This is a genomic window from Algoriphagus zhangzhouensis, assembly GCF_900148515.1.
Taxonomy (GTDB): Bacteria; Bacteroidota; Bacteroidia; order Cytophagales; family Cyclobacteriaceae; genus Algoriphagus; species Algoriphagus zhangzhouensis.
On record NZ_FRXN01000003.1, the window covers coordinates 867,472 to 908,934 of the forward strand.

The following is a 41,463-nucleotide window of genomic DNA, read 5'->3' on the forward strand; positions in this document are numbered from 1 at the left end:
CTGACGGAGCCAATGACCTGAGCTATGTGATCAAGGCTATTGAGATCACAAAAAAAGAATTGGCAGGAAGAGTACCTTTGATCGGATTTGCAGGTGCACCTTGGACCATTTTTGCATACATGGTAGAGGGAAGTGGAAGCAAAACCTTCTCCAAAGCGAGGGCAATGTTGTATACTGAGCCGAAGCTTTCTCACCAGCTTTTGCAGATGATCACCGATAGTACGATCAACTATCTAAAAGCTCAAATTGCTGCAGGTGCCGATCTGATTCAGCTATTTGACAGTTGGGCTGGAATTTTGGGACCTGATCAATACGAAGAATTCTCCTTGAACTACATTTCGCAAATATGTGATGCTATCAATGAAGTCCCTAAAACTGTTTTTGCAAAGGGAGCATTTTTCGCCAGAGAGGCAATGGGTCAATTGAATTGTGAAACAATCGGTTTGGATTGGAATATGGGAATTGCAGAATCCAGAAAAATGATTGGAGAGGACAAGACCCTACAAGGCAATTTGGATCCGGCAGCTTTGTATGGCACTCCGGAACAAGTAGCAGCTGCGACCAACAGGATGATGGATCAATTCAAAGGAGGAAGGCATATTGCTAACTTGGGCCATGGTGTATATCCTGACATCGATCCAGAAAAGGTTAAAGTCTTTATCGAAACCGTAAAAAATTATAAATAATAAAAGGAGCCTAGCGCTCCTTTTTTAATGTACTGTGACCGTATCCCCAACTTTTACCTTGCCTGAGTTTAAGGCTACGACATTTTGTCCAAAGAGAATTTTATGTCCTTGCTGACGATATGTGGCTAAAGTTTTTAAGGGCTCTTTTCCTTTTTCACCAGTCTCTTGATTGATTGTGATCATTACACATCGAGCACAAAGCTTGATCCCTTGAAATTCTACTTCCCCAACTGTCATTTTCACAAATTGATCTTCCTGAAAAGGTGTCATTCCAGAAAAAACCAGATTTGGGCGAAAACGATTCATCGAAATTGGCTCATCCAATCTAGAATTTAAATCATCCAAAGAAGCCTGACTTATCAATAAATACGGCATCCCATCAGCAAAACTGACAGATTCAGAATTCACGGCATATTTCGAATCAACTTTTCGCTTTGTGGACTCGGGCATTTTCACCAATCTCACTGGAAAACCTAAGTAATCCGAAAACCAATTATCCGCTTCGCTTGATACGGATCGGGCTTCCATTTCATCATCCCACACGGTTACCGATAATTTATCTGAACCTACTTCCTCTAAAGAAATTTCTATTTGGTTTTGGGAATTCTTGCTATCAAAAACTTGCAAGGAATTTTCACCCAATTCAACCTTTAGAAAGACCAAACTTGGATGCTTCCTCTGGGATAAAAACTGCCCATTTTCGTCCACAAGCATCCATCTTCTGTCATATTTGAAGCCCTTTTCCTCCACAATCCAAGAATCCAAACGAATGCCTCCCAAGGATTTGATGGGGTAAATAAATATATCCTGTAATGTAATTTTCTGACTCATTGGATTCTTTTTTATTTTTAAAAAGACGAGTCAAAATACTGACTTAAGCGATCAAATACGTCAGACTTGGAATAAAAGCTTTGAAAACAGACCAAAAAGAAGGAATAATTTCAAATTGCTGATCTCCTAAAATCAGGATTTCACCGACAAGAAATACTACCAGCCACCGGAGTTTCTCCTTTTTGTTCCCATGAAAAAATATCCCTTTCATACTTATTAGATGACAATAAAGCCTGAAAGGTTGCAATGCCCTTGAAATATTAACAAACCTGTCAGGAATGCAGCCCAATTTCGAGGCTATTGTGTCAAAAAAAGAAAAGATTAAGAAATCAGAAAGCCTCATTCTGACAATGTGACACAAAAAACCTCAAAAATAGAGATGGCATAAGCCTTGAAGAATGGGAGTAGTATCAATTAAGCAACTAATTTAAAATTTATAATCATGGGAAAAATTATAGGCATTGACTTAGGAACCACCAACTCCTGCGTAGCCGTAATGGAGGGGAATGAGCCTGTGGTCATCCAAAATAGTGAAGGTAGAAGAACTACTCCTTCTATCGTTGCATTTCTGGACAATGGAAACGGAGAGCGCAAAGTAGGTGATCCTGCAAAACGTCAGGCAATCACCAATCCTGCCAATACTATTTCTTCTGTTAAAAGATTTATGGGTAAGAAATTCTCTGAAGTTTCTGCAGAGAAAAAACATGCTTCCTATAAAGTAGAACAAGGACCAAATGACACCGTAGCAATCAAAATCGGTGATAGATCTTATACACCTCAAGAGATTTCTGCAATGATTCTTCAGAAAATGAAGAGTACTGCTGAGGATTTCTTGGGACAAGAAGTAACTGAAGCAGTAATTACAGTTCCTGCTTACTTCAACGATGCTGAGCGTCAAGCTACCAAAGAGGCAGGTCAAATCGCTGGTTTGGAAGTGAAGCGTATCATCAACGAGCCTACCGCTGCTGCTTTGGCTTACGGTATGGACAAGAAAAACCAAGACATGAAAATCGCTGTGTATGACCTTGGTGGTGGTACATTCGATATCTCTGTCCTAGAACTAGGTGATGGTGTGTTTGAGGTAAAATCTACCAATGGTGATGTACACCTAGGTGGAGACGACTTTGACCAAGTGATCATCAACTGGCTTGCTGAAGAATTCCAAGCTGAAGAGCAAATTGACTTGAGACAAGATCCAATGGCTCTTCAAAGATTGAAAGAAGCTGCTGAGAAAGCGAAAATCGAATTGTCTAGCTCTTCTTCTACTGAAATCAACTTGCCATACATCACTGCTACTCAAACCGGTCCTAAGCACTTGGTAAGAAACTTGAGCAGATCTAAGTTTGAGCAACTTTCTGAGGAATTGGTAAAAAGATCCATGGAGCCATGTAAGAAAGCTTTGGCGGATGCAGGAATGAATCCTTCTGAAATCGACGAAGTAATCTTGGTTGGTGGTTCTACCAGAATCCCTAAAATCCAGGAAGAAGTTGAGAAATTCTTCGGAAAGAAACCTTCTAAAGGTGTAAACCCTGATGAGGTAGTAGCAATCGGTGCTGCGATCCAAGGTGGTGTATTGACAGGTGAAGTGAAAGACGTTCTTTTGCTAGACGTAACTCCACTTTCCTTGGGTATCGAAACAATGGGTGGTGTATTCACCAAATTGATCGAGTCCAACACAACCATTCCTACCAAGAAATCTGAAGTATTCTCTACCGCTGCTGACAATCAGCCTGCTGTTGATATCCATGTTCTTCAAGGTGAAAGATCCATGGCTAAAGACAACAAGACCATCGGTAGATTCCAGCTTTCTGACATTCCACCTGCACAGAGAGGTGTACCTCAAATCGAAGTTACATTTGACATCGATGCCAATGGTATCCTAAATGTATCTGCAAAGGACAAAGGAACTGGTAAAGAGCAGAAAATCAAGATTGAAGCTTCTTCCGGACTTTCTCAAGAAGAAATCGACAGAATGAAGAAAGAAGCTGAAGCAAATGCTGCTTCAGATAAAGCTGAAAAAGAAAAAATTGAGAAGCTAAACCAAGCTGACAGCCTAGTATTCCAAACTGAAAAGCAGTTGAAAGAATATGGGGATAAGCTATCTGATGGCAACAAAACTGCTATCACCGGAGCTCTTGAGACTTTGAAAGCTGCACATCAAGCTCAGGACATCGCAGGCGTTGAAGCTGGCATGGAAGGCTTGAACAAGGCATGGGAAGCTGCTTCTCAAGAAATCTACAATGCGACTCAAGGAGCAGGTGCTCAGCCAGGAGCTGAAGCTGGTCCAGACGCAGGAGCTGATGCTTCAGGAGACGGAGTCTCTGATGTAGATTACGAAGAAGTCAACGAAGACAAAAAATAAGTAATATTCATATTTCAAAACGGCATCTGATCTAATTCGGGTGCTGTTTTTATTCCAAAGCCAAGAATCTAGATACACCATCAAGAGTCTTGGCTTTTGTTTCTTGAACCAATTTTCAACAAACATGCAACTAACCTCAGATAATAAGTTGAAGAATCTAATCGTAGTGGGAGACCGTGTGCTGATTAGATTAAAAAAGCCAAACGAACGTACTTCTACGGGTCTTTACCTTCCCCCGGGAGTACAGGAAAAAGAAAAGGTTCAGCAAGGTTATATTATTAAAATAGGTCCTGGTTACCCTATTCCTGTTGCTAGTGAAGATCATGAGCCTTGGATGGATCAGGAGGAAAAAATAAAATACATCCCTCTTCAGGCAAAAGAAGGAGACCTAGCAATATTTTTACTTTCAGGAGCCCATGAAGTGATCTATGAAGGAGAAAAGCTATACATCGTCTCTCAAAGCTCAATATTGATGCTTGAAAGAGAACAAGAACTATAAAAAAAGCCCCGAAAATTCGGGGCTTTTTGCTTACGATATAGAATAGGGCTTAATGCCACCAGAACTTCCTCTTTTTTAAAGTTTTTGGAACAACATAAGAAGCATTAGAATTCACGCTCAAACTACTCTCTTCCCAAACCTTACGGTTTTTAGCTTTCAGACCTTTTGGATTATTAATCTCTCTACGAGTCTGAATTCTTAGCTTTGAAGATTCAGAATTCCATGATTTGAATTGCTTTGCTTCAGCACCTGAAACTGTCTCTGGATTGCTTTGAAACATAACTGGAAGTGATTTTTTATTACTGTTCCAGACTTTTGCATTTTTTGCTTTAGGTCCCTTTGGAAGGTCCTGCGCTTCAGTAATTCCCAGCACTAAAAATGCTGAAATTGCTAGAAGTGACTTTTTCATATCTCTAAACTTGGGTTATACAAAGATATACAGATACGAGGGCAAAAGGTTTTAAAAATCAGCTCTTATTGAAAGTTTTTTGACATTTGGTAAAATATTAATTTTTCAAATATTAATTCACCTTAATTATATTCCGTTTAAAAAAATCGTCATTTTTAAAAAAACAGTCCAAAAGCTCTAAAAATCAGTTCAATTTGAAATTAAAATTTTGAAAAAGTACAGGTAAATAAAAAAACCGAGGTGAAAATCACCCCGGCTTTCCTACAACAATAGACCCTGTTTATTTTCTTTAGAAGGCAAAAACCGCCGCCAATAAAAATGATGAAAGGTTTTTGGTTGCTGCCAAATCTTTGTTCATAAAGAAGTCATTTCCCATTGTGTCAACTCTAATTTCAGGAATTAATGTCAAATTGTTTCCAATTTTCGCATTTCCTGAAAAAGTTAACGCGAACACATTTCCGTCTCCGGCGTCATCCAGACCTACAACTCCGTCCAAACCGCCATTGAAGACATTAAAATACTCACCTCTCAAACCTAATGCAAATGTTTCTGAAGTAGCTGCCTGCAAATAACCTGCAAATCCATAGAAACCATATCCGTCACCGTCAACATCCTGCACATCAGAACCACTATACATTTCACCAGAAGATGTAGTGTTATAAGTTGTATTCACTCCCAAATAAAGAGCATCAGTCAAGTTAAATCCGGTAGTTAAATCTACTTGGAATGTATTTCCTCCAGACATTTGTCCGGCAGTCAAAGTACCATCATCTGTAAGCTTACCGTCCTGATCGCCATACACAAAGTTCAAATATGTACTTCCAGCATCTGTAGAGTATCCCAATTGTGCGCCTAGTGTGTAGGTTCCGTTCAAGTTAAATTCCGTCATATCTGTAGGGTTCATCACAGCAGCCATGAAAGAGAATTTATCAGAAAGTGCGATATCAGCCTTCAAGCCAGTATGAGAGAATGGCCCATAAGAGAACATATAAGATGTGGAATAATTGAAGTTACCAGTCGGAGAAATCACCTCATACCCTAAAAACGTATTGAAGTTACCCATTGTGAAAGTCACTTTATCACTTGCATTCCAGTATACATACAACTGGTTGACGATTTGGGAACTTCCTGCCATTCCACCAGCATATAGAGGGGACCCAAAAACAGCATCTTCACCTCTAGGGCCAAATACCAAGTCAACAACTGCCCCTACTTTTTCGCCTTCATAAGTAGCAATAATATTAGCCATTCCTAAAGAGAACCCAGGGAGGTTAGCAAAAGAAGTGGCAGGAGCCATGGTATTCTCACCTTTATTTGGCCCATTAAAATTTGTTCTGAAATAAGCATCAACAGATCCTGAAAGTGTTAATGCGGATGTTTTTTCCTCTTCTTCCTGTGCAAATCCTTTATTGATAAATACAACAGATAGACATATGATTAGTAGATATATTTTCTTCATCTTATTTTTGAGTGTTGGTTTTGTAAATTTTTGCCAATAGAATCCTAGCCCCCTTGAATTAGAGTCGCGTTTATTTCAATAAGGGGCTAGGATCAATTTTTTGTTATTCGTCGTAGACGATGGTATACCCACGGATTCCGTGTTCGTGAGAATCAAGACCGGTACGTTCGTGCTCTTCAGAAACTCTAATACCTACAGTTGATTTCAGAACAAAGAAGATTACGAAAGCTGACACAAAAGCGGTAGCACCACAGATGGCCACACCAATTAGTTGCGTAAAGAAGGAATGATCAGGGTTAGTAGAAAAAATACCTACAGCAAGAGTTCCCCAAACTCCGCAAGTCAAGTGTACAGAAACCGCACCCACCACATCATCGAGCTTCAATTTATCTAATAAGATGGCTGAGATAACCACAAGGATACCTCCAATGAATCCTACTAAAATCGCTGCAGCGGGATTTATCACATCTGCACCGGCAGTAATAGACACCAAACCCGCAAGAATTCCATTTAGAACCATACCCAAATCCAATCTCTTGAATGCAAAGTATGCAGCTAAGAATCCTCCTAGACCACCCGCACAAGCAGCCAAGGATGTTGTAACTAATACAAAGGAAACTAAACCAGGATCAGCAGAAAGAACTGAGCCACCATTGAATCCAAACCATCCTAGCCAAAGAAGGAATACTCCGATAACAGCCAAAGGCACACTTGAACCTGGCTTTTCAACTGTTTTACCATTTACATACTTACCAATTCTAGGACCTACTAGGATAACTCCAGCTAAAGCTCCCCATCCACCTACAGAATGAACAAGCGTACTACCAGCAAAATCATAGAATCCCATATCATCTAGAGCTCCTCCACCCCATTTCCAGCTACCGATTAATGGATAAACAATTCCTACAAAGAACAGTGTAAAGATCAGATAGGCACCTAGCTTCACACGTTCTGCAATTGCTCCAGAAACAATAGTCGCTGCTGTTGCGGCAAACATTGCTTGGAAAAGAAAATCGGTCCAATAAGTATAACCACCATCGGCATACCCAAATGAAACATCGGCATCTCCTGGTGAAAACCAGAACATACTCCAACCAGCTCCATCAAATCCGAACCATCCAGGAACATCAAATCCTGGATACATTAAAAAGAAACCGATCACAGCATAGGACATAATCCCAATGATTGGTGTAATGGTATTCTTGAATAGAATATTCACGGTGTTCTTTGCCTGACCAAAGCCAGCCTCTACCCCCGCAAACCCCAAGTGCATGATAAACACTAAGGCGGTAGACAACATCATCCAGACATTATTTGCTGTGAGGAGGTTGTTTGAGATCTCAACCGAGAGATCTGTTGCGGCCATTTGATTGACCAACAGGGCGTCAAAATACTTCATAGGTTTTTGTTTAAAATTTGAACTTTTTTCAAAATTTTGTGTAGGTCTGAAAGAAAATTTCTTAGAGCAATGTAGTTCAAAAGAAAGTTAAAAAACAAATCAGATTTTTAACAAAAACCATTTTTATCACTCTTTTTAGCTGTTTTACAATCCATTTTTTGCATTATTTTCAAAATTTCGAGCAAATCAGGGTGTTTTTAAACTATTATATTAAAAAGAATATTATTTGGAAATGTTACATGATATTTTCCGAAACCGTTTTCGAAATATTTGATTCAGAACAAAAAGAATTAAAATCGATAATTATTAAAACAATATTCCAAAAAACTGATTTTTTATGAATTTTATACCGATGGACTAAAATTACGAAAAATATAAAAATTCAATTTAGGTCATTTTTTTTCACCTAACTTCAGCATTAAGTACACAATTCTTTAATAAACAGGGTGAAATTTAGCCCCACTAAACAAAAAAAGCTCGAATTTCTTCGAGCTAATACATAAAATAAAGACCACTTTTATGATTTTAGAATAGCAAACTCTTTTGCAAAGTATGTCAGAATAATCTTTGCCCCAGACCGCTTAATACTAGTCAACATTTCTACCATTGCTCGATCATTTTCTAACCATCCTTTTTGAGCTGAAGCTTTCAACATTGAATACTCTCCCGACACATTGTAAGCTGCAATTGGCAACGGGTAATTATCATGTAAGAGCTTTATGATATCAAGATAAGCCAATGCTGGTTTCACCATTAAAAAGTCAGCACCTTCTTCCATGTCCAGATCCGCTTCAATCAAAGCCTCTTGAACATTGGCGGGGTTCATCTGATAGGTCTTTTTGTCTCCAAACTTTGGAGCTGAATCCAAAGCATCTCTAAATGGGCCATAAAATGCACTTGCATATTTGGCAGTATAGGACATAATAGAAGTATCAGTAAATCCATGCTCGTCCAATGCTTCACGGATAAAACCTACTCTCCCATCCATCATATCTGACGGACCTATAATATCTACTCCGGCATCAGCCTGGGCTAGAGACATTCTACTCAAAACCTCGAGAGTTTCATCATTCAAAATCTTACCGTCTTTTACGATTCCGTCATGACCATCACTACTATAAGGATCCATGGCCACATCAGACATCAAACAGAGCTCTGGAAAATTCTTTTTTATCTCTCTCAATCCTTTTAAGTAAAAAGTCTCTGGATTATAAGATTCTGAAGCCATCGCATCCTTAAGGTTTTCTGGATAAGCTGGAAAAACATCAAAAGACATAACCCCAAGCTTCATACAGGCTTCAATTTCCGAAAGCATGGTATCTATTGAAAAACGATAAATCCCCGGCATAGAGTCAACCTCTATTTTTTTACCCTGTCCTTCAACCAGAAACATTGGGAAAATTAAATCATTCACAGACAGAGAGGTCTCCTCTATTAAATTTCGAACAGCCTCCGATTTTCTATTTCTTCTTGGTCGTCTAAGCATCGTTTAAGAATTTACCCAGACAAAGGTACGAACGAGAATTTCCCCCTTAAAGCAATTAGACACTAAACCTCTCCAAAGATGGAAAATTGAGTTACCATTTTTTATCTTAGAGAAATGACTTTTTCAATGAATCAAAAAAAATACGTTCATCGCATTTTTGAATTTCTAGACCAATATCATTGCATTGATGTCAGAGCAAGGGAGAAGCAAACCAGCAGCCCCATCCCTTTTGCGACTCAAATCCATCTTCTAAATGAAAATAAATTAAACCAACTTAAAAGAAGAGGTTTCTCTAATGAGTTAGGAAAATCATTGATGGATAAAATTGAAATTCATTCAAATGAAATCCTATCCACAAAACCTACTTTAATATTTGACGATTCTCCTGAAATTATAGCAAAAGCAATTTGGCAACACTTCAGACCTAAAACGAACCTTTATATATATTCGGGAGGGTTAAAATCTCTTCTTGAAGAAACAAATCAAATCTTCAAGAAACCTTACAAATTCTTCACACTGTATGGAGAAACGGGAGTAGGAAAAACGGATTTACTAAAATTACTTACAAGCAAAGGGCAACAAACCCTGAACCTTGAGGAAATAGCCAATCACAATGGTTCCACATTTGGAAACCTCCAAAACAATACACAGCCTAGTCAGGAAACTTTTACTATCAAATTAGCCGAAACTTTAGCAAGATTTTCAGTAGATAAGCCAGTTTTTGCGGAATCAGAAAAAATCGGGCTAGGAAAAAACATGATCCCTCTTTTACTTTCTGAGGCTCTTGATGCTTCAAAGAAAATTCGGATTTCTCTCTCTAAAGAAGAAAGAATAGAACGACTAGTAAAAGAATATGCCAATGTCAATGATTTGAAGCTCAAGGAGGGGATAGAAAAACTCAAATTTAGAATTGGCCAACATGAAGCAAATGAAATTTTAAAGCTTCTTGAAAAAAAGGCTTATCACGAAGTTGCCAGGCATTTGATAGAATACTTTGACCGCTCGGAGTCATACCAATCGATTGATGGAAATGAATTCGAGTTCACTACCGATAACAGCTCCCCTCGCGACTGCGTCAACCAAATCCTTAAAAATTTGGCATAAAAAAAACGTCTCCCGTAGAAGACGCCACTGTGCCTACAGAGTGCCAATGCATTGCTCTTCGCTTTTGCTTTTATCTAGTTCCAATTTCCAGTTTGTCTCTCTTGCTTGCTCAGATTCCTAACACCGAAGTGCATTTATCTTAAATATTATTATGTCATTTTTGATACCTTAATTTAGGTATTTACTCATTATTTTCCAAAACCAAATCGAACCTTAAACCGCTACTTCCTTCACCTCTTCCTGTTCGTTTTCTTCGGCCATACCAAGAGACAATTTTACCGTTATACCATCGGGTACGCTGATAAGTCCCTGTCAATTTTGCACCCGCTCTTGGAATCTCTTCTTCATTGATATAAAGTGGTGTTAATTGATTATCCAATTCATTGATCCCCTCCCGGAGTAGTTGTGTTCTTGGCCTAACTGCATGTGGGTCAAATAATTCGTTGATTCTCGGCATAGATGCTCTCTGAAAATGAATTTCCCGATTGGAGCCATTTTTATGGACTGCAATGAATGGAATCCAATTTTCACCCACAGTATTACCTAATTGATATTTTAGCTGAGGCTTATAAGTATTTGCTTTATTGTCTTGGTCATCCAAATTCACTTCAGGAAGAACCAACTCTTCCGGAACTTCACCTTCCTTGATCATTCTTTCAAATTCTGCCTGCAAATTGTTTGCAGCTTCATACCCATCCATTCCGCCACCAAGACCATCAGGGATTCTGGATTCTATTCCCCATACCATATTGGCCATTTCATCTCTAATGAATTTGATTTCTTCAATTGATTCGCTTTCCAAAGTCTTAGCAGAAGATGCAGGAAGAAGAATCCTCTTATCAAATTCAGGTATTTTAAATTCACCGGTATCTACCGACAAAGAATACATATTCCATTCATTCCAGCTCTCTCCATCTTTGTGCGCAGCCTCTACCAAATAATTTTGACCAAAAGTATCTCTCACCAAAACGCCTTCGACTTCCACAAAACTTCCCGTCGCAATTTCATAAGGTATTGCCAACCAGTCATTGCTATATTGTAGTGCATATTGAGTCACCAAAATCTTGGCTATATCAGTATCGGAAGCCTTCAAATTTCCTAAGTCAATAGAACCATCTTCCATTTCCCACCATCTGGAATTAGGCATACCGGCAAAACTCGCCTCGGAAGGAATCACCGTCAATACTTCTCTTCTCCGAATAGTATCATCGAATACTTTTACACCTCCATTCATCTGCTTAGACACATCAAAGGAGTACCAGTCTAAGTGACCTTGGAAATATTCGTCCGCTTTCAAATCAGTTTCACTTCCATTCCCCTCGTCTACACTTGTTTTAAAGCTGTATTCCAACCTCTCTTTAAACCAAGAATCATCCTCATCATCTTTTGGAAGGTTTAATTCCTCTTTGACAAAAGCGATCCATTTTTTAGCAGTTTCTTGAAAAATTGTCTGATGTTTTGAATTAATGAATTTGGAGCCTGAAGGAAGCTGGCTGGCAGGTAAAACCCAGGCATTCACTCCAGTGAAAACACCTCCCAATTCAATCCAAAGCCCACGGCCATTGATAGCTCGTCCTGCCATCGCCCTTAAAAAAGAAGATGCTTGTTGAAGACTCAAAGTCCTGGCTTTCGAAGCAGCTTCCTGTGCATTATCACTTTCATTTATCACAGGAACTACAAATGGAAATCTTTTATTTAAAAGATCTTTATACATTCCAGAAGAATATCCAGCTGACACAGGTGCATTAACTCCTTCTATTTCCAGTAAGGCATAAAATTTCTTACCCAACTTCGCCGCTAACTTCAAGTCGATATCCGGAATCAACCTTTCCACCTGAGTTTCTAACGGGGTAACTTCTGAATAGGGGACTTTTTGACCATTTCCACCAGTAAATGAAGTCATTCGAACAGTGTTGATAGCAGCTTTTGCAAAAATGGCAGAACCAGCATCCTCTCCCTTCAGTTCTCCAAACTGAAACTGCCTAGCCAGCATCCATAGAGGATCATTGATTTTGGCTGCCAAAGCATCATCTAACTCTTCTTCTCTCGGTCTACCTTCTATTCTGTTATAGGCCCGAAAGGGTTCGCATGGGTTATATAAATCTATGGCCATGATTAAAGATTTTCAGGTTCATATCCTTCATTTACACTAGTATAATCGATGAAATAGCCGAGACTTTCTTCATCTTCAGGCTGAGGATCATTTTCAGGAATATCATCAATGGAAGCTAATTCTTGAGCGAATTTGTCATCTCCAAAAGACAAGGTTGCCGTCGCAGGTAAAAGTTGTGCAAACATCGATTCATCGATCTGGTCAGGTTCTACAGATCTCAATTTCGCCAAATTGAAGGCCTCCTCGACACAAAGTCCCAATTCCTCAAAATCCCAAAGGCCAGTTTTCTCAGGAGTAACTGCCAATAATAAATTTTGTGGGGCTCTAGAGTCTGGTTGATTAAAATGGAAAGCAATACCTGTCGTTTCTTTTTCATCCGGAATCACCTCCATCCATTCATCAAGCATTAACGCACAACTGGTCTCTTGAAGATTTTCTGTTCCAAAAAGCAACAAAGACAACCTATCTCCATCAGGCTTATAGGTGTCCGGATATGCTGCCCCTAACCAAAAATCTCGCTCAGCTACAGGAGGCAGGGCATTCATATCGAACGGTAATTGTGCTGGTTTGAAACTTATTGTATCCTCATTCAAAACCTCTCCCAACAAAGAAATAGTCTCTAAGTAATTAAGCCTGTTTCTGACGAGAGAAATTCCAGACCACCAGTCTTGAGGGTAACTTTCTGGATGATGCCTTAATGGACTTTCTGCTAAAAGCATATTCAGTTGAGAATTGAGTTCGGTTTCATTGGAGATGGTAACTTTAGGAATCATTTTAAATCCACTTCCAAAGAATTTGGAACAAAATTCACCTAAGAAACCTACCCATTTACCTTGATCGACTTCCAACTCCAATTCCGCTAATTTTGCCTGAGCAAATGCGATATTCTCAGCCATTTTGCTTTTCGCAGAAATAATTCTCTGAGCCAAGGACATCACATCCTCATTTTTATCGCTTGGATAAAATCCAGGAAAACCGAATACCGTCAGGGACTTCAATGATTCGATCGCTAAATCATGCTGAGGCTGAGTATAACTAGTCTTTGCAGATTCAAATGGAGCTAAAGAATCAAATAAGTCTGAATACTCTGAAAAAGCTGCATTCATTCTAGCCATCAGATCATCGGTATCAATTCCCGGTGCTACTGGCCCAAAATTAGAATCATCCTCCGCAATCCTATAGTCTCTGGCATCAGCTCCTCTGGAAGCTCCAACCACCTTACCTAAGTGCTGAATTAGAGAAATTATTTCCCCAAAGCTCAACTTATCAGAGGCTGAGGCCTCATTGAACTTAATCTCAATATCATCATCCTCGCTTGCCCCATTTTGCAAAACAAAATCGACACATCTGGCTTTCAACTCATTTTGACTTTCTTCCCCTCCTGTAGTGATCAGCATCACCAAATCAATAGGTTGCATTCCAAGATCAAGCAAATTCATTGAGGATTCAGTTTCTCCAAAAATTACATTCCAAGAAACCCGTTCGGGATCACCAATTTTTCCAGCAATCCAATTATTCAATGATGGATCCGCCTTACTTCTTGGACTTACGGAAACTCCAACCCATGGAGAGTTTGAATTGCCTATTACTGGAATTTGTAAAATCGCTCTCTGAGTGACCATCACTCCTTCTCTCATACTTCTGATAATTTCAGGATCCAAAGGCACTCTTCCTTCTGATATAGAATTTAGAACTGCACTTGCCCGGGTATGATTTCCTCGAACCAATTGATAGACTCCCTCAGCTGTCACAAGGTCACCTAAAGAGTCTATTGCGTCTGCCATATTATCCAATTCATGAATAATAGCTCGCATCTTCTTTCTTTCCAGATCATTTGACAACGTCGGCAACTGGCTACCTAAACCCCACGGATACCCCTTGAAACTGATAGGTGTAGACCCGGAATTGATCAAATTATCCACAAAAGTCTTATTTCCATCCCACTTGCCCTGATCCTCCATATTTTTCTCGATGTGATCCAAAAGTGCTAAACCATCTAGGACATTTGCTGCCTTTATCGACTCAGATTGACTGGTGTCTGTCGGATCAACTGAAGAATCTGAATAAGTAGGAAACTTCCTTCTAAGACGATAGATGAAGACATCCATTTCCAATGGATTATTGGAACCGTCTTTATATTTTTCATGTAAAGCTCTTTCGAACATATAGCCTAAAAGAGCTCCGGTTTCCTGTCCATTTCCAACCCCTTCCAATAAGTTCAAAGCCATTCTGACTCTTTTGGAAGTCAAATTGATCGCCAAAGCATTATTGTTATCTCCTTTTGCTTTAATGGAGTTATAACCTGCTCTTAAGACTGCCGCCGTCACAGCATGATTTTGACTTGGACCATGAATGAATCCTTGACTATCTGGCAATATTTTCACAGACTGACCATTTGAGGATTCTAATCCCTTTGGTAAATTGGAGGCAACCACTTGTGGTCCTGATGTCTTTTTCAAATCATGCACAAATCCATAGGCGCCAAGGTAGGTCCCTGTTGAATTGGCTTTGCGAAGCTCACGAAGTCTATAATCTGACAAGCCAGTCAACCAAGCATCCAATCGGTAACTAACCAAGTCAATATGTGAAGAAGTCAATCTCTCGAGTGTCTTCACATCCAAGTCCTTCAATTTTTCAACAGCTCTTCTTGCGTAGCTGGATCGATCATAGATCCAGGCCCCTCTTAGCATCGCCATCAATACCGTATATTGGACTTTATTTTCCCCATCAATTTCAGCTTTAGGGAAATCAGAAAGCTTCATTTGGATCAACTCCGCCAAATTATCCTTACTCAAAAGCCATTCAATATAGTTCATGCCTTTATCAGTGACGGCAAGACTTTCTGAACCCAACTCTGGGTCTTGGACTAGGTTTCCTAAAACAAAGTTTCCTTCTGTAAATCTGTTTTTGTAAATATTAGCCTTTGAAATGGCTTTTTCTTGAGTCCCTTTGGTGGTGTGCCCCAAGCCTTTCAGAAGCAAATTGTAATTATCTGCCACTTTGAAAGGTGCATAGGTATCTGTCACATGATCCCAATTGACATTGAAACCAGAACCTTCCTCATCGGGCTCTTGCCATCTGTTTGCAGCATTAACTCCAAACCTGAAAAAGAATTCCTTGGACAAAGGCTCCAAACCTAAAATTTTCAAAAACTCAGCTTGAGGATCAGCCCCATATTGAGCACTATTAATATTTAACGGATTCGAGTTGAAAGCATCAAATGCAGCTTTGGTCTGTTTTAAAAACAAAGTCAGATTCTTAATATAATTTGCCTCCGTCCCCTTTTGGGTAGTCCCTTGGGCTTTGAATAATTTCACCGGGCTTATTGGCAACACCCCATAGGGTTGATTATCTGCTCTGAAGATTGGCAAGGTGCCCAAAGCGGAAACGTGATGGAGCATAAACAGCATGGTTTGATTGATATCAAAATTCTCCAACAGATTATTTGCCATCACTCTGAAAAAGTATTTCAAAGTCGAATTAAATAAAGCTCTGTTCATGGCTTTTCCATCACAGATATCTCTTTTGTCGTGATTTCGGATGAAATCTGCAATCTCATTTGGCAAGCCTAAAGCCTCTTTGAAGTACTGACCATCGGTTACATCCAGCTCATTATCGTCATCATAGCTGTTGACATATTGCGGGGATTCTTCAGCAAAAAACAAATCAAAAGCTCCATCAAAATCATTATCCAAAGCCCGATAAGGTGATTTTACATCTTCCGTATTGTTTGTTGCGGTGCCTGTCGGCAAATATTCCAAACCTCCATCACTAAACAAGTGATTTGTAAAAAGCTTATCTATTTGATCCTGACTTTCTTGAGCACTTTTATCCTGAACCCCATAAGCCATGACCAATTCAAACCCATTATCCCAATCTTCTTTATCTAAAGGGATTTTAACTCCCATCCCTGCATCTACTGCCGCATCAAAATCAAACATCCAGCTAAGCTCCTCTGGAACTTCTAAATCACCATTAGGAAGATGTTTGAATCTTTCTGCCTGATCTCCACTTGGATCCAAACTCACCGGCAATGGTTTTTGGACGGTTTTCCCTGTAACAATATGCTGATACTGTCCTCCACGTTTAGTGACTATGACAAAACGATCTGGCAAAGCTTCTGTAAATCCAGCTCTATCCCAACTTTTAGTCTTCTTCTCCACCTCCTTAAATTTTAAGGTAGGCTTAAAAGGCTCATTCAATTCGACCAAATGATCTTTGTAATAAGAGTAAACAATTTTTCCACACTCATTAATCAAAGAGGCCAATTCTTCAATTTGGGCTTTTTGTTCTGCAGAAGTCCTGTTTGTTACCCAGCTACCCAATAAATCTATCAGCTGCCGGAAGTAATTAATTGCCAAATCCAAAGAAGGCTTAGTCTCAAGGCATGGAGTGAAATTCTTTTCTGAAAGAAGTTTCTTTAATTGAGATGGAGCAGTTTTAAATCCTGCCGAAAGCTTTTCAAGCCTTGCTTCATTCTTAGTTTTTACAATCCCTTTTCTCTCATAACTCAAATTCCTAATTAAATAGGCTTCAATAGAATCCTGAACCTTGGGAATATTACCATTCGGTTCCACTGCCCTAATCGCGTAGGCGGCCCTTCTTACGCCAAGACTTGCAGCGGCCGCTCTCCAAGCACCTAGTTTAGCTGCTTGCCTTTCACTTTCTGGCTTACTGAATATTTCCTTGTAGTAATCCTGAGCAATTTGTTCTTCTTGATCCGTTAATCTTTCATCATGATTATCAATTGCAATGTCATCTGGAAAAATTCTTACCCACAATTCTTGAACAACTACTGTTTCCACTCTAAAAATCACCTTATCTCTGTAGGCTTCATAAAAACGGTCCCTTGGATCATTAATATCAACCAATTGATCTAAAAGTTGATTCTCAATTGAGATAAGCATCTTATCTGTTTCGACTCTTGTATCATTAGCCTCTGGAAGTGGGTTGGAGTCCAAAACATTATTCACTTGATCTTTGAGACTGAAATAGGCGCTCTTCAATTGGTTGTAATCTCCTCTAGGAAGTAAAATTGTACTTGAAGCAGTTGCCTTTATTTTCTTTTGAAGATCAGAAAGTTGAGTTTTTAAAATCGCAAGGTTTTGCTGAGGAGTCTTGATTGTGCTACTAACCCTGATAGTTTCCCTTGCATTCAAAATACTAGTTCGAGAAGCAACAGATGAAAGAGTACTCGTTTTGATTTTGTTTTCTGCGAGGATTTGGTTTTCCACTTTTTTGAAACCTGGCTCCAGCTCCTGCAAATCCTTCATAAAAGTAGTCAACTGGGTATTTAACCTTGTAATCGCAGCTTTTTCAATCCTAGTTTTTGGAGTTACTTTTTGTGATACCCTCTGAAAAATTAAAAGTTGCCTTTTCAGGTTAGCATAGTTCGTCTTTAACTGCTTGATATCGTTCAAATCACCATCCAATGGCAAAAGCGCATTTTTCTGAATGGACTTTAGCTGGGTTGTGAGTTCTTTGTAAACAGCAGATAAGGTTCTGAAATCTTTTATCCCAACTCTATTTTTTGCAGCTAAAAAGAAGTTCGCTTTTACAATCTGAGCATTGAGCTGCTTGATTGGAAATGTTTTGATGGTCTCTCTAAACCGAACTACAGGTACTGTTTCTTTATCAATCTTCTCCTTCAGAGCATTGATTTTTTTACGAAGCTCATACTCCTCCTTTTTCAGATCTTTTTGTCCTGTATAGCCTATTTTGAAATTGGTTAATCGGACATTCCCACTTTTATGCTGCCTCTTGATATATGAGATCTTACTTTGGATCTTTTGAATCATATCCTCCGTCGCCCGGAAATCCGGAGAATCAGCAATCTCATCCATTTGCGCCAGCTGAGTTTCTATATTTTTCAACTCCTTATCCAAACTGGCAGCATTGATTTTATTTGAAACGAAAATAGAATCGATGCTTTTCTCTAGCTTCACCAGAGCGTCTAAATAAAGCTTCCCTTTTTCGTAAATAATCTTGGATGGAGTTTTAATTCGTTCCACCGCATTAATCAATTCACTCACCTCAGTATTTAACTGGGTCTTGGATTTAGAAATAGAAGCAGCTACAGCTAAAGACTGTGTCAATGATTGTAAATCTCCAGCAGCATCTCGAAGTACCACCTTATCAACCCTTGGAGTTTCTTCTATTTTATTAACACTTGCTGCTATTTTTTCAACTTCATTTTTAAAAACCGAAAGCTTTCTTCCTACTTCGAGAGCTTTGATTTTCTTTTCCTCCACAGTATTGAAATAAACCTGTATATCATAAACCAACTTATAGGTATTTTGGACAGCGATATTGGTAATTCCCTTGGAAGGATTTACAGGTCTCACAACTCTTGAATACTCCATAAACTTAGTTTCAAGCCTTACTGGCAGCATCAAAACAGGAAAATCATCACTTCTTTGATTGAAAGAGGTTTTGATTTGATGAAAAATCGGATCGTTATATTTTCCTACTAATTGAGGGATAGACATAGCGCTTAATCGGTTAGCATGGTTGAAGCATGACGTGCAAAAAGAATTGGGGATTGATAAAGAATATAGGCCATATCACTGCTGCTCCCACCCCATTGGGCAGCACGCGGGCCTGTTCCACCAGGACTCAGATTAATCGTCACCCCATTGATTTTCAAATACGGAGGAGTTGTTGTAGGATCTCCTGTGATATTCGACCAAGTAACTTGATTCCAATTATCTGGAGTGGTATCCAATTGACCTTCTCCCAAATCATCCAATCCAAAACTGACTTGTCCCGGTCTTTCTCTCAAAACAAAAAACCAACCCGGATTATTCGTGCGGTTTCCATTAGCTTCCTCCTGGGACAGCTCAAATCCAAAGAAATAAACATCAGGCTCAATAGTCCCAGTAATTACAGGCCACATCACATTTCCTGGAGTATCATAATCAGTCAATTCTCGCTGTAATGCAGGATTTCCATTTTTGTATTTTGCCTTTTGGGCATAGACCAATGTATTCGGGTATTTTCTTAGTAAATCTCCTTTAATCAACAATACCAAATCAGGACCTGGTTTCTCCTCATTTTGCCCCAAAGGTTTATTCCAATTATGAATTTCCTTGATGTCTGCTCTTGCATTTTGATTGGCAAGCATTGCATCCACGTAGGCATCATAGTCTTCTCCTAATTCAACATCATTCATTGGGTCATTGTCGTATTCCCAGAAGTGGCGGAAGTAACTCCCCCTCATATCTGTAGGAAATTCTCTCCAAAGTAATTCTCTGGAGAACTCATGATTCATTCCCATCATGAATGATTCGATAAACTCTCTATTGGTTTCCATCAAAGTGATGGTATTGGGTTCTATTTCTGAAATATTAGGAATGATATAATCTGGAGAAATCTCTTTCAAATAATCATAAACCGGAATCGGGAATCTCGGATATGCCATGATTGGCTTATTATTATTGGCATATCGGGCCATGAAAAAGGAAGACAACTTCCGATCAAAATTGAATACTGGGTTCAGTTTGACCTTGATCTGATCTAAAAAATTAACTGCTAAAACTGGCTTGACAGGCTTTTTGAAAACCTTGACCAAATTCACATTATTTACCTTGGATATGAACTTGGTCTGAAAGCTTGAAAGATAGTCTTGTCTGCTTTTGACGATTTCGCTATGAACGAATTGAAGTGGCTCAGGGACAGGAGCTGAATCTTTGATAAACCATACTTGATCGGAAGGCCCGTAAAGCCCTTGCTGAAAATTCTCGCTTATTCTTTCATCAAAGACCTTAGGATCTACTTTAAGCATCCTATTAATCCCATCCATGCTTTTTTGCTTGATTCCATTCAATATAGCTGTAGCTCTTTCAACCTCATCCGCTTCAAAATCTCCTGGAAGATGAGGCAATACTTGGATTGTGGTAAAAGAGACATTTGGGAATTTTAGAATTGCATTGGCAAGATGCTCCATAAATGAGACAGGAGGATCTAACACCACACTATTGATCGCCTCAAAAGCATTCAAAGTAGGTAAAACAATTTTCGGCTCTGATTTACTTGGAGCGGCAGATATTTTGCCTGCATTACCCTCTTTAACGTTAAGCTTTTGAAAGAAAGTAGGATTCAGGATTTCCAATGCTCCATCTACACCATTGTTCATTAATGCTGTAGGCGTAAAATTATTGGCAACTTTTAGGAAGGTCCCAGACCTAATAGCAGTCGGAACAGTCGATTTTTTGATTTCCATTTTGATAGTTGTATTCGCATCAAACTTCATCATTTCAAATGCCTTTCCTGCGGCATTGATCAGATCCATACTTTGAAGTTTGAATACTTTTTTTGCAGCTAAAGCCTTGGTAGCTCTTTTCATCAACTCACTCTCACGGATCTTCTGATTTGCTTCATTGATTTCACCAATCTGCTCCCAAGCCATTTCCATAAATTTGTCCTGATGCTTTTGGACCACCTGAACTCCAAGACCTGCCGCAGATCTGTAACTCGGATGAAGGTTAATCTTATGAATCCAATCATTACTATTTGCCTGAAGCTTCAGGATTCCTTTGTGCATTTTCCCATAAATCGGAGGAGTGATAATCGGGTCCTCTTCAACAATCGGAGAATAAAAAAATGAAGGATTCACCAATGGGACTGTGTCTTGCAAATCCATCGAGAGATTCAAAACATCCAGCAATTGCTTTTTCAAATCCATATTACTCATTGGCCATGGAGCCGTTTGGTAATTGGGATGTCTCATGGCACCTTCCACAAATCCTAAAGCATCATCTCCAATAGGTTTGATTCCAAATCCCAACTCCTTCATCTCCATCTCTCGCTTGCCAATGTTTTCTGGGAGCTCACGAGCCTCAAGTAGCTCAGCAAGGCTTTCAAAATCCCCTCCTTCATCCACTTTAAAAGACCAAGTGAAATAATAAGGATAACTGGATGGGTTTGTTCCTCCCGAAATCGCAGATCTAGTCCAAGAAGATTTTTGTGCAGGAATTCCTTCAGTGTCCAAACCCAAACCTGCCAATCTGCCCGTTTCAAAAGCCGGAATTAAAAAAGCATGGTACACATTGGGATCAAAGTCCAAACTTGGATTGGGAGCTGTATACTCCAGCTTTCTCGGACACAGCACTCTAGAAAGTGCCAAATCAGGATTCTTTGCCAATTTCCCAGCTAATTGACTTGCCGCATTTGCAGGATTATCTCCTAAATCTTCCAATACATGCACATGCGCTAAAGCAAAAGTGTCCTTTTCATTACAAAAAGCCTTTGGCAAAGCATCGTTGGTTATATTAATAAAAGGTGTCGGAGTTCCTCCAGTGCTTTTCTCAAATTCATTTTCCTTCAATACGATCAGGGCCAACCAAGGCCTAAGCTTATTGCCAACAGCCTTAGCCGGAGTAAATCTCCAAGGAAGGTCTTCCTCGTAGAACTCAACATAACAGAGGTTGTTGGTTTCAAAATTAGCCACCCCTCTTTTGGGATGAACCCGAATTATAGATTTGGAATTTACTCCCAAAACATCTCCTGGACCTTGAACTTTGACCACTTTTTGGACTGGTGCGGGAATATGCTCCAGCTCACCTTTTGTGGCTTTCAAGTTGACCGAAACAGTAATTTCAGGTCTCTCCACAGCGGCATTGTTGGGAATAGCATTCCCCAAAAAATCGGCTTCAATGATTTCATTTCCTAAGCCTTTGCGCACCCATGGCAAAAAAGAATAACTAGCTAAAACAGAATCTGGCATAATTTATAAGGCTAAAACATCACTTGCTACTACTTGTACACTCTGAGTTCCTGAACTCGACTTTTTGGCAATTTGAACTGCCTCCATGTAGGACAATTTTTGAGCTCCTTGGACAACTTTCAAATCATCGGTTCCAACTACTGCAAAACCTGGCTTTTTGAGTTCAACTTTCTTCGAATTGACTACTCTGGATTGATAGGCTGAAAGAGCAGATCTACCCACAGCTCCTGTTCTACTGAAGAAAGTAGTCTCTTGCTTACTGAATCCCGTTAGGGCCGAAAGTCTATTAACAGCAAACAGATTATTTTCTTCATCCATAATCAGCTGCTCATATTCTACATCTCTATCCAAAACAGCTCCCGTCTTGAGCGTGTCCGTTGATTTCAGTTTGACTCCCGAATTTTGATCTTGGAAGGATGGCAAAGCAAGCTTTTCATTATCCTTGATATCCAAGAAATTCGCAGGCGCAAATGATTCAGTGATATAGGATGGATTTGAATCCGTAGAAGAACCAATCTGAATACTTACCACCTCGAATTGGGTATAATCCGACGGCTTAAACTGACCAAACTTGGATATTTCCACTTCAAGTGGAACAACTTTCTGACTGATCTCTATTGATCCATTTGGAGTCAAAATCAACTCTTCCTCTGAAGCCAATCCTTTCATGCGCAATCCGGCAGAGTTTGGATTGGAAAGTACACTTCTCCAGTTTTGGATGTCTTCCATTGCTTCGAGCAATAGAGGCAACACCTCGATATCTGGTAATGTGGTATCTTTTTTATCTCCCCAAGTAACGTCAAACTTAACTTTGACAGAGAAGAACAATATTTTGAATTTGGCGGTACCTTTTGCTCTCCATGGAGTCGGTCCTTCCAAAGTAAACTCAAGTGATAAACTGAGTAAAGTTGCACTTCCAGCCTTGACAGCCAATCTTGCTCTGGCATCGGCGATAAATCTGAAAGGAGAGAATTGGAACAAAACATCGAAACCGAACTCACCAACGACTTTGAACCCTGCAACGCCAAAATAAAAGTCTATTCCTGCTCCAAACTGTACCGTATTGGAAGTAACTGCAAAGTAACAAGTCAGAGTCAATCTAGGATTTCCAGAAAGAATCTTCAAAGTCAACCTCTTCATTGGTGGAATACCCAAATGAGTAGGCGGAGTAAATCTCGGGTGGAAGCCACCTACTGAAAGGACAAAGTCTGGTTTTTCTCCCCAACCGATTCTAAGAACCATATCTCCTTCCAATCCAAAAGTCAAAACCTTCGAATCAAACAGGCTGGCATCAAAGCTCAACATGCCTTTTTCGAAATCAATCATACCCAAAAAGGCAACTTGGATTTTGATTAAGGCGGCATTTTCATCAGGAAGTATTACTCTCAATACACCTAGGATTCCGAATTTGGTTGGACTTGCAAACTCAATTACTACTCCCAAATCCACTCTGAGGATGGTCGGTACACCCCATGTAATCGCGGCCATTGGGCCGATCACAAACTGATCTCTTTTAACTGGGAAGACCTCTTTGATATCAGTAAGAATCTTATTGATATTGGCAATGATGTTTTTAGGGAAGAGAATATTCTGGATAGTTCCAGTTCTTACCCCATCACGTAGCCTTTCAACTTGTATAGTCCTGTGAATTCCCAAAATTCCTCCCAATCCAGACAGGAAGAACCCAAAGCCAAGGGCTATTCCAGTCCCGAATTCTACTGATACAATAAATAAAACAGAGGTTCCCGGTTTGCCATCTGGCATTTTGCTATTGATAATCCCAATTGCAGAAACCGCAAAAAGATTCATAAAGGAAAGCTCAACCGCACCGGCATACTCGCCTTTATCTTTATCGAAGAATAAATATCCTCCACCAGAGAAAACAGGAGTATCCAAGGAGACTCCCAATCCTGTTGGCGGCTTAAATCGAATATCAATATTGACTATACCAAAATTGGAATCTCCTTGAGGTGATCCATTGGAGAAAGTAGCTTTAGATAGTGTAGCTTCTATACCTAAACCTTCAACAGAGGCTGCAACAGGTCCCAAAGTGATACTTGCTCCAGAGAAAGCGACTCCCAGATCAACTCCTGCTCCTCCATTATCTTTGTAGGTAATCTTAATGGCATCCAGGCTTACGGCATTTCCGAACTTCCCATTAACAGGAATCAAGGCTTCACTTTGTGCTCCTCCAAATGAAACACTCAAGCCAGATGGCCAACGAATGTCTAAGTCTATATCAAAGGAATTCCCAAATTGAAGATCTTTCAAATTAATCTCACTTGGAAGAAGATTATCCATTCCAGGAATGACAATTTGATTTTGGATCAATCCACCCAAAATAAAATCCCACTCATTAGCGGCCGTTCTGCTTAATCCAATTTTGTTCAGATAAATCCTGACTACACTAGGAATATCCAGCACTTTGAGTGCATTTGTACTTGGAGTTACTTCTCCCAACACATGGAATGCGCCCTGATTATCAATCTCAATATCAACAGCAATTGTTGTCGACTCCCCTCCCATTCCACTGAATCCTTCCAATTCAAGTTGACCTTTCAAAGAAACTGTTATTTCATCTCCATTTTTGACTACAGAAATCTCGGTTACTGTAATCTTTACCGAGCCAATATTGAATACCGCAGAACTGCCGATGGAAGCAGAAAAATTCCCTGCGGATGGCACATTGAAAGTAACCTCAATTTTTGCCGGTTGATCCGAATCATCTTTTAATCCTGGAATTTCCAATTCCCCTTCAAAAGAGAAAGGATATTCTAGACTGTCAGGTGTAAAAGTGAGTTCAAGTTCTTTTAGGGTAAATGCAAATCCGCCGATTTTGATTTTCTGATCTTGGGAAAGAGAAATCCCATATTCATTATCGTCTTTATCGTAGCTGAAGCCAATTCCGATTTCGGCAGGGCCAGAACCATCTTCTTCCTCAAAACCTGAGAATCCTAAACCTGCTTCAGCAGAAATGCTTTCCAAGTCTCCATTCAAGATTCTTAAATCAAACTCATCTATAAAAAGGCTGACATCCCCAAGCTTCAGCTCAGTTCTACCTCCTCCTGGATTTGCTTGAATTGTGTAATCATTGCCATTTGCCACTTCGAAGTTAAACCCGAGTTTATCATTAGGTGCGTCGCAAGCTGGAATGGTCAATTCTCCTGCAAAAACAGCATCAGTTAGATTTCCATTTTGAATGGAGAATCCAAATTCAGAAAAATCAAATGTCAGACCTCCAATTGAAAAAGAAGGTAGTGGACTAGCAGAAAAACTTAGCTTATTTTGAGGTGAATCATATGCAATCGAGACGTCCACAAAATCATCTCCTCCTGGCAATTTGAATTTGGAGGATCCCGAAATAGACTGCATAGAGCCATTGTTCACCACCAATTCCAAATCAATATCTTTTACTTCTAGGCCATTCCCCTCTAGAGTTCCCGTCGATGTGATCTCGATTGTATAGCTATTTCCTCCATTGCTTACTTCAAAGGTGAAATTCAGTCCTCCTCCATTTGTGAAAAATGGCATGGTCATCGAACCTGTCAAATCTCCCGATTCGAAGGAACCATTTCTGATCAAGAAGGCGAGGGAAGCGATATTTAAAGTGAAAATCGCTAAATCGGCAGGAGGTAGATTCGTTGCATTTAATGAAAAATCCTCATTGCCATTCTTAGAATAATTGACATCAACTGTAAATGGAGTGTCTGGCTGAGTCAATTCAGGAATATGGAATCCTGCCGAACCACTTGCATTTTGGACAGCGCCATTATCGACCTGAATACTAAAAGCAACATTACTCAAGACAAACATCCCGAAATTGGCAGTCTGCCCAGTTCCGTCTATGGCAATGGTGTAATTGTTTGTCCTAGCAATGGCAACATCGAAAGCAATCGGACTGCCATCAAATACTGGCAATGTAATATCCCCGTTGACTGCAGCTGAAAACTGCTGACTTTCCTGACTTTCAATTCTGATTTGATCAAAATGCAGATTGAAGCTTTCCAAATCGGCAGTGATATCAGTCAATTCGATAATATAGATTGGATCTGCATCAGAAGTATCAACTGAAATATTAAAATTGAAAGGTTGGCTCAATCCTGGCAATTGCAATGCTCCTGCTCCGGTAACGGATTGCAGATCTCCATTTTGTACAGTTAGGCTAAAGCTTTGAAACTGTAAAGAAACAGGGCCAAACTCCACTGTATTTTGATCTGGAGTTCCAGTCAATTCTATAGTATAGTCATTCCCGGTATTGCCGATTGTCAATTCAAATTGGATCCCTGCGCCACCCGTTGAATCTGGAAGGTTAAAAGTTCCGGATGCCAAGCCACTAAAGAAACTTCCATTTCTTATTTCAAAATCCAGGGAATCCATATGAAGTGATCCTCCAAAAAGATCCAAATCGACTGGATTATTCAATTCAATCAAATATCTGTCTTGAATTTGGATGAATTCCAAGGAAACCGCACTCTCTGAATTGAATCCTGGAATCTGCAATCCAGCACTTCCTGTGAAGTCTTGAATTACTCCAGTCTGAATATTCAATTCAATCTGAACTTGGTTGAGTTTGAAATCTCCAAATTCCACAAACTGAGTTCCGCTGTTTACAGCTATTTGATAATTATTATCTCTATCGAATGAAATAGCAAAATCCAATGCTCCTCCATCTTCAAAAACCGGCAAAGTCAAACTTCCCACAGCACTTGCAGAGAATTGCTGACCTCCTTGACTGGATAAATTGATTTGGGTAAAGCTTAGATTGAACCCTCCAATCTCAGCAGCGATGTCATTGATTTGAATTGCATAAGTAGTAGTTGGACCATTGATGGTCACATCAAAAGTGAATACAAAAGCCTGACTTAATCCCGGCAATTGCATAGAACCAGCTCCATTTACACTTTGAACCAAAGAATTGACAACCTCCAATTCAAAGGAACTTACCTCCAATTGAACAGGTCCGAAATTCAAGACACTGTCCTGAGGGCTTCCTGTTAATTGAATTGTATAGTCATTGCCTTGATTGGCAATTTCCAAATCAAATAGAATCCCTGCCCCATCCGTTACATCCGGTAATTTGAGATGACCATTGATTGCACTACTTGAAAAGGCTCCATTTAGAAAAATGAATTGAATCTGAGCAAAATCAATTTGGCAACCAACTATTTCTGGGGTGCCAAAATTCGTAGCTGATATCTCCAACCTGCTACTTGCCTTCGTGTAGGATAATTCGACCTGAATGGGTGTTCCGGAAGTAATTTCAGGAATAGTCAGTTCTCCATCACCAGAAACATCTTGCAACTCACCATTCTCAAATAACATTTCATAGGTCTGCAAATCCAATACAAACCCTCCATGCTGAATTGGTTGACCTCCTGAAATCTCGATTTTCAGACGATCAGTCTGAGCATCTTTAAATTGAATGTTAAAACCCAGTTGACCATTTGAAAATAATGGAAGTTCGAGATCACCTTCCCAAGTACTCTGAACAAGATTTCCATCTTTATGTATTCTTAGAAAAACTGTGTCGAAAGTTGCCGTTCCAAATCCTAATGGAATTGGGGTGAAATTAGTCCCTGTAAACTCAAAATGAGGATCAGCATAGGAGAAATCAAAATTGGTCTTGGCCGGCTCTTGAGTATTTGAATCTTCCACTCCCGGAAGTTCCGCCCAGCCATTTATTGAAACATCAGCAGCTGCTGCTGGATGGGTTGTTATTTCTATCTGCTCAAAGAAAATCGAAACACTACCTTTCTTCAGTTCTTGCCCTTCTGAGTTTTGAGCCTGATACCTGACATCTCCATTATTGAGGAGTTCTACTTCAAAATCTATTTTTCCGGGACCATTTTGTCCATCATCCAAAAAATCAAAAACAAGCTCTCCGCTTATCTGAGTCCCAGCCTGGAACTCTCCATTTTGAATGACAAGTGTTAACTCATCTATTGTTGCCTGAAAACCTTGAAGTCTAGCTGCAGGAACATTGGCTGCAGTGCCTGTGAAGGTTCCCGCTCCAAACTCAATACTCAAAGTAACTTGGTGAGGGCCGGAGCCATCTTCATTTTGAATTCCTGGTAAAAATGCCTCAATAGAAAGCTCCAGAGCAGTCAAGTTGGACGAGGTAAAAGCCAAAGAGGAAGAAATAACATTTACTTCAACTCCTTGAATTTTTGCCTCGATCGGCCCTGTCTGATTGATGAAAAACTCATTAGTTCCGCCTGCGTCACGAATCTCAATACTGTAGGGAATTTTCGAAAGCTCATCAGTCACACGATCCCTGAGAGATTGTAACTGAGTTTCACCTTGCATCAAAATCTCATCTACTTGAGTCACTGCATCATTCAGCTTGATTCTAAATTGCTTGAGAACTGACTCTAATTCATGAAGAAAAAATTCCTGATTATTGGCTATTAAATCTTCGGCAGCCTCGATGATATATTGATCAGCTGGCTTTGAAATGACAACCGGTAAATTGATCGGAGAGTCTACCTGATCTTTCAAATGCTCAAACACCATTTCTGCAGTATCCGCTGGGTTTGCAATCAATTGATCCAATTGATTTTTAAGTTGTCCCAGACCGATATCAGTGAGTAAAGACTCAAAAGGCAAGTTAACAGTAGCCATAAAAAATTGATTTCTAAAAATTAAACAAAATCACAATCTGCTGAATTTAACCAGTTTGCGAGAGAAATAAAAAAATATACTCCTCTATTATTCTAAAAAATTATATTTCAATCCAAGCCTATTAAAGCAAAAATAATATCATACAATTTTATAAATACAAAATTCAATAAATCTCATTTTAGTTATAAATCACTTTTAATTCAACGAAATCACATTGCTTGTAAGTTACTGCATCCCAGAGTCAAGCAATAAAAAAAGAGCAAGTTTTTAAGCTTGCTCTTATGAATCCTTGTGTTCTTAAATTTCGAATTTTACAAAAATTGAAATGTTTAAATTGCTAGTAAGCTCTTGACTTTATCCTGTGTAATCTCTCTATAGTCATTGATATAAAAATGACTTTCTGGTAGCTCGGCCATTGTATGTGAGGATAAAACTGCAACTACTTTCATTCCTGCCTTAAGACCTGCGGTAATTCCTGAAAAAGAATCTTCAAATACCAGACAGTTCTCAGGATCTACCTGAAGGTTTGCTGCAGATTTCAAATAGACTTCCGGATCAGGCTTATGTTTGGTAACATTTTCACTAGCCAAAGCAGAACCAAAATGAGGGAACAAATCCAATTTCCCTGCTATCAAATCAAGATTTGCTTGAGGGGCAGAAGTTGCAACTCCTGTTTTATACCCATTTTCTTTCAAGCCATGGAAAAACTCCAAAAATCCAGAAATAGGATCTACATGATGCTGATATATTTCCCGGAACAAGCTTTCCTTTTCATCTTCCAAATCCAACAATTCCTGACCTTCGATTTTTCTCCCAAAAAAATGGCTCATTATATAGGAGTTACTTTTTCCATACATGTGAGATGCAAACTCCTCTTCTGTTGGATGCAAATCTCGCTTTGCAAAGAACTCCTTGAATGCTAATGAATGAAATGGATTGGTATGACAAATCACCCCATCCATATCGAATATTACTGCTTGATTCATACTATTAATAAATAAAAAGATCGCTTTCCGCACACAACAGAAAGCGACCCAAAATCAGTTCATTGGATTTTACTTTTTATCAAACTCCGCTATCACTTTCTCTATGATATCACAGCATTCATGAATTTGCTCTTCAGTCATTACCAAAGGTGGAGCGAAGCGGATAATGTTTCCGTGAGTTGGCTTCGCCAAAAGACCATAATCTGCAAGTCTCACACAAATATCCCAAGCAGTTGAGCTATCTTCAGAATCATTAATCACTACCGCGTTCAATAATCCTTTTCCTCTCACCAGTTTTGCGATTGGATATTTCTCTACTACTTTTTGCATGCGAGTTCTGAAGATCTGACCTAAGTACTCAGCATTTTCAGCCAACTTTTCATCTTTGATCACATCCAAAGCAGCCATGGCTACCTTGGCTCCCAATGGATTCCCACCAAAAGTAGATCCGTGCTGACCAGGCTTAATCACATCCATCACCTCGTTATCAGCCAAAACAGCAGAAACTGGATAGAAACCTCCAGATATCGCTTTACCCAGAATCAACATATCTGGCTTGACATTTTCATGATCCACAGCCAATAGTTTTCCTGTACGAGCAATCCCCGTCTGAATCTCATCAGCGATAAACAAGACCTGATGATCCTTACACAATTGATTGGCTTTGCTCAAATACCCTTCATCTGGAACATATACCCCAGCTTCTCCTTGGATAGGCTCAACTAAAAAGCCAACAACACCTGGTTGCTTCAACGCTTCCGCCAGTGCCTCTGTATCATTATAAGGGACCTTAATAAACCCATTGGTATATGGTCCAAAATTCTTTCTTGCTACTGGATCATTTGAAAATGAAATGATCGTGGTAGTTCTACCGTGGAAATTATTTTCAGCAACGATGATTTTTGCTTCGTTTTCAGCAACCCCTTTTCTTTCATATCCCCATTTTCTGGCAATCTTGATTGCTGTCTCTACTCCTTCTGCTCCTGTGTTCATTGGTAGCACCTTGTCAAAACCGAAGTATTCAGTCACATATTTTTCAAAAGGCCCTAATACATCATTATAAAACGCTCTTGAAGTCAAAGTTAAAGTGCTTGCCTGTTCAACTAGAGCATTTTTAATTCTTGGATGGCAATGGCCTTGGTTCACCGCTGAATAAGCAGATAGGAAGTCGTAATACTTTTTCCCTTCCACATCCCACAAGAATACTCCCTCTCCTCGAGTCAATACCACTGGTAGTGGGTGGTAGTTATGAGCTCCGTATTTGTCCTCAAGGGCAATTGCCTGCTTGCTAGAAGTGATGGTCTCCATGTTTTTTTGTATTTTTGGTTTCTAAAATGATTCCTTAGTCACAAATATAGTGATTGCGCTAGCGCTAAAAGAATGAAACAGGGAAAGAAGAGACAATTACCGACTTTGGAAGCAGGAGATTATTATATGAATGAGCAAGGGCTCATGGTCTTCACTGCAAAATATCATTTAAAAAGGGGCTATTGCTGCGGAAATGGGTGTAAACACTGCCCTTATAGCAAAGAATAAAAAAGTATCTTGAATATTTTTAAATCCCTTTGTTGTTAATTCCCAAAAAGTTCCGATATTTGCAGACTCATTACAGAAACGCATTCAAATTACGATAAAGAATCATGGCAAAAGTTTGTGACATTACCGGAAAAAGACCTCGAGTAGGTAACAACGTGTCCCATGCAAACAACAAGACCAAGCGTAGATTTTACCCAAATCTTCACAAGAAGACTTTCTACGTTCCTGAAGAAGACGCATGGATCACTTTGAAAGTGTGCTCTAAAGCATTGAAGACGATCAACAAAAAAGGTATCACTGCAGTATTGAAAGATGCTCAGGATAAAGGAATGATTGTAATCAGATAATCAAAGTCACGACGATATAAAACGAAAGAAAGATGGCTAAGAAAGGAAATAGAGTACAAGTGATTTTGGAATGCACAGAGCATAAGACCTCTGGCATGCCTGGTACTTCAAGATACATCACTACCAAGAACAGAAAGAATACTACTGAAAGATTGGAGTTGAAAAAATTCAACCCTATCTTGAAGAAGGTGACTGTTCATAAAGAAATTAAGTAATTTATCACGGAGTCTACTCCGATAAACTAACAAAGACATGGCTAAGAAAGTAGTAGCAACCCTTAAGAAAGAAGGTGGCATATCTTACTCCAAAGTAATTAGAGCCGTTAAGTCTGACAAGACTGGTGCATACACCTTCAAAGAAGAAATGGTTCCTTCCACTGCGGTACAGGACACCTTGAAAAAATAATTTGCCAAGAGCATCGTAATGATTTTCAGTCCCTCTGTCCATCGGTCAGCAGGGACTTTTTCATTATATTCCACTTTTAAAAAAATCTTGTATGGGAATTTTCGGTTTTTTCTCAAAAGACAAAAAGGAAAGTCTTGACCAAGGGCTTCAAAAGTCTAACGAAAATATATTTTCCAAACTAAGCAAAGCTGTAGTCGGAAAATCCAAGGTAGACGAGGAAGTTCTGGATGAATTGGAAGAAATTCTGATCACTTCTGATGTAGGTGTGGATACTACTATCAAAGTAATTCAGCGAATTGAAGAAAGAGTAGCCAGGGACAAATACCTGAATACTGAAGAGCTAGATATAATCCTTAAAGAGGAAATTGCAGCTCTTTTGGAGGAAAACAATTCTCAGGATCTTTTGGATTTCGATATTCCTGAAGGCAAAAAACCTTATGTCATCATGGTCGTAGGAGTCAATGGAGTAGGTAAAACGACTACCATTGGTAAACTCGCCAACATGTTTAAAAATGCTGGCAAGAATGTAATCTTAGGAGCGGCCGATACTTTTAGAGCTGCTGCGGTTGATCAATTGATCCTGTGGGGAGACAGAGTCGGAGTACCTGTGATTTCTCACGGAATGAATACTGATCCAGCTTCGGTTGCTTTTGACGCTGTCAAGCAAGGTGTAGAGCAAAATGCAGATGTGGTTATCGTAGATACCGCAGGAAGATTGCACACCAAAGTTAACCTGATGAATGAATTGGGAAAGATCAAGCGGGTTATGCAAAAGTTCATTCCTGACGCTCCACATGAGATCATGCTAGTCTTGGATGGTTCTACCGGACAGAATGCTTTCATCCAGGCAAAAGAATTTACCAAGGTCACAGAAATCACTTCCCTAGCAATCACCAAGCTGGACGGAACAGCCAAAGGTGGAGTTGTAATAGGGATCAGTGATCAATTTAAAATCCCTGTCAAATACATAGGAGTCGGAGAAAAAATGACTGACCTTCAGATATTTAACAGAAAGGAGTTTGTAGATTCTTTATTCACAAAGAAGTCCTAATTCGAAATAATTCATTGTAAGCCTCGGTATCCCCGGGGCTTTTTTTTTGCATTTTCTTGAACCTTTTGAGTTTTTTGTCGTAATTCATAATGATATCATTTTAACATCATATTGAAATGGAAAAAATAATAAAACCCACATCCGGCTACGTCATGATTTTGACAATCTTAGCCGCAATAGCCACTGGAATTTTTACGATCTTAAATGTGAACCCAATCTATGGAGCGCCACTATTGATCTTAGCCTTCTTTTGTATTCCAGGCTTCTTTATCGTTGAACCCAACAAGGCAATGGTCCTATTGCTATTTGGTGATTACAAAGGAACAGTAAAAGCAAATGGTTTCTTTTGGGTCAACCCTTTTATGACCAAAAAGAAGATTTCACTAAGAGTGAGAAACTTTGAAAACAAGCCTTTGAAAGTGAATGATAAGATCGGTAACCCAGTAATGGTAGGTACGATCGTTGTTTGGCAAGTCGAGGACACTTTCAAAGCGACCTTTGATGTAGATGACTATGAAAACTTCGTTCATCTTCAGTCCGACGCTGCGGTTCGTAAGATGGCAGGTTCTTATCCTTATGACAATTTCGAAGATGAGGAAGCTGAAATAACGCTAAGATCTGGGGTGGAAGAAGTGAATCATTCCTTGGAGGCTGAGATTGTCGACAGGTTAAATCATGCTGGTATCAAAGTGATCGAAGCCAGAATTTCTCACTTGGCTTATGCATCTGAAATCGCATCAGCTATGCTTCAGAGACAGCAGGCAACAGCGATCGTAGCAGCTAGACAAAAGATTGTAGAAGGAGCTGTAGGTATGGTCGAGATGGCTTTGGATGACTTGAAAGTCAAGGACATCATAGAGTTTGATGATGAGAAAAAAGCGACCATGGTTTCTAACCTCATGGTGGTCCTTTGCTCAGATAAAAGTGCAAGTCCTGTACTAAATGTAGGAACTCTTCATCAATAGAAATGGCTACCCAGGTTTTTAACGAAACTCAAAACTACAGGGGGACTTGGGTCATGTATTTAATACTCATGACCGAGCTCCCTATGTTGGTTTTGGTTACAATTATCCTTTTCAATTCCAAGACGGATAATAATGAGATTTTCCTTCACTTGGGACTCGTTTTGTTAATTATGTCTGGTGCCTTTTTACTTCTAATGAATATCCAACTTCAAACAAGGATTGATCATAAAGGAGTCCATTATAGGTTTATTCCATTTTTGAATAAATGGAGAATAATCCCAAAAGAGAATATCCAATCAATTAACCTGATCACATTCAGTCCTATTTCAGACTATGGAGGCTGGGGTATGAAAGGCAATCGAACTACAAAAGCCTATAGCATCATCGGAGATCAAGGCATTTTGATTGATGTGGGAGGAAAGAAAAAAATCATGTTAGGAACCAAAAAAACAGCTGAATTACAATCTTTTTTGGAAAACTGGATGGAGGACTAAATCATGCCTAGTAAGAAAGCATTTGCACTGAGAATAGATGAGAATACCATGAAGGCTATTGAAAAATGGGCTGCTGATGAATTCCGTAGTACCAATGGACAGTTGGAATGGATTATTCGAGAGGCTTTGAAAAAGTCTGGTAGGCTTCCTAAAAAAGGTGAATAAAAAAAGAGGCCGTTACTTGATACCTAACAGCCTCATTTATTTTTTAGATTTCTGGATTGTATAATAATTCGTCATTTTCAAAATCATACAGGGTCAAAGCTCTCAGCTCATAATATGCCAACCAAAAATCCTGCAAGGCATTATAATAAGCTCTTTTATTAGTATCCTTTTCTCCTTGGGCAATATTCAAATCAGTAATAGTCACATTTCCTGTCTGATATCTTCTCAAAGCGATTTCATACCTTCTTTGAGCAACATCATCTGAAGTCTTTGTCACTTCCAACCTATCTCTGATCATCAAGAAGTTCTTCACCTTTGTGAAAATCTCTTGCTCAAAAGTGATCAAGTCCTGCTGAATCGTATACTCTTCCAATTGCTGATTTGCCTCGGCCAATGACATTCTGGCCTTATTCCTTCCCCAATCCAAAATTGGAACTGAAATCCCCAAATTCACAATTGCTGAAGAATTTGGATTGGTATAAATATCACCCCAAGTCAACGCAGCATTATTGTACCCATAACTCGCGTTAAGCTGCATTTGCATCCTTTGACCTTTTGCTTCAGCTACTTGTGCCTCGGCTTGTAGTTTTCTACGATCAAATTCCAATGCTTCAGATCTATTTTGAAAAGCCAATTCGATGGCTTCATCCACATTCACTTCGAAATCAGGAAGAATCTCTGGCGCCAATAAATGGATGTCCGTAGATGGGTCCAATCCAATATAGGAGCTGACCATCAGAGCAGAACTTTCCAAATCCAATTTGGCTTGAGCCAGATCTTGCTGAGCTTGTAGCACCTGCAATTCCACTTGAAGTAATTTATCTTCAAAAGTTGTCCCTAATTCATATCGCTTCTGCTCTACTTCAAAAACATCTTCGTAATTATCTAAATTCTGGGTTGCGATATCCAAATTCACCTGAGCAATGAGGTACTGAAAATAGAGTTGAGTCACATTAAATGAGACCTCTTCCATTTCTTGGACAAATACCCTTTTACTTTCTTCAAAAAGCAGTGGCTCAATTTTCTTATTCCATTTATAAGCATTGAAGGCAAATATGGGTTGAGCCAATCGCACATTGACCGGAATCCCCGACCATTGGGTTTTGATATCACCTGGGCCGGCTAAATAATTATCAAATCTATTGGTGGAGGTATTTACTGAAACTGTCCCTCCAGTGCCGGAAATCACTTGTTCAAGTCCAAGCCCAAGGTTTACATTATTTTGTTGGACACCTCGGTAATCGATAGATCCATCTGGCTGTAAAACCCCAGTGATAGATCTCGTGTAACCAGGAATTGTCCCGTTCAATCGCAATTGGGGATTATAATCTGATTTGAACAAACGATATTGCCAATAGCTGTTTTCTCGTCTGGTAGAGGCTCTTAATGCAGCTGGAGAACGGTCCTTTGCTTGCTGAACCATTTGATCTAGACTATACGTAACGGAGTTTTGAGAATGGGCCGTAAAAGAGATAAATACAAGACAAAAAAGAATCGAGATAAAAGTGCTGTCGATTTTCATTGAGGTTTTTATTGGTATAAAAAGGAATCGAACTAAAATAATGATAGTTAATGCAAATCCCAATGCCTAAAAATCGCTCAGGTCTTAAATTTCCTAAAATTTTCAGATTGATTTTCCCCTGCCCTTCCCAATTGGATTCCTTATCTTGCGGCCTGAAATCCTTATGAAAAAACTAATCAGTTTCGTCATCCGATACATTCCGAGGCCTATTCTTCAAAGAGTAAGTCCTTTGGCTATGAAAGTTCTGGCATTGAGTAATCAAGGTACTGGAGTCCAGTGTTCAGTTTGCCAAAAGGAATACAAGAAGTTCTTACCCTATGGTAGAATTGCCAGAGAAAATGCACTTTGCCCAAATTGCCTCTCTCTTGAACGTCACCGCCTAATGTGGCTATTTCTAAAAGAGAAGACTGATTTTTTCTCTGCTCCTTTGAAAGTTTTACATGTAGCGCCAGAGCACTGCTTTATCGAAAGGTTTGAAGCGTTGCCTAACTTGGAATACATCACTGCAGATATAGAGTCTCCATTGGCAAAGGTGAAAATGGATGTTCATGATATTCCATTTCCTGAAAACTCCTTTGACGTCGTTTTTTGCAACCACGTATTGGAACATGTAGACAGTGATATCAAGGCCTGTCAGGAATTCAACCGGATTTTGAAGCCCAATGGGTGGGGAATCCTACAATCTCCTGTCTATGACCTCCCCGAGACCTTAGAAGACAATTCTATTACAGACCCTGCCGAGCGCGAAAGGATTTTTGGACAAAGAGACCATGTGAGAAAATATGGGAATGATTATGCTGAACGGTTGAGAAAATCGGGGATCCAAATTGAAGAAAACAAGTTTGTCAAAGAGCTCCCTCAGGGAATCATCCAAAAATATGCTCTCCCTTCAAAGGAAATTATTTTCGTATGTAGAAAAGGAAATTAACCTTTGAATAGCTTTACCATAAGTTCGTAAAGCAAGCCTAACCCATAGCTCGATAACTGAACTATGGAACAAACCAATGACAAGATCCCTACCCAAATTGATCTAGTCCGTAGGGTTGCTGTCAACAAGATCATCCCAGACCAAAAACCCAGAAGAAACCTTTGCAGAGTCAAAGTATCAGGAATAAAGCCCACTACTGTTGCTATCAAAAAAAGTAGAAAAAGACTGGGGAATAAATGAACTAACTTGATGGCACCTGGATGGAATCTAGACACATTCACACGATTTTGTCCAAAAGAAAAAGCCTGCTTAGCAAAACTTTCAAGGGTATTTTTCCTTTTATGGTAGACAAAAGCTTCCTCGACTAATTCCAGCTTAAATCCGGCGTTTTTGATTCTAAGACTCCATTCTATATCCTCACCTCTATTTGGGTCCACAAAGCCTCCCAAACCCTCAAAAACAGCATTCGAAACTCCCATATTAAAACCTCGAGCTTGGTATTTACTTGGATCCTTCATTTTCCCCCTAATTCCACCTGTAGTCCAAAAGGAAGTCATCGCAAAGTCCATCGCTTTTTGAAGGGAAGAGAAATCATCCTTTGCTGCATCAGGCCCACCAAATGCATCCAGTTTCCGAGTATGGATGGCATTTTCAAGTTTTTCTAAATAATCCGAAGGAAGGATAACATCAGAATCCAAAATCACAAAAAAATCACCTTTGGCAAGTTTCATCCCATGATTCCTGGCAAAGCCTTGTCCGGTATTTTCTTGGAAAATGTATTGGATATTTAGGTCCTTTTGAAATGAACCAATAATAGTGTCTGAAGGATTGTTGGAGCCATCTTCCACAACCACTACTTCAAAATTGGTAATAGTCTGACCGACCAAGCTGGACAATAGCTCCGCCAACTCCTCAGGTCGATTGTAAACCGGTATGATAACCGAAAACAACATCAAAAATCGAAGTTCAGCTCTTCATCGATTTTGTATTCCGTCTCTTTGGATTGATTGGAAGTCATCAATTCGGCAATGAAACCAGTCACAAATAATTGTACCCCAATAATCAAAGCAACCAAAGCTAAGAAGAACAAAGGCTGATCTACGATTTCACGAACCTTCAAACCCTTGCTTAAGCCATAGACTTTTTCAAAAATCAACCAGCAGGTGATCACAAAACCGGTCAAAAAGGACAGAGTCCCTAAAAGACCGAAGAAGTGCATAGGCTTTTTCTTGTATCGATGGACAAAAGAAACAGAAATCAAATCCAAAAAGCCATTTAAAAAGCGCTCGATTCCAAATTTTGAATAGCCGTATTTTCGGGCTTGGTGTTGAACTACCTTTTCACCGATTTTGGGAAAACCATTCCACTTAGCCAGCAAAGGAATATAGCGGTGCATTTCCCCATAGATCTGGATATTCTTGACCACTTTCAATTTGTAAGCTTTCAGACCACAATTGAAATCATGGAGTTTGATTCCAGAAATCCACCTGGTTACAGCATTGAAAAACTTAGAAGGAACTGTCTTTGTAATTGGGTCGTGTCGTTCCTTTTTCCAACCGGAAATCACGTCCAAACCGTCTTCAGTAATCATTTTATAAAGCCCCGGAATTTCATCAGGACTATCCTGAAGGTCCGCATCCAAAGTGATTACAACCTTACCCTGAGCCTTTTTAAAGCCTGCATCCAAGGCAGCAGACTTTCCATAGTTTCTCGTAAAATTAATGGCTTTAACATTGCCATTAGTTGATGCTAATTTTTGAATCTCATCCCAAGACCCGTCCGTACTTCCATCATTGATAAAGATAATTTCATAAGAAAAGCCGTTGTCATTCATGACACGGCTAATCCAATGAGTTAATTCTGGTAATGACTCTTCCTCGTTGAAAACGGGAATAACGGCTGAGATTTGAATCATTTTAATAGTCTAGAGACTTATCTCTTTTCTTAATAATGGCAGCTACGATCAATGAAATGATAGCGTAAATGATCAAACCAAAACCAAAGTTCTTGATTTGACCCATAATTGTGAAGTTGTTTTGAGTGTTTTCGCGAATCTCATCCATTTGATCCGCAGGAAGATCATCAGGATTTGCCCCAAAGTTTTCCATCATTTCTAAAGTGGTCTTCAAAGTCTCGTCAGCCAAAACACCAGGTAATGCTGGATCTACTACATGGAATAATAAAATTTGTCCGATCAAACTGACAAGACCAGAAATAATGATAGTAATGAAACTAAAATTGAAAGCCGTACCAAATGACATGAAGCCACCTATTTCAGTTCTGTATTGCTTACCGAAGTAAATGATCAAGGCAAAGAATACAACCAAAGCAACTAACCCAAACCATCCTGATGCCAAGAGAGATGAATTAATAAAATAAGCCAAATAGGTTATTGCGACAGAAACAAGTCCGATTGTTAATCCGGGTTTTAGCGCAGCTTGAAAAGGAGATTGTTGCTCTTCCATAAAATTGTTAATTAGGGTTTTTCCTCAAAATAATAGAAATAATAATGCTAAAAAAAAGACCGGGAATGATTTTCCAAATAGTATCGTTTAATGCTATATCAAATGGAACCATTGCTTTTACATTTGTAAGTGTACTTTGATAGGATTCCTCACCCACTTGAGACACAATTGTTTCTCTGCTTGATTCCAATACTTCAAGCTTGGAAGCTTTGATACTTTCAAAGAAATCAGGAAAAATCAGTAAGATGATCCAAATTCCCAAACCTGAAATCAATCCAATAATCAGATAGGTAACAAATCCAACAGACATCCCTTCGGAAAAGGAAATGTACCCGTTATTGGAGTAGTCTTTAAAGTACTTTAAGGCAAGGAATATAGAAACCGGAGTAATCACATACCCGAAGATCAAGTTGAGGTTTGTTGGGTCTGGTTGTAACCAGGACATTACGCCAAATGCAACCAAACTCAAAATTCCACCTAATGTTCCAAATTGATAGGCCGATCCAAAATACTTGCTCATAATTGAATCAACTGGCCTTTTTGAATAACATATTTAACTTTTCCAGTTACTTCCTGACCAAACCAAGGATTATTGGAGGCTAATGACTTATTGGATTTACGATCATACATCCATTTTTCAGATGGATCAAAAATAGTCCAAGAGTCATTCCTTTCTGTACCTAATACAGTTTGAGGACCATTCGTAACCTTTTCCAAAAGCAATTCCCAACCTAGTTCATCAATAAGAGCGTTCATTGCTGGCAGAAAGGTCTGCAAGCCAGCCATTCCAAAGGCTGCTAAATCAAACTCCATAAATTTGGAGTCGAAGTCCTGAGGCTGGTGGTTGGAAACTATAGCGTCAATAGTACCATCTTTCAAACCCTCAATCAAAGCCTGCTTATCAGATTCACTTCTAAAGGGAGGTTTTACTTTATAATTGGAATCAAAGTCTTCCAAATTTGAATCAGTAAACAACAATTGGTAAATAGATACATCAGCAGTAATGGACAAACCATCTTTTTTAGCTTGACGAATCAATTCTACACCTTTAGCAGTACTTAGAGTTTGAAAATGAACACGACCACCCGCGTAGCGAATCAATTCTAGATTTTTATGAATTGCCACCTCTTCAGCAAGGCTAGGAATTCCTTTCATACCCAAATGAGTAGAAACTTCTCCTTCATGCATTTGACCGAAAATAGCCAAAAGTGGATCATAAGAATGATCAAACAAAATCCCATTGAATTTCTGAAGGTATTGAATAACTTTCAAAAAGCGATCGCTATTGGAAAGAGCGGTAGTACCCTCTCCAAATAAAGTAACACCTGATTGATAATGCATATCTAAGATCTCAGTAAGATCTTCACCTGCTACATTTTTGGTAACCGCACCTTGTACTAACAATTCTGGCCCAAAAGAAGCTGATTTTGATTTTACAAAATCAACATCATTTTTGGATTGGATGGTAGGCTCAGTATTAGGCATTAAAACAGCCTTTGAAAAACCACTAACCTGAAGAGAATCACATAAAGATTCAATTGTCTCTTTATATTCTAATCCAGGCTCACCACAAAGCGTTCTAAGATCAATCCACCCTTGACTTCCTAATAAGTTGGAAGCATCTATTTCTTGTTCAATTTCTCCAGAAAAGGTCGAGGTAAAAGGTTCTAAGGAACCTTCATCAAAAATAAAATCCCCTTTTGAGAATTTTCCTGAAGTGTAAAGGTTGAGACCTTTGAAGAGTACAGCCATTATTCTTGATTTGATGCAAAACTGCAACAATATTCTAAAAATGAAAAGTAAACTACGATCTAGAATTCATTTGAAGTCAAAAAAAGACCAAAGAGTCTGTATGTTTTGAAAAACAATATAAAACACAAAAGCCTCAGCTGTTTAGCTGAGGCTT

General features: G+C 39.3%; 31 protein-coding genes (1 of these 31 only partly in view). 13 read left to right on the top strand and 18 right to left on the bottom strand.

The window, feature by feature from the left end; translation table 11 throughout:
• On the top strand, positions 1-686 hold the 3' portion of the coding sequence (hemE, locus tag BUF13_RS14000; RefSeq protein ID WP_073572410.1) for a uroporphyrinogen decarboxylase. 340 nt of this gene lie to the left of the window's left edge; 686 of the gene's 1,026 nt are visible here — the last part of the coding sequence; its start codon lies beyond the left edge, outside the window; its stop codon occupies positions 684-686.
• A gap of 24 nt (positions 687-710) precedes the next feature.
• On the opposite strand, the gene BUF13_RS14005 is transcribed toward hemE, so the two are convergent.
• Entirely contained in the window at positions 711-1,517 is an 807-nt protein-coding gene (locus BUF13_RS14005; protein WP_243839746.1) for an MOSC domain-containing protein, read from the bottom strand.
• Between the two features lie 43 nt (positions 1,518-1,560).
• Positions 1,561-1,728, bottom strand: coding sequence for a hypothetical protein (locus BUF13_RS20655; protein ID WP_166669835.1), 168 nt, complete (start codon positions 1,726-1,728; stop codon positions 1,561-1,563).
• A gap of 231 nt (positions 1,729-1,959) precedes the next feature.
• Between BUF13_RS20655 and dnaK the strand changes: the two genes are divergently transcribed.
• Both dnaK and BUF13_RS14015 read left to right on the top strand, forming a co-directional pair.
• Positions 1,960-3,879: a molecular chaperone DnaK gene (gene dnaK / locus BUF13_RS14010; RefSeq protein ID WP_073572411.1), complete on the top strand. Its 1,920-nt coding sequence runs from the start codon at positions 1,960-1,962 to the stop codon at positions 3,877-3,879.
• A gap of 124 nt (positions 3,880-4,003) precedes the next feature.
• Positions 4,004-4,378: a co-chaperone GroES gene (locus tag BUF13_RS14015; protein ID WP_073572412.1), complete on the top strand. Its 375-nt coding sequence runs from the start codon at positions 4,004-4,006 to the stop codon at positions 4,376-4,378.
• Positions 4,379-4,427: 49 nt separating this feature from the next.
• Here the strand turns inward: BUF13_RS14015 and BUF13_RS14020 are convergent, their stop codons facing one another.
• From BUF13_RS14020 to hemB, 4 genes are all read right to left on the bottom strand, one after another.
• Positions 4,428-4,787 (bottom strand): hypothetical protein, encoded by a 360-nt coding sequence (locus BUF13_RS14020; RefSeq protein WP_073572413.1) that lies wholly within the window; start codon positions 4,785-4,787, stop codon positions 4,428-4,430.
• A 289-nt stretch (positions 4,788-5,076) separates the two neighbouring features.
• Positions 5,077-6,246 (bottom strand): porin, encoded by a 1,170-nt coding sequence (locus BUF13_RS14025; protein WP_073572414.1) that lies wholly within the window; start codon positions 6,244-6,246, stop codon positions 5,077-5,079.
• A 103-nt stretch (positions 6,247-6,349) separates the two neighbouring features.
• Positions 6,350-7,645: an ammonium transporter gene (locus BUF13_RS14030; RefSeq protein ID WP_073572415.1), complete on the bottom strand. Its 1,296-nt coding sequence runs from the start codon at positions 7,643-7,645 to the stop codon at positions 6,350-6,352.
• 517 nt (positions 7,646-8,162) lie between these two features.
• Positions 8,163-9,131 carry a porphobilinogen synthase gene (hemB, locus tag BUF13_RS14035; protein WP_073572416.1) on the bottom strand — a complete coding sequence of 323 codons (969 nt, stop codon included), beginning with the start codon at positions 9,129-9,131 and terminating at the stop codon, positions 8,163-8,165.
• 126 nt (positions 9,132-9,257) lie between these two features.
• Here hemB and BUF13_RS14040 point away from each other — a divergent pair, with 126 nt between their 5' ends.
• A complete protein-coding gene (locus BUF13_RS14040; RefSeq protein WP_134204476.1) occupies positions 9,258-10,235 on the top strand; it encodes a tRNA 2-selenouridine(34) synthase MnmH in 978 nt (325 codons plus the stop codon).
• A 181-nt stretch (positions 10,236-10,416) separates the two neighbouring features.
• Here the strand turns inward: BUF13_RS14040 and BUF13_RS14045 are convergent, their stop codons facing one another.
• The 6 genes from BUF13_RS14045 to rocD form a co-directional block, all read right to left on the bottom strand.
• Positions 10,417-12,348, bottom strand: a complete 1,932-nt coding sequence (locus BUF13_RS14045; RefSeq protein ID WP_073572418.1) for a hypothetical protein — start codon at positions 12,346-12,348, stop codon at positions 10,417-10,419.
• A gap of 2 nt (positions 12,349-12,350) precedes the next feature.
• Entirely contained in the window at positions 12,351-18,836 is a 6,486-nt protein-coding gene (locus BUF13_RS14050; RefSeq protein WP_073572419.1) for a hypothetical protein, read from the bottom strand.
• Positions 18,837-18,841: 5 nt separating this feature from the next.
• Positions 18,842-22,072 carry a hypothetical protein gene (locus tag BUF13_RS14055; RefSeq protein WP_073572420.1) on the bottom strand — a complete coding sequence of 1,077 codons (3,231 nt, stop codon included), beginning with the start codon at positions 22,070-22,072 and terminating at the stop codon, positions 18,842-18,844.
• 3 nt (positions 22,073-22,075) lie between these two features.
• Positions 22,076-28,693 (bottom strand): DUF6603 domain-containing protein, encoded by a 6,618-nt coding sequence (locus BUF13_RS14060; RefSeq protein ID WP_073572421.1) that lies wholly within the window; start codon positions 28,691-28,693, stop codon positions 22,076-22,078.
• Positions 28,694-29,022: 329 nt separating this feature from the next.
• Entirely contained in the window at positions 29,023-29,679 is a 657-nt protein-coding gene (locus BUF13_RS14065) for an HAD family hydrolase (protein ID WP_073572422.1), read from the bottom strand.
• 69 nt (positions 29,680-29,748) lie between these two features.
• Positions 29,749-30,987 (bottom strand): ornithine--oxo-acid transaminase, encoded by a 1,239-nt coding sequence (gene rocD / locus BUF13_RS14070; RefSeq protein WP_073572423.1) that lies wholly within the window; start codon positions 30,985-30,987, stop codon positions 29,749-29,751.
• A gap of 72 nt (positions 30,988-31,059) precedes the next feature.
• Between rocD and BUF13_RS20660 the strand changes: the two genes are divergently transcribed.
• The 8 genes from BUF13_RS20660 (at position 31,060) to BUF13_RS14105 (ending at position 34,642) form a co-directional block, all read left to right on the top strand.
• Positions 31,060-31,215 (top strand): C1orf53 family protein, encoded by a 156-nt coding sequence (locus BUF13_RS20660; RefSeq protein ID WP_166669836.1) that lies wholly within the window; start codon positions 31,060-31,062, stop codon positions 31,213-31,215.
• 104 nt (positions 31,216-31,319) lie between these two features.
• The gene (gene rpmB / locus BUF13_RS14075; protein ID WP_026956535.1) at positions 31,320-31,562 is read left to right on the top strand and encodes a 50S ribosomal protein L28; all 243 of its coding nucleotides are present in this window, start codon (positions 31,320-31,322) and stop codon (positions 31,560-31,562) included.
• Positions 31,563-31,594: 32 nt separating this feature from the next.
• Complete coding sequence (gene rpmG / locus BUF13_RS14080; protein ID WP_014020702.1) at positions 31,595-31,777, top strand: 50S ribosomal protein L33; 183 nt, start codon at positions 31,595-31,597, stop codon at positions 31,775-31,777.
• Between the two features lie 37 nt (positions 31,778-31,814).
• On the top strand, positions 31,815-31,967 hold the full coding sequence (locus tag BUF13_RS14085) for a DUF4295 domain-containing protein (RefSeq protein ID WP_073572424.1): 153 nt from the start codon (positions 31,815-31,817) through the stop codon (positions 31,965-31,967).
• A 91-nt stretch (positions 31,968-32,058) separates the two neighbouring features.
• A complete protein-coding gene (ftsY, locus tag BUF13_RS14090; protein WP_073572425.1) occupies positions 32,059-33,018 on the top strand; it encodes a signal recognition particle-docking protein FtsY in 960 nt (319 codons plus the stop codon).
• Between the two features lie 116 nt (positions 33,019-33,134).
• Complete coding sequence (locus BUF13_RS14095; protein ID WP_073572426.1) at positions 33,135-33,983, top strand: SPFH domain-containing protein; 849 nt, start codon at positions 33,135-33,137, stop codon at positions 33,981-33,983.
• A gap of 2 nt (positions 33,984-33,985) precedes the next feature.
• The gene (locus tag BUF13_RS14100) at positions 33,986-34,477 is read left to right on the top strand and encodes a hypothetical protein (RefSeq protein ID WP_134204477.1); all 492 of its coding nucleotides are present in this window, start codon (positions 33,986-33,988) and stop codon (positions 34,475-34,477) included.
• Positions 34,478-34,480: 3 nt separating this feature from the next.
• A complete protein-coding gene (locus tag BUF13_RS14105; RefSeq protein ID WP_073572428.1) occupies positions 34,481-34,642 on the top strand; it encodes a type II toxin-antitoxin system antitoxin in 162 nt (53 codons plus the stop codon).
• Positions 34,643-34,685: 43 nt separating this feature from the next.
• Here BUF13_RS14105 and BUF13_RS14110 read toward each other — a convergent pair whose 3' ends face one another.
• Positions 34,686-36,164, bottom strand: coding sequence for a TolC family protein (locus BUF13_RS14110; RefSeq protein ID WP_170865149.1), 1,479 nt, complete (start codon positions 36,162-36,164; stop codon positions 34,686-34,688).
• Between the two features lie 163 nt (positions 36,165-36,327).
• Here BUF13_RS14110 and BUF13_RS14115 point away from each other — a divergent pair, with 163 nt between their 5' ends.
• Positions 36,328-37,092, top strand: coding sequence for a class I SAM-dependent methyltransferase (locus tag BUF13_RS14115; protein ID WP_073572485.1), 765 nt, complete (start codon positions 36,328-36,330; stop codon positions 37,090-37,092).
• On the opposite strand, the gene BUF13_RS14120 is transcribed toward BUF13_RS14115, so the two are convergent.
• The 5 genes from BUF13_RS14120 to BUF13_RS14140 are packed head-to-tail and all read right to left on the bottom strand — an operon-like array spanning position 37,089 to position 41,309.
• Complete coding sequence (locus tag BUF13_RS14120) at positions 37,089-38,045, bottom strand: glycosyltransferase family 2 protein (RefSeq protein WP_073572429.1); 957 nt, start codon at positions 38,043-38,045, stop codon at positions 37,089-37,091. The genes BUF13_RS14115 and BUF13_RS14120 overlap by 4 nt on opposite strands.
• Positions 38,045-39,007 (bottom strand): glycosyltransferase family 2 protein, encoded by a 963-nt coding sequence (locus tag BUF13_RS14125; protein ID WP_073572430.1) that lies wholly within the window; start codon positions 39,005-39,007, stop codon positions 38,045-38,047. Before BUF13_RS14125 ends, BUF13_RS14120 begins: the two co-directional genes overlap by 1 nt.
• Position 39,008: 1 nt before the next feature.
• Positions 39,009-39,557, bottom strand: a complete 549-nt coding sequence (locus tag BUF13_RS14130) for a DUF4199 domain-containing protein (protein WP_073572431.1) — start codon at positions 39,555-39,557, stop codon at positions 39,009-39,011.
• A gap of 7 nt (positions 39,558-39,564) precedes the next feature.
• Complete coding sequence (locus BUF13_RS14135; protein WP_073572432.1) at positions 39,565-40,077, bottom strand: DUF4199 domain-containing protein; 513 nt, start codon at positions 40,075-40,077, stop codon at positions 39,565-39,567.
• Positions 40,074-41,309 (bottom strand): dihydroorotase, encoded by a 1,236-nt coding sequence (locus BUF13_RS14140; protein ID WP_073572433.1) that lies wholly within the window; start codon positions 41,307-41,309, stop codon positions 40,074-40,076. The genes BUF13_RS14135 and BUF13_RS14140 overlap by 4 nt, the downstream gene beginning before the upstream one ends.
• Positions 41,310-41,463 lie beyond the last annotated feature (154 nt).

Coding starts and splice junctions, on each gene's coding strand:
- BUF13_RS14005 (WP_243839746.1), bottom strand. CDS start 1,517: ATGAGTCAGAAAATTACATTACAGGATATATTTATTTACCCCATCAAA.
- BUF13_RS20655 (WP_166669835.1), bottom strand. CDS start 1,728: ATGAAAGGGATATTTTTTCATGGGAACAAAAAGGAGAAACTCCGGTGG.
- dnaK (WP_073572411.1), top strand. CDS start 1,960: ATGGGAAAAATTATAGGCATTGACTTAGGAACCACCAACTCCTGCGTA.
- BUF13_RS14015 (WP_073572412.1), top strand. CDS start 4,004: ATGCAACTAACCTCAGATAATAAGTTGAAGAATCTAATCGTAGTGGGA.
- BUF13_RS14020 (WP_073572413.1), bottom strand. CDS start 4,787: ATGAAAAAGTCACTTCTAGCAATTTCAGCATTTTTAGTGCTGGGAATT.
- BUF13_RS14025 (WP_073572414.1), bottom strand. CDS start 6,246: ATGAAGAAAATATATCTACTAATCATATGTCTATCTGTTGTATTTATC.
- BUF13_RS14030 (WP_073572415.1), bottom strand. CDS start 7,645: ATGAAGTATTTTGACGCCCTGTTGGTCAATCAAATGGCCGCAACAGAT.
- hemB (WP_073572416.1), bottom strand. CDS start 9,131: ATGCTTAGACGACCAAGAAGAAATAGAAAATCGGAGGCTGTTCGAAAT.
- BUF13_RS14040 (WP_134204476.1), top strand. CDS start 9,258: ATGAATCAAAAAAAATACGTTCATCGCATTTTTGAATTTCTAGACCAA.
- BUF13_RS14045 (WP_073572418.1), bottom strand. CDS start 12,348: ATGGCCATAGATTTATATAACCCATGCGAACCCTTTCGGGCCTATAAC.
- BUF13_RS14050 (WP_073572419.1), bottom strand. CDS start 18,836: ATGTCTATCCCTCAATTAGTAGGAAAATATAACGATCCGATTTTTCAT.
- BUF13_RS14055 (WP_073572420.1), bottom strand. CDS start 22,072: ATGCCAGATTCTGTTTTAGCTAGTTATTCTTTTTTGCCATGGGTGCGC.
- BUF13_RS14060 (WP_073572421.1), bottom strand. CDS start 28,693: ATGGCTACTGTTAACTTGCCTTTTGAGTCTTTACTCACTGATATCGGT.
- BUF13_RS14065 (WP_073572422.1), bottom strand. CDS start 29,679: ATGAATCAAGCAGTAATATTCGATATGGATGGGGTGATTTGTCATACC.
- rocD (WP_073572423.1), bottom strand. CDS start 30,987: ATGGAGACCATCACTTCTAGCAAGCAGGCAATTGCCCTTGAGGACAAA.
- BUF13_RS20660 (WP_166669836.1), top strand. CDS start 31,060: ATGAAACAGGGAAAGAAGAGACAATTACCGACTTTGGAAGCAGGAGAT.
- rpmB (WP_026956535.1), top strand. CDS start 31,320: ATGGCAAAAGTTTGTGACATTACCGGAAAAAGACCTCGAGTAGGTAAC.
- rpmG (WP_014020702.1), top strand. CDS start 31,595: ATGGCTAAGAAAGGAAATAGAGTACAAGTGATTTTGGAATGCACAGAG.
- BUF13_RS14085 (WP_073572424.1), top strand. CDS start 31,815: ATGGCTAAGAAAGTAGTAGCAACCCTTAAGAAAGAAGGTGGCATATCT.
- ftsY (WP_073572425.1), top strand. CDS start 32,059: ATGGGAATTTTCGGTTTTTTCTCAAAAGACAAAAAGGAAAGTCTTGAC.
- BUF13_RS14095 (WP_073572426.1), top strand. CDS start 33,135: ATGGAAAAAATAATAAAACCCACATCCGGCTACGTCATGATTTTGACA.
- BUF13_RS14100 (WP_134204477.1), top strand. CDS start 33,986: ATGGCTACCCAGGTTTTTAACGAAACTCAAAACTACAGGGGGACTTGG.
- BUF13_RS14105 (WP_073572428.1), top strand. CDS start 34,481: ATGCCTAGTAAGAAAGCATTTGCACTGAGAATAGATGAGAATACCATG.
- BUF13_RS14110 (WP_170865149.1), bottom strand. CDS start 36,164: ATGAAAATCGACAGCACTTTTATCTCGATTCTTTTTTGTCTTGTATTT.
- BUF13_RS14115 (WP_073572485.1), top strand. CDS start 36,328: ATGAAAAAACTAATCAGTTTCGTCATCCGATACATTCCGAGGCCTATT.
- BUF13_RS14120 (WP_073572429.1), bottom strand. CDS start 38,045: ATGTTGTTTTCGGTTATCATACCGGTTTACAATCGACCTGAGGAGTTG.
- BUF13_RS14125 (WP_073572430.1), bottom strand. CDS start 39,007: ATGATTCAAATCTCAGCCGTTATTCCCGTTTTCAACGAGGAAGAGTCA.
- BUF13_RS14130 (WP_073572431.1), bottom strand. CDS start 39,557: ATGGAAGAGCAACAATCTCCTTTTCAAGCTGCGCTAAAACCCGGATTA.
- BUF13_RS14135 (WP_073572432.1), bottom strand. CDS start 40,077: ATGAGCAAGTATTTTGGATCGGCCTATCAATTTGGAACATTAGGTGGA.
- BUF13_RS14140 (WP_073572433.1), bottom strand. CDS start 41,309: ATGGCTGTACTCTTCAAAGGTCTCAACCTTTACACTTCAGGAAAATTC.